This window comes from Allobosea sp. BK604 (genome assembly GCF_004341515.1).
Lineage (GTDB): Bacteria > Pseudomonadota > Alphaproteobacteria > Rhizobiales > Beijerinckiaceae > Allobosea.
On the sequence record NZ_SLZF01000008.1, the window covers coordinates 113167 to 169052 of the forward strand.

Sequence of the window (55886 nt, forward strand, 5' to 3'; positions counted from 1 at the left end):
AGGCAGCCTTATGGTAGGAGGGTTTGCACCTCTGCCCCGGCACACATTCCGAGTTGGCGAGTTACGTCATGACATATGCGCGTTGCCCAACAGTGAGTGGGAGAGTCGTATGGACCAGGGGGACATCGGGGTCGTCGACATCAGAGCCATGCGGATTGATCGTAATCCGGCCGAGTCCGCGTCCTTCCGCGTCGAGCTTACGAGCGGGCAGATCGTCAATTTGCACTGTTCGCCTCACGCGCTCTCGAAGTTGGAGGCCTTCGTTTCGCTGGCCGTTACAACCCACCTCAGAACGGCACAGCGCCATAAACCCGCCGCGCTCTAACCGCGTCTCATTGGATATGTTGTCGTTGGACGAACCATTTGACTTGCCGCATGTTGGGCTTCCATTAGGAGCCGCCATGAGAACACCGGTGCCAGTGGCAACCATCTATAACGACGACGAATGGCAGAGAGCTGCGAAGCGAATTGTTGAGCTAGGGCGTTGCAAGTTCGGATCGGTTGAGGAAGCAGAGAAACTCGCACTGACGAACGCGATTTCGGCCTGGTTGCTCCAAAAGCGCATTCGGCTGCGATAGCTCGGAGGCCCGGCCTGTTGGGGCTCGTAATCGTCGTCGCCAGTGCGAACGGTCGTTACGGATTCTGGCTTGCCATCACTTGCAATAGAACGGGCCCCTAGGTTCCGGCCTTCCAACTGGCCTCCCGCCCGGCATCTCCTTCGCAACCCCTCAAACCGCGCGAGTCGCACCGCAAGGGCGGGCAGCCGCCACGCCTAGTCACCCAGCTACTACCTCCTTGCCGGGAGTGGCTTCACGGGCGCTTAGGGGGGTTCTATCGATCGCTCGGCGTACGGTGGCACATCGACGAGCGTCCCGATCAGGCGAAGCAAGGCCTGCTGCTCGGGCCGGTCGCTCGGTCCCGAATTAAGAAACACTCCGAGCTCGATATGGGACAAACGGCCGCCAGACGGGCCGTTGGGCTGATGAATCACAAATGCCGCGCCGCTGGTCGGTTCTCGACCCAAATACCAGCCGTCACCGTTCGGACTACGGTAAAGTTCACGTCGCTCCGTCATGGGTACCGTACCTCACAGGCGTTAGACTCATCCTTTCTCTTCAAGGCGTAAACGATTGAATGTTTCAGTTATCGGATTGTGCAGGCTACCCTGGCGAGCAGGCTTAGTGGATGTGCGGTTTCCACCTGCCCGCTCGATCTGGGCTTCACCTATCACTCGCTCCCGGTCGTCGCTGCCTTTCACGCGGTATTGGGGCTCGCCATCGGTGCGGGAGGGCAACAGGCGCGTGACGGCATAGAGTCCGACGGCAGCCTGATCGTAAAAGCCAAAAGCTAGGCTGACCTGATCTCCGACCGCGAATTGATGGATCATTTCAATATCCTTCGTGCCAGCCTCAGGAGCTGAACCCAACTTTAGCACGTCACGACGCACTTCGGAGAAGAAAACGGCCCGCCCGCCGAAGCGAGACCGGGCCAAAATCTGAGGTCTCAAATCCAGGTGCGCCGCCAGGAGAGCGCGCGGTTTGAGCCGTTCGGAGATGGGGTGGGAACACCGAAGCAGTTCCCGACGCTCACCGGCGATGCTCTTGCAGCGTATCTGAGATCCGGGCGAAGCCAAAAGAAAAAGGCCAGCGTTACCCCCGAAGGGTGACGCCGGCCATGGATTCTGAAATGTCGGCCCGGAGTAATCCCAGCCCTCCGAACCGCTACCTTACCAGTGGGACCGCTCCTGGATACAGACCTAGGTCGGGCTATTGGGCCGCGGAGTTGGCCGTTGGAGACTGGGAAACCGTACTGTGGGTTCGATTCCGCCGCTCTCCTTCGAACCCATAATACGGTTTCCTGATGCTCGCGCCAAAACCCGCGGCAACGGTCTGAAAGCGTCACTCGGCAACTCGCGCCACGAAAGCGCGTTGATCTCCGGAACGGCGCCGCAGGGAGCACTCAAATGTCAGAGCGTGATGTGGCTTTCATACAGGGTGGATCGCGGAAAACATATCGACCGGGGAGTTTCTGGAGGGTGGTGTGGACGCCCGTTTTGATGTGCTTGCTCGAAATGCTCTGAATACCCGAGAGGGAGATTCTTGAGGAGTTTCCTACCCTTGCGTTAAGGAAGGCGGAAGCTATTCAAGGCGCGGCAGATTACGAGCTTCGCCGACAGATTGACGATGCGGAGTGAGCGCCGCGAGCGACGATTAGACCGGACTTGACGCAAGAGTTCTCGCCAAAAGGGCTGTTAGAGCCACCAGCCAATAGACGGCCAGCCAGAGCCAAGCATCGATATAGGTGCTTTGGAGCATGGATCGTGCCTCCGCTGATGAAGGCACAATCCCTGGATCTTTTGGGCGTTCCGCATTCAATAAAATGCCGCCTAATCGTGGTTAGCAAAGTGCAAACTAGGTTCGCGGGCGGAAGGCGTCTCGGGCTTAGGCGCAGCTTCGCATCGTGTAAGGGGAAGAGCATCGATGGCAGACACCCGCATTGACCTCGCAATCGAGGCGGGGTCGAAGGCACTACACGAGAATGCGCGCGAGAAGCGGCAATTCACTTGGGGGGAGTCGTCGGAGGAATGGCGCCTCGATCTGCGCGCCTTTGTTCGGCCGATCATCGAGGCCGCGGTTAGCGGGCATTGTCCGGCAGTTCGCCGTGGCGCGGCGCGACACCGCCGCTCACCACGACGATGATCACCAACGGCCAGCCCAGCCGCACGGCATGCGCCAGCTTGACGCCATTCATTGAGCCGGGCATCTCGATATCGGTGAACAGGATCGCGACGTCATCGCGGGTTTTCAGGATGGCGATTGCCTCGTCCGCATTATGGCCCGCCTCGATGGTATCAAATCCCGCATCCTCGATGAAGTCGACAGCGTCCATCCTGAGCAGGGGCTGATCTTCGACAACCAAAACGACCAGCTTCAGCATGATCTACTTTCAGCGGTGATCCTTAGCCAACTGCTGCCGGCGCTTGTTGTTGCCGAAAACAGTAAAGAATTACTCCTTGGCGATTTGTTTGGTGCTGGGCTCGCCACAAGGGATTTGCGAGGAAGGGTTTCCCGTCCCGGAAGCCACCCGCGTCCCGATGACGAGACCGTCCTATTCGTCCTCAAGGAAGAAGCGGATCATTTCGCGGGAAGCGTCCGGGCCGTCCGCATCGGCGAAACTGCCTGCGGGATTCCCGCCCGACCAGGCGTGGCCCCCGCCCTCGATCTGCCAAAGCTCCGCAACGGCGCGGCCGGAGGATGGAGCGATCACGGTGCGAACGACGCTTTTCCCACTGGTCCTGAGGTGAGATGTCAACTCTTGCAGACCGGTGTTTGAACCTCGGGCCGCATTGAATACGCGTTCGCCGTTGGACGGATGAACCGTCACGTCGGCTGAACCGTGGAACACGATCTTGCGGTTGCGGGTCGCAGAATGGGCGGTGGCCGCCTTTGCATTCCCCTTCATAGCAGCGAACGCTGTCATGACGTCGCTCGCCGCTCCGTATGGCAGGCCGGAATGCACGCCCACGGCAGCGAACACGTCCGGATAGGTAGCTGACAGAACCTCGGCCATCGCGCCTCCCGCGGAGAGGCCCGCGACATAGACCCTGTCACAGTCGATGGCGAACTCCTTCGCCAAGGCCTCCGCCATTCCGGCCAGGACCGCCGGCTCGCCGAAGCCCCGCTTCTGATGCCGTACATCGAACCAGTTCCAGCAACCCTGGGCATTAGCGCTTCTGGGCTGATGCGGATAAGCGACCACCAGTCCAAATTCGTCCGCCAACGCATTCATCCCCGTGCCACAGGCGAAGTCGTCAGGATCCTGCGTACAACCGTGCAGCATCAAGACGAGAGCCCGCTTCCGCCCCGTCGGAACGTTGGGAACGTGCAGTTTGTAGCCCAGCGAGCCCGCCGCATTGCGGAAAATGCGGGCGTTGGAATTCCGCCCACCCTCGAACGAGACGTGATCCTTGGAGGTGGTGGCACCTGGCGCGAACTGCGCGCGGTTGTCCTTAAGAGCCTTCAGAATCTCGCCCAACCGGCGAGGCCGATCGAAAGGTCCGCTCGCAATGTCGGACCGGGTAGGTGGTTGCGTCGACATGAGGGCTCTTCCGGCGAGCCCGCGCTGAATCGCGGCTGTCGCCCCGGCGACATCGGACGATTTGAGCCGGGACATCGCATCCCCCAGGGTATTTCGAATGAATGGGGTCATTGGAGTTCCTGAGCTATGCCAAACGATCGGCCAGGGCGGCTTTGATCTCGGGCGTTGCGTGAAGCGAGCCGAGAACCGTCAGGGACACGATCGTCTCCTTGGCCAATTCCGGCGTGACGTCGGGGTCTATGATCGCCAGCCCCAGGACGCGGATCTCCAAGCGCTCACCCGCGGCCTTGACCGCTTCGAGATCGCGCCGGGTAAACGTCCGAAGGCCGAGTTCGAGAGAGAGCCTCGTCGTGGCCTGCGCCGCGATATCCGCATGGGTGGCAAGCTGGTTTCGCACCGCGGTGCGAATGAAATCGGATCGGTTCGAGTAGAAGCCGTCCCTGACGAGCAGGTCGATGCGACCGAGATCGACGAAGCCGAGATTGATCGTGAGCTTCTCGCTGTCAGGAGTTTTCATTTTATCATCCATATACCATCCAATTGGATGGTATATGGATATCGACCGGCAGAAAACAAGGGGCAGCACAAGCTGAGCTCATCCCCCGGAGAGCAGCGAAGCGCCGACATTGATGCCGAAAGCCAAGATGCTGGTGTTGAAGAAGAACGAGAGGATGGAATGGGCCAGGACGACGATCCTGACCTGGCGCGTGATAACGCCGATGTCGGAGGTCTGCGAGGTGCAGCCTATCGTGTAGGAGAAATAGAGAAAATCGACGTAGGTAGGCTCCTCTTCGCCGGGAAAATCTAGGCCGCCCTTGCCGCCATCGCCGCCGTAGAAGTCGTATGCGTAGTGCAACGTGAAGCACGCGTGCACCAGCGTCCATGAGCAGAGGATCGTGACCGCGCCAAGGGCGAGGTGAAGCCCTTTTTCGTCAGGCGATAAGGCTTTCAGGCCGGCGAGCTGAATGCCGATGGCAACGACGCTCGCCGCCGCGGCCAGACAGGCGATCATGAGAATCGCGAGCGCGCCCTCATCCTGTTCGCCGGCTCGCGCCTTTATCTGCTCGACGTCCTCGCCGAAGATCATCGTGGCCAGCAATCCGAGATAGAGGATTGCGCCGGCATCCCACGCGACCAGCAGCCGTGTCGTCCAATGCCACCCGCTCGGCAGCAGGATCGCGAGGAACACAATCGCCCCGAGCGCTATCAAAAGGCGTGGTCGGACAAGGAGGGATCTCGGAAGCAGCTTCATCGGGTCTCACGCCGTCGGCGACGGCCGGTCGATGGCGAGATCGTCGTACCAATCCTCGCGATGACCGGCGATCATCTTGGCGATGACCCGCGACGCCAGGAAACTGAAGGTGATGCCGTTGCCGCCATAGCCATAGGCGGCGAACATCGCGGGGTATCGGGGTACCTGCCCGATCAGCGGCAATCCATCCTCGGTTTCGCCGAATGCTCCCGACCAGACGAACTCCGCTGTCGCGTTTGCCGCCGGTCGCAGCGCCCGCAACTTTCCCAGGATTGCCTCGGCCTTCGCCGGCATCAATGCATCCCGCGCCGATGGCTCGGTGATATCCTCATCATCTTCGCCGCCGACGATGATGCGATTGTCGCTCGTCGTGCGCGCATATAGATAATCGTTCGATGCCTCCCAGATCAGCACCCCGTCGCGCCATAGCGCATCAGGCGTCTGCGGCGGCGTGGCGATGGCCCAGCTCGAAGCCGTCCTGTGCAGTTCGGTCCGGACGAAATCGGGCATGACATAGCCCGTCGCGAGGATAACGCGGCTGGCCTGGATCTCGTGACCGCCATCGAGCGCGACGACGACGCCATGCCCGAAGTTATTGTAGCCGATGGCCTCGGCATCATACATCGACGCGCCGTGCCTAAGCGCGTCGGCAATCAGGGCGTGAGCCAGGAGCAAAGGATCGGCATCGGCCGAACCGGGTGAGATGATCGCGGCCTCGCGGTCGAAGTCGAACTCTCGCTTCAGCGTGAGATAGTCGAGATAGGTTCCAGGCAGGCCGGCGCGTTCACGCAGATGGTGCTCGGCCAGGAGTTGGCTCGCATTGGTTTCGCCACCAGCGAGATAGAGCGAGCTTCGGTGCCGAAAGGTGCAGCCAGGGTGAAGCTCGTCCACAAGCGTCTTGAGCCCCGCGACGGCCTGCAAGCTACGTCGGTAGATGTTGGCCGCCCGGTCGAAGCCGTACAAGCCCGTCAGCTCGCTGAGAGGACAATCGATCTCCCATTGCAGCATTGCGGTGCTGGCCGCAGTGCTGCCAAAGCCGGCGCGCTCCCGATCGATGATCGTGACCTTGTGCCCAAGCGTCGTCAGGTGTTGCGCCATCAAGGCTCCAGTGATGCCGGCGCCAACGACCAGGACGTCACATTGCAGGCTTCGATCGAGCTTCCTCCGAACCGGGCGCGTGAAGCCCGTGGCCCAGGGTGGGCACCCGCCGCGAAGATCGTTCTGGACCGTGGTGTCAGATTCGAACATGACCCTCGCCGATCGATGCGATCCACGCAAAAAGGGGCCCCGACAGCCTTGGCCGTCGGGGCCTGCTGAAAATCGCGATCATGCGGCTTTTGCGACCGCAACCGCTGCTGAGTTCGCCGGGCCGCCCAGCTGTGTCAGTGTCTTGTCGGTCTTGGTTTCCTCGGCGAGCGTGGCGTCGAGCAGTGCGACGGCGTCGTTATGGCCGAGCTGCTTGGCCCAGGCCTTCAAGGTACCGTAGCGGGCCATCTCGTAGTGCTCGACGGCCTGAGCGGAGGCGACGAGGCCGGCGTCGAGCGCCGGGCTGTCGGCATAATCCTCCATCACCGCTTTGCCTTCCTCGAGAATGCCGAGGATGGCGTCGCAGGTCTTGGCGCGCGGCGCCTTACCGACGACCTCGAAGACCTGGCCGAGGCGCTCGACATGCCCCTCGGTCTCATCGCGATGCGTTTCGAAGGCCTTCTTCAGCTCGGGCGATTTGGCCGCCTTCGCCATCTTCGGCAGGGCCTTCAGGATCTGCTTTTCGGCGTAGTAGACGTCCTTGAGCATGTCATGGAAGAGCTCGTCGAGCGGCTTCGGGGTCGTGGCCATGGGAATTCTCCTGGTTGCTGTCAGTGGGATTGCAGGCGTGGCGGTCAGGCTCGGCTCTCTCGTGAGTCCCCAGCCGAAGAAGGCGGCGGTCGGTGCGGCTCAGACGTCGAACTTGTCACGGGCACGGCCACCGATCGTTGCGCAATAGCTAGAAGCAAGGGCGCCCATCAGCATCGCGATGAACGTCGCCAGTGCGAGGGAAGCCGCGCCTTTGCGCGCCGTGTCAGCCGTCTCGCGAGCGGTCTGCTCGGCCTTGGCGGCAGTCTCCTTGGCCTTCGCTATGGCGTCGTTGATGCGCTTCTCGGCGTCCGGCTGGCTGATGCCGGTCTGGGCCGCGATCACATTGGCGACATAGGTCTTGTCGGCAGGCGCCATGTCGCCGTTGCGGATGCTCATGGCGACGATGCGGCCGACCTCGCCACGGCCGGGGGCCGCGTCGGTGGAAGACGGTACCGAGCGATCAGTTCGGAACAGAGTATCGGTCACGTAAGCGGAGGGATCGAGGTTCGACAAGTCGACGCGGCCCGCTACCTGGCTCGCTGCGCTGGATACGGCCGAACCGACGCCGGACGCTGCGCTGGCGCCAAGGCGAGCCGTGCCGCCGATGATCGCCGAGGCGGTCGAAGCCAACAGCACCGCTCCGACGATGGAGCCGACGGCCCATGCGAGGAAGCCGTGCGCGGTGTCCCGGAAGGCGATCTCGTCGGTGTGCACGCCCACGCGCTTGGTCCGAAGACGGCCGGCCAGGTAACCGCCGGCGCCAGATGCGGCAAGCTGGATGAATGCCAACCAGATCACGGCGGCGATGCCGAAGGTGGTCGCGGTGACGCCGGCGTTCGACCACGGCGAGATCGAGGTAAAGCCGAGGCCGGCGCCGGCGGCAAGGAGCATCAGGGAGATCGCGGCGCTCACGAGGGCTCCCCCGAGGACGGCGCCCCAGGAAACGGCGGAGAACGCGCGGGCGGTCGTGGCGTCAGCGACGCCGCGGGAGGTGTAGTCTGTCATGGTGGCTAAACTTTAATGGCGACGCCAGCGCGGCGGACGCATTGCAAACGGCCCGTTAGCCGCCCGATATCAACGCAACGGCCGAATACTCGATCGGTTCCACGGTTGGCCGGGACCGACACGGCAACACGAGCTCTTTGATCGCACGATCAAACAAGGCGAAAACCCAACTTTCGCCGCTGAACAAATTGAGAGGATAATCGAACACGAAAATAATACTGCGAATTGGGTGCAGTAATTTTACGAGATAAATCTGTAATTCCGAGTTGGAACTCTACATCGCTTCCATGGGTTGTGCCGGAACATGGCCAACTTGCAGGATGTTCCTGGCGGTCGGTTCACGCGAAGGACTTCTCGATGCTGAAGACATTTCTGATTATCGCTGGCCTCGCCATCGTTCCCTCGGCCACGTTCGCGCAAAATGCTCCCGCCGCTCAGGGAGGAGCCGTTGGTGGCGCCGCCACCGGCGCGGTTGGCGGCGCGATTGTCGGGGGCCCAATCGGCGCAGTCGTTGGCGGGGTTGGCGGCGCAGTCGTTGGTGCAATCATCGGCGACCAGACCCCACGATTCCAGACGTATGTCGTTGAGCAGCGCCGCCCATCCTACAATTATGCGGAGCCAGTCGTTGTTGGCGCTACGCTGCCGAATGAAGGTGTCGTGTATTACGATGTGCCGCGGGAATATGGTGAGACCAGCTACCGATACACGGTCGTGAACAACCGGACGGTGCTTGTCGACCCGAAGACCGGCAGGATCATGCAGATCATCGAGTAGTCTCCCGGCTTGGGCGTCCATCGAACCCACGGCCCCCTCCAGCACTTGGAGGGGCCGGGGGGCGCTTCAGGCGTGCGACTCCACGAGCGGCCTGGCCGCCGCCCCATCTTTCCGATGCGCCCTTTTTGGCCCGTCTGATCGGGAAACAGCAGCCACCGACTGCGCATAGACGCTCAGTCTATTCCGCGGTCGCAATCTTCGTTCGATCGGGTCGCTTTGCCATTCCCTGGTCTTTTTCCGACACCCTCTGGCAGGCGCTGCGCGTAAAGCGCTCAATCTCGGCAAGAGCGGTGCCGAGACTGAGGAATGGCCCATGTTTCATGACCTTCATCGTCTCCAGCGCATGTCCTACCGCAACGATCCGAAACGCACCGGGCGCCACCTCTGCGACTTCGCCCATAGGCCGTCCGAGCAGATCGGTCAGCTGCCAAGTGACCTCATCGGCTTTCTGCGTGACGGTGATGTCCATGTGGCACTCACTGCGTTCGAGATCAGGAACGGACACATCTCAAGAAGATGCGGGCTTGGGCCGCTTCGTCGTGTCCGCTGCAAGCGCTTCCCGGTCCAGCGCTTCCTTTTCTAGCCGCTGCGCTCTCAGCCTGGCGGTTTTCGCGTCGCGAGCTTGATTGGCGATCTCCGTTTCGGACATGAGCCTATCGCGCGCAGATGATTGCGTCTGAGTCTTGAGGAAGGCATTTTCGGCGTTGGTGCGCTGCTTCGAATGTTCAGCCATCGATTGACCCTACATCTTCGCGCTGGTGGGCGCCGTCTTCGACGATCTCATGGTGTCCGATCGCGCGCTCAAGCCCGTCCGGACCACGCACGCGGTACTGCTCTTCTGCGTTGTCACGCGATGGCATGACGCGCAGGATTTCGAATGGGCCAAGCCGAGGCTGGTTGGCCATATTGTGCGTCAGGTGGACGAGATCTCCGGCCTTGTACGCGATGACGCTCATGGACTCTTTTTCCTGGTAGGTGCGGGGTCAAATGCTGGCTCCGAAGCCTGTGATAGCTTGTGCCGTGCCGTGAATAAGCGATGTGGGCAGTCTTCTGAATCTGTCCGCGCCACGCACGACATACGGGCCCCTGTTCCCGGAGAACGACTATCTCAAAGAAGCTGGCTGTTTTCTCAAAGGCGCCCACGCCAGAACACATCAACCGCAGAGGGCTTTATTACCGGAGACCATCTGTCCGACATGGGGAACGATCCCCTCTATTGTAAGGCTGCTTCAATAATAAAGGCGAAACCGCGGTAGTGCTGCCAAGGAAGGGCGTGGCATGTTTGGCATGTCAGTACCAGTCATACCGGTCATGCGGCTGAACGGGGCGCTCGTGGCCGGGATGCGCCAGAAGCGGGCGCGCGGATGCAACCGAGGAGCAGACCTTACCCGCCTCGAATTGAGCGCGGCGCCGTGGGCGATCCGGTCAGGCTCGTTCGGCGATTGCAACGCCTTCATCTTCCCGGCCGTTTGGAAACTGAACACTTGAATAGCCGACAGGCATCTGATGATGCACGGGCAACGACATTGAGATGACACAGGCTCCCGGTACGTGCCAAGCCGGTTCAAGCGCTAGCGGGTTAGGAATTGCTGTGAACGTTCCCGCCGTAGGACGCTTCGTCTTCAGGCGCGCCGAGCTCTGGGCTGACGGCGTGATCCACGTTCTGGGCGTTATCTTGGGGCTGGGAGCGGTCGCAGCATTGATCGTTCAGGTCGCGGACACCGCTCCGCTTTTCGACCTGATCCCAGTTTCGATCTACGGCGCGGCCCTCCTGGCAGTTCTCATCGTCTCGGCCATGTACAACATGTGGCCGATCTCGCCCCGCAAGTGGTTCATGAGGCGCTTCGACCATTCGGCGATCTACGTACTCATCGCCGGCACCTACACTCCGTTCTTGATGAAGCTGAGCGGAAGCATTTTCGCCCAGGCCTTGCTCGTCGTCGTGTGGCTCAGTGCCTCTGTGGGTGTCGTGATCAAGGTGGCTTTGCCCAATCGGTTCGACCGCCTGTCGATTGCGCTCTATCTCCTGATCGGGTGGAGCGGTCTCCTGATTTGGGAGAGCGTCAGCCTCCTGCCCGCGACCAGTTTATGGTTGGTCGTCGCAGGCGGCCTGCTTTACTCGGTCGGTGTCATTTTCCACGTCTGGGAAAGCCTGCCGTTCCAGAATGCGATCTGGCATAGCTTCGTTCTTGTGGCTTCCGGCTGCTTCTATGGGGCCGTGTTCCGGGCGTATGTGATGACGCCGACAGCGTGAACTCTGGCCGCCGAGGGCAACCAAGCGGTCTATAAAATTAAATTATCAGTTGATGGCTCGGCTACATGACCGGGTCCAACAGTTCCTGCAGCTCGGTCCTGCGAGGCAATCTTCTCGATGGCGCTCTGATCTGCAAGTTGGTCAATGTCACCGACAAAAGTCAGGTCAACGTCGCTATGCGTCGTTACTCTCAGCATAAGCTCGCCGCCGTCCTCCAGGATATATCTGAATTTGTCCGCAAATTCCTGGGGATCGATCCGGCTGAGATCACCGAATAAAGTCCCATGACAACGCGATCGATCTTTCAGGATCGCGAGGCAATACGCCAAAGGCACCGCGGTTCCATCGCGCAGGATCATCCTGCCCTGCCCAGATCGCATCATGATTCCCGTTTGGGCTACACCAGAGCGTCGCTCCGAGACAACGCGCACAAACTCAGCGCTGACCCACTCAGCGCTTTTCCGGGTGGATACGCAACAAATCATTGCCCGTGGCCGCGGCTGCTCTTCAGAGGAATCCAAATAATTCCGCGTTAGATAAAAAGTGAACGCCCAGATCCAAAAAGTGTTATTGTCATCTACGGGAGTTTTTTCTTCCGGTTGTGAAAGACAAATCCCATGAAAATCCCAGCAGAACTGAAGCCGGCCGCCTGGGGCGCCGTCGGCGGAGCTGTCGCGCTTGCAATCATCGGCTTCAGCTGGGGCGGCTGGGTAACCCAGAGCACGGCGGAACGCGACGCCAAGACGCGCGCGGACGCCGCCATCGTCGCAGCTCTTTCGCCGATCTGTGTGGTCAAGTTCCAGCAGCAGGCCAACGCGACCGAACAACTCGCCGAGCTCAAGAAGATCGGCTCCTGGCAACAGGGCGATTTCATTGCGAAGGGCGGATGGGCGACAATGCCCGGCAGTTCCTCGCCCGCTGCAGATGTAGCCAAGGCTTGTGCCGTCGCCCTCGGTCTCAACAAGACCTAGGACGCTTCAACTTTATGCGGTTCGCGCGGTGGCAGCCCGGGCGAACCGTCGGGCTGAACTCTGGGCCTTAAGCAGGCGCGGCCAGATTGTTGGCTTTTGACGGACATCCTGCCCAGATCCAGAGGGCAGCTGGCCCGGCCCATTCCCGCACGCGCCAGCGATATTGTCGGCTGCTCACATGGGGGCAGAGCATTTTCGAGCGAAGTGGACACCGGTTCGCGTGAAGACAATGCGTCAAAACAAATAGATCGAGAATTTTCGCGATTCGGAGAAACGCGGACATGCTCGAGCTGCGTTCGGTCCATCCGGGCCGGGCGACTTCGCGCGGACGGCAGGCACCGGTCGAGCGCCCGATCACGAAGGTCGCGAGGCCGCAGCTATCTCACCCGTCCAAGGCCTTAAGCAGCGCAGCGATCTTGATCGTCGCAAAATTGCAGAAAGTGTCGGAGACCGCGTAGGGCAGGACGATCTGGTCGTTATACCGGATGGCCCCGCAGGTATAGACGACGTTTGGAACATAGCCCTCCCGCTCGGACGGGTCCGGTCGGACCAGAGGCTCGCGTGAGCGCGCCAGCACCTTGGACGGATCGGCCTTGTCGAGCAGAACCGCCCCGATCGCGTATTTGCGGACGGGACCCACGCCATGAGTCAGCAGTAGCCAGCCTTCGTCGAGCTCGATCGGGGAGCCGCAATTGCCAATCTGCACGAACTCCCATGGAAATTTCGGCTTCAGGATCGCAACGCCACCATCCCATGAGTAGAGGTCGTCCGAATAGATCAGGTAGAGGTTCTCGTTGTCCTGCCGGCCGATCATCGCATATCTGCCGTCGAGCCTGCGGGGAAACAGCGCCATGCCCTTGTTCTGGGCGGCGGTTCCGTTGAGAGGCGACATCCGGAAGGACAAGAAGTCGCGGGTCTCGATCAGCTCGGACCTGATCGCCTTTCCGCTATAGGCCGTAAAGGTCGCGTAGAAGAGCTTTTGCCCGCCATCGTCGAATTCGACGAAACGGGCGTCCTCGATGCCGTTCGACTGCGAGAGCGTGACAGGAAAGATCACCCGCTCGCTGATATCCTCGTCAGGATTGAAGGCGACATCGACTGTCTCGCCGTTCGGGCCGGGTACGCGATCCAGCACCTTCGGAACCGAGGCGAGGCGAGCCGTGGGATCGATGTTCACGCTGCCATCGGCTGCGACGAAGCCCGAGCGAAACGTCAGGGACGACACATGTCCCTCGCCCACGCCGCGAAGGCTGAGGATGAAGCAATGCCCACCTTCGGGGGCGCCCGACTGGTCGGGATGCGACACGATGCTGGGATTGAAGAGGGCGGCCGCTTCGAAGGAATATTCGTGCAGGAAGTAGGCGCCGATCAACTGCCTTTGCGTCGTGGTGAAATCGACATGCGACGCAAAGGCGTCTTCCATTTCACCGGCACGAGCCTCGAATGTCGCGAGCAGGTTGCGGTGGCGTCCTTGGAAATTCTCGAGGACGTCACGCAATTGTGTTGCCGCCGTCTCGGGATTGAGCGCCAGGACCCGGTCGACGATATGGTTCGCCCGCGACTTGTCGGTCGCGTTGAGGTCGCGGGGTTCGACTGCCGGCTTGAACGGGCGCACGACGACCCTTGCCGGATCGGGCCGCAGAAAAAGCGCCTGCCGGTTCAGGAACGTAGCTTGTGACAAGGCGCCCTCAGGTGGTTCGAGCAGGATCGCGGGCATCGACAAGGCCGTATCCGGCCCTCATTGGAGCATGCCCGGGACATATGAATTAAAGGGCGCTTAGAACGCGAAGCGGCGCCGGCTTGGCGCGATCCGCGCTGACGCGGGCAAGCTGACGAATCTCGGCGAGACTAAGAAGGTAGGACACGACGGACTCGCCGCCCCTGTTCTCGTTGGCGCGGTCCGGGTGGAGCCCATCGCGGCAGCTGCCGGTTTCCAGGTCGACCAGCGGCACCGAAAGGTCGTTCTCGCCCAGGAACCAACCGAAAGCGCGCGACGCTTCGGTCTTCCATGCGCCGATGCCATCCGCACGCCAGGCAGCAAGGCAGGCCGAGATTGTCGCCGTAGCTTCCAGGGCTTGCTGGTCGAAGGGCAGCGGCGGGCGCCGTTGGTCGCCAAAGCTCTCGGTGCCGACTGGCCTGAAGAAGCCGGCGGGGGTCGTCTGCAGCGTCATCAACCAGCGCAACGATCTCAGACCAGCGTCGATATAGCCCGAGGTTTCGGTCGAGAGCCCAGTCAGGAGCAGCGCCTGGGGTAAGCGCGCATTGTCATAAGCCAACCCATCCTCGAACCAGACCCAGTCCTTCGTCTCGACTGTCGCCAGCATGGCCGTCAATCTGTCGGCCAGGAGGCGTCGGAGACGCAAGGTCAAGCAATCCGCCTCGGTGACGGCGCAGTAGGCATCCAGGCCCAGCAGGGCAAAGGCCCAGGCGCGGGGCGAGTGGAAGCCTTCGACGGCGGGCAGCGCCAGCTCGAACAGGGCGGCAGCCCAGCGTCGCCGCGATGGGCTGACATCGCTGCGAGCGCACTCGCCCAGAGCCCAGAGCGTCCGCCCATGGCTGTCCTCCGAGCCTTTGTCCTCGAGCCAACGCCGATCGAAACTCATGAAGTTCCGGAACTGCCGCAGATCGGGATTCCACGCATGCTGGACGAAGGCGGCGAAGCGGGATGTCAGGGCTTCGGACAGGCGCTGTTCGCCGGGATTGTTGAGCGCGCAGGCGAGCAGCAGCGCGCGGGCATTGTCGTCGACACAATAGCCGTGGGACCGGTCCGGCACCGAATGGACCGCATGCTGAAAAAGCCCGGTATCGTCGCACATGGAGAGAAGATGCGAGATCTGCATCTCGGGCGGCTTGCGGATGTCGCGTGAGAATTCACCCTTGTCGACCCTCGGGATGACCTTCAGCCGATAGGCGCGCGTGGTCGCCTCGAAGACGGCGAGGTAACGCTCGGCGATACGTTCCCACGTCATTGACCGGCTATCCGCGTAGGCCCGCTCGCGCATGGCCTGCCGGCGGACATCGTCGGTCAGCAATCCCGCGATCGCGCCGCCAATGGCGGGAGAATCTCCGAAGGGCACGAGGATGCCGCGGCCACCGGCCAGCAGTTCCTGCGCGTGCCAGTAAGGCGTCGAGACCACCGCCTTCCCGAGCCCGAAGCTATAGGCCAAGGTGCCCGAGGTCATCTGCGCCTCGTTGAGATAGGGCGTGACGTAGACATCGCACATCGAGATGAAGTCGAGCAGCGTCGACTGGTCGACGAAGTGATCTAGAAACACGACGTTGCTCTCGACGCCGAGATTTCGCACGCGCGCCAAAAGGCTCTCGCGATAGGCCTCGCCTTGTTCCCGGACGAGGTTGGGATGCGTCGCGCCGAGCACGACATAGACGGCATCGGGCCGGCTCTTCAGGATCGACGGCATGGCGTCGATCATCACCTCGATGCCCTTGTTCGGAGAGAGAAGCCCGAATGTCAGGATGACCGACTTGCCGCTGAAGCCGAGCTCGGCCTTCGCGTCGTCGGGCGCGGCGAAGGCGAAGTCCGGAATGCCATGCGGGATGACCTCGATCTTATCGGCTGGAACCCGATAGACGGTGCGCAGCAGCACCTTGCCCTTCTCGGTCATGACGACGACCCGCGAGGACGCATCGACGATCGCGTCCATGACGCGGCGCTGCACCGGCGTCGGTTCGGCAAGCACGGTGTGCAAGGTGGTGATGACGGGAATGGTCAGGCGCGACAGCAGCACCAAGAGGTGACTGCCTGCCTCCCCGCCGAAGATCCCGAACTCGTGCTGGAGGGAGACGGCGTCGAACCGGCCGGCATTCAGAAACTCCGCGGCCTCGACATAGTCGCCGATCCGGTCGTCGCTGATCTGGTAGTTGACTGCGGCCGGATAGTCATAGGCGTCACCGTGATCGTTCATCGCCACGATCGAAGTCTCGACGCTCAGGCTCGTGGCCGAGATTGCCTGCTGCAAATCCGTCGTGAAGGTCGCGATACCGCAGCGGCGTGGCAGCGAGTTTCCGATGAAGGCTATCCGGTTAGGGCGGGTCATGGTCGCGCCTCCGTTGAGCGAGATCGCGAACCCGCCATTGCTGTTTGGGGATCAGGCTGCCGCACGGTGTGCGGGAGCGAAGCGGGCAGGTCCTGTCCATCGCGCTGATGCAGGAGGTTGTGGCTGGGCTCGGTGGCGAGATAGGCAACGAGTGCCTTGAGTCCCTGCCGTCCGGCCCTGATCCGGGCATGTTCGTCGTCAAGGAAGATCGCCTCGCCGACGAAGGCGTTCATGAGCCCGATCCGCGCGTCGCCCTCGATGACGAGCAGCCAGGTCTCATGCTCGGCTCGGAGGTCCCAGTTCGATTGAGGCGGCAACTCGAACCGTTCGAGGACAAAATATGGGCTGACGGCGAGCAGGGCCCTGGCATTCGTCAGGCGCTTCGCTGCCTCCTGTCGCCGGGCCGATCGCGCATCGGCGACTGCCACCGCATTATCGATATGGAGCTCGCGCTGCCGGCCGTAGTCGAAGAGGCGGAAGGTCGCGTCGCTGCTCTGCTGGATCTCGGCGATCACGAGTCCCGGGCCAATGGCGTGGATCGTGCCGGCGGGCACGAAGACGACGTCGTCCTTCTGCACGCGGTGCCATTGGACCAGCTCAGAGATCGAGCCGTCCGCGATTGCGCCACGCAGCTCGGGCGCGGTGAGCTGCCGCTTCAGCCCGATGGCGACTTCGGCGCCGGGGTCTGCGGACAGGATGTACCAGGCCTCGGTCTTGCCATTCGGCAGTCCGATGGAGCGCGCGAAGGCGTCGTCCGGGTGGACCTGGATCGACAGGGTTTCCGTCGTGAACAGCAGTTTTAGGAGGAGGGCCGTCTCGGGCGCCCTCGCGCCACTGCGCTGGAACCAGAGTTCGCCGATTGCAGCCCCGCTGGCGGCTATCTCGCTCCAGGGCGCCAGATCGGTGCTTCCCCAGGGCTTCCGAACGGCCAGCGTCGAGGCATGTTCGAGCGTCATCAGAACCTCCTGGTTCACGCCGCTCGGATCGGGTCGACCGGAGGCGGACGATGGTCTCGTCGCTTGGTATCCGCCGCCCGGGGCGGTCAATGACGCCAACTTCGTAGCGCGCTCGGCAGTTCGCCGGTCACGTCCACATGGGCGACGTCGCTCGCCCGGGGCAGCTTCCTTTCCGAGAATGTGAGATCGAGGCGGCGACCGTCATCGGTCAGGAGCTGAAGGTCCTTGCGGCCGAAGACCTCCTTGAGGATGGGGGCAGCGAGTTGGATCTCTCCGCAGCTTGTGACGCCGACGGGCTGGCTGAAAAAGCCGTCGAAGTCATAGAAGGTGCGTCCGATCTCCTTGCCCCTGGAGGTCAGCGTGCCATTTCCTGAAATTCCGCCGAGATAGTGCAATTGCTCGATCCTTTGCCTGTGAAAAACGCGAGCTAGGCCCGCTCATCCGTCTTAAGCGCGGCCGCCAGCTCGTCGCGATCGACGAGGCGACAATGCATGACGGCACAGCCGACAAAGCCGGTGCCATGCAAAATTCGTCGGAAGCATAGGTCTTCTGCCCATCGAGTGATGGGATGCCGATATCGCATTTTCAGACGAGGAAATTGATCGCATTCATGCGCAGGAATTGCGCCATTATGGATCGAAAAACGATTTATCGACTGCCCCAACATGAGGTCTGGAAAGGTACAATACAAGAATGAGTTGGCGTTTTATTTTTGGAAACACCTACCGATATCACGAACAACATCAGCCGATGATCGAGTGATACAGCTGCAAGTACTGATCGGCCATGTGCTCCACCGTGAATCGCGCGGTGATCGCCGCCCGGCAGGCGGCGCGATCGATCTCGCCGATCCGACCGATCGCCGCGACGGCTTCGTCAAGGCTGTCGACCAGGAAGCCGGTCACGCCATGCTCGATCAGCTCGGGCATCGAGCCGCGCCGAGAGGCGATGACCGGCGTGCCGCACGCGAGCGCCTCGACGACCGACAGCCCGAACGGCTCCTCGAAATTGACGAGGTGGAGTAGCGCGCGCGCCGAGCCCAAGGCCCGCGTGCGGGCCTCGCCCCCGACCGGCCCCCGATAGATCACGGAGTGGCCATCGAGCGCCGGCGCGACCTGCGCGTCGTAATAGTCCTGGTCCTGGACGATGCCGGCCATGACCAGCCGCCGCCCGGCGCGCCCGGCCGCCGCGATCGCCTCGGCCGCCCCCTTGTCGGGATGGATGCGACCGAAGAAGAGCAGATCTTCGCTGCCCTCGGGGTCGAAGGGGAAATCCTCCAGCCGTAGGCCGTGATGGATCGTCGCCGCATAGCGCAGGTCCGGGTGCCGGTCTGCAGCGCTGATCGCGACATAGTGGACGCGATCTTCATAGGCCTTGAAGGCGGGCAGGATGCGATCCGATGAGAAGCCGTGAATCGTCGTCACCATCGGCGTCGCTACCAGCCGCGAGAAGGTGAGAGGCACGAAATCGGCTTGGTTGTGGATGAGGTCGAACTCGCCCGCGCGCTCGAAGACATGGGCGACATGGAGCATCTCCCAGACCTTGGCGTCGATCGTGGGATCCTCGGAATAGGCGGCCGGGCAAACCCCGGCCAGCGTGCCCGCAGTCAGGCTGTCCTTGGTCGCGAACAGGGTGACGTCGACGCCGCGCGTGACGAGCGCCTCGGTCAGCAGGCTCGTCACCAGCTCCCAAGGACCGTAATGGCGCGGCGGCGTCCGCCACGAGATCGGCGCCAGCATGGCGATGCGCAAGCGATCATCCTTTTTGTGTTTTGCTCATGCGGGCGCGAGGATCACGCCCTCATTCGGTCGCAACCGCAGGGCGCGGCCTTCGATCTGCGCAGGGCCGGGAATGGTGGAGAGAAGCGGCGGACAACCACCGGCCCAATCCGGCAGATCGAGATGTTGCACCTGCGCGCCGAGATTGAGCGCCACGACCAGCCGCTGCGCCCCCTGCCGGCGCTCATAAGCAAGCACATCGCCCGCGGAGTCCAGCAAGGCGAAATCGCCGATCGCCAGCGCCGGATGCGCGCGCCTGGCGGTCAGCAATTGGCGATAGAGCGCCAGAATTGAAGCGGGATCCTCCGCCATCACAGCGACATTGCGTGTCGGCCAGTCCTCATGAAGCGGCAACCAGGGACGAGCCGTGCTGAAGCCGGCATTCTCGCTCGCATCCCATGCCATCGGCGTGCGGACCGGGTCGCGACCCAGGCCGAGTCCGGGCTCGCGCAACTCGCGAGGATCCCGAACTCGTTCATATGGAATCGCGACGTCGCTCAGACCAAGCTCGTCGCCATAGTAGAGGGTGGGCGTGCCCCGCAGCGTCAGCAACAGCATCGCTGCGACGCGCGCCTGCGCTTGCCCACGCTTGGCTGCGACACGCGGCCGGTCATGATTGCCGAGCACCCAGTTCGGCCAGCCGCCGGGCGGCAGCGCCGCCTCGTAATCGGCGATGAGTCTTGCCAGCGCGCGCGCCTCCCACGGGGCATCGATCAACTGGAAATTGAACGGAAGGTGGACCTCGGCGCGCTCCCCGCCGTAGTACGGCATCAGCCGCTCGACCGGCAGATAGATCTCGCCGATCAGCACGCGCTCGTCGCCTGTGGCGCTGTAGCCGCCTGCGATGTCGCGCATCGCGGCGGCGATCGCATGCACTTCGGGCTGGTCGGCTGAATGGAACTGGAGCACGCGGTGCATCTCGCCCATTCCGGGCTGCCAGGCAGGGTTCGGTGGATTGTCCGGAAAGTCCGCCGCCTTGATCATGTGCCAGAGCACGTCGATGCGGAAGCCATCCACGCCACGGTCGAACCAGAAGCGCAGGACGTCGTGCATCGCCACTTGTACGGCCGGATTGCGCCAGTTGAGGTCCGGCTGCTCCCTCAAGAAGGCGTGATAGTAGTATTGGCCGGTAGCTCCATCCCATTCCCAGGCCGAGCCGCCGAAATCGCTGATCCAGTTATTGGGCGGCCCGCCATCAGGAGCGGCATCGCGCCAGAGATACCAATCCCGCCGCGAATTGGTGCGTGAGGCTTGGCTTTCGACAAACCAGGCGTGCCGGTCGGAGGTATGGTTGGGCACGAAATCGAGCAGGAGCTTGAGCCCGCGAGCATGAGCCTGAGCCAGCAGTTCGTCGAAATCGGCAAGCGTGCCGAAGCGCGGATCGACATCGCAGTAATCGGCGACGTCATACCCGAAATCGGCCATGGGCGAGGAATAGATCGGCGAAATCCAGATCGCGTCGATGCCCAGGGCGGCCAGCGAGTCGAGCCGCTGCACAATGCCATTAAGGTCGCCGATGCCGTCTCCGTCCGAATCCTGGAAGGAGCGCGGATAGATTTGGTAGATTACGCCCGCCTGCCACCAGGGCGCGATCATATGTACGGAGCCATGACGATACTGGAAGTTATGGTCGGCGCCTTTGAAAAGAGAGATTGGGACCCGAAAGCCGCGCTCAAGATACCAGAGCGGTGCAATCGACCGGGTCTGGCGTCTCAAAGGCAATCCTCATCTTAGCGGTTCTGACGTCTGACCTCGCATCAATTCGACGCAGCAGAGGTGGTGCGCCCCGTCAGGAACAAAGTCACAGGGACATCGTTGGGTGTCCATGACCAATTCTCTCGGCTCCAGGCAGCCTCGCCTCACCGGCAATATCGATCATGCCGCGGAGCGGGACCACTTGCCCAGCCATCACGACATGGACCCGTCGCATCCGGCAGACTCGCCCGGCAACATCGTGCGCAAATCTCAGCAGCTGAAGGCGCGCGCCGCCGCAGGCCGGCATATCGACAAGACGCTCGCCAAAGTGCCGGTTTCCGACGAGGCAAAAGCCTCGCGAAAGGCCAAGCTCATCGACCTACCTGATGGCACGCCGCCCAAGCCACACGGCAAGAGAGCGGGATAGGTGGTCACCGATCACGGCACACCTCAGCCTATTCCATGCTCGCGATCTTCGTTCTATTGCCCGTGTTTTCTCCGAAACCCGGCGGCAGGCGCTGCGCATAAAGCGCCCGATCTCGGCAAGAGCGGTGTGGAGGTTGAGGAATGGTGCGTGCTTCATGCCCTTCATCGGCTCCAGCGCCTGACCCACTATGGATTTCTGCGTAACAGTGATGCCCATGCGGCTCTAGTTGCTTCGGAATAGCTCGGCGAGCGTCGTCTTAAGGTGTGGGCTTCCATGGCGTCAGCTCCTCCGCTGCGAGTCTTTCCGGTCTGCCGCTTCCTTTTCTAGCCGCTGCGCCTTTAGCCCAGCGGTCTTCGCGTCTAGGGCCTGGTTGGTGATCTCCGTTTCGGAGATAACACCATTGCGCGCCGACGATTGCGTCTGCGTCCTAGGAACGCATTTTCGACATTGGTGCGCAGCTTCGTAACGCGATGGCGTTATCCGAAACGGGTTAGCTCCCGTCTCGCCGCCAGTCGTTGAACTGGACTGCTGGTGAGTTGACTTAGCGGACGTCCGAAAAGGGCCATTGTCGCCCGTTGGCCAGTTTGCGAACTGGTCAGCCCGAAAGCCCGCTTCCAGGGTGTCGGCAAAGGGCTCTCCTGCAATGCAAAAGTTTCCAGAGACAGCGGCAGCCGGCCCATTACGCTTTGGCTATGGGATGCAACGCGGGGACTTCAACCGGTTGGTGGCCCGAGGCCAAGGCTGCTTTGGCAAATGGGTGGCCTTGGACCCCAAATCGATTGAGGTGCACGCCTGCCTGTTGCACAGCCATCCTCGCGCAGCGTCGAACGCATCACGACTCTGACCAGATTGCTGATTCTCTCGGTGAGTCCTCCGAAGATGCATAACGAGCGAAAAACGGAGGGCTTAGTTACGCCAAGCCTCCCCTTCTAGCTATGTATTCCGATGTATGTTCGCATCGTAGGGCGAGAGCGCCCAAGCCTCTGGTCAAATTGACCTATCACCCAAGAACACGAGATGTATGTACGTTCAGGGTATAAGTCCATCAGGGCCCGCTTTGCTTTCTGCGGGAGCCTTGGCAGGCTTCACTGGGGCTTTCGCAACAGGTCGAGGTCCAGCCGTTCGCGGGCGCGGGCGACGTGGCGGCGCATCAGGCTTTCGGCGAGGTCGGCATCGCGCTGTTGCAGGGCGCGGACGATCTGGCGGTGCTCTTCGATGGCGCCCTCGTAGTGATCAGGGATCTGCCCGGTCCGGGCGCGGTAGAGCCTCAGGCGGTAATAGAGATCGAGGCAGAGCAGATCGCGCAGGTACTCGTTCCCGCAATTCTCGGCGATACGATAGTGCAGGTCGGAGCGTGCCGGCGTGTTCGCATGCGCGAGGATGCGGGTCTCGATGCAATCGTCCAGATCCTTGAGCTGTGCATCCGTCATGTTCTGCGCCGCCAGGCGGCAGGCGAAGCCCTCCATGACCTCGCGCATCTGCAGGATGTCGTGGATCTCGCGATCGGTGAGATCGATGATCACGACGCCCTGCTGGCGGATGCGTTTGACGAGCTTGCGCCCTTCGAGGCGGCTCAGGGCCTCGCGTAACGGGCCTCTGCTGATGCCCAGCCGGATCGCGAGCTCGGCCTCGCTGACCTGCGCGCCCGGCGCGAGCTCCCCACTGAGGATCGCTCCGTCGAGCCGGTCATAGGCAAGATCGGCCAGACTCTTGAGGGTCAGCTTCTGCATCGTCGTCATGCGGCGCCTTTCTGCATGCTGTTGACAGTCGACTTACAACACACCTAGGGTCAAGAAAAATATCTGGAGGAAACAGTGCTGGTTACAGATTGCGCTGGGCAACGGTTCGTTGCGCCTGCTGCGCTGGCTCCGTGCATTCGGACGAGGCCGGCTTCCGCTCATGGCCATGCAGCACTCACGGAATCTCCGTGATGAGGCCTGATCTGATCGTCGGCGCCGTCACCTTCCTGCTCGGCGCGGTCGTGGCGGTCGAGGCGCATCGCATTCCCGACAGCGGTACCGATGCAATCGGGCCGGGCACCTTCCCCTTCTTCCTCGGAATCATCATCGCGCTTTGCGGAGCGGCGACCGTCTTCAGCGCGCTGAAGTCGGCGCCGGAGGCCGAAGACCATGAACCTGTCCGCTGGGGCGTGGTATGGACGGCCTTCGTGCTGCTGGTCGCCTATACATTCGCGCTCGCCTATCTCGGCTTCCCGCTGGCGACCGTGATCCTCGTCCCGGCCATGCTGCTGCTGCTCGGCACCCGCGACGTGAAGGGGATTTCAGTATCCGCGGTCGCCGTCTCGGGCGCGGTCTTCCTGATCTTCGGCAAGGTGCTGGGCGTCGACTTGCCGCTCGGCCTCGTCTTCGGGGGCTGAGCATGGAATTCTCGGACGCACTCTTCCACGGCCTCGGCCGCGCGCTCTCGATCGAGGCCCTGCTGGCCGTTTCGATCGGCGTCACCTGGGGCATCATCGCCGGCGCGCTGCCGGGCATCACCGCATCGATCGGCATGGCGCTGATCCTGCCCTTCACCTGGGGCTATGGCGCCGATATTGCGCTCATGCTTCTCGCCGGCGTCTATGTCGGTGCCGAATATGGCGGCTCGATCCCAGCCATCCTGATCCGCTCGCCGGGCGAACCCTCGAATGCACCGGCGGCGCTGGACGGCTATGCCATGCATGCGCGCGGCGAGACCGGCAAGGCGCTCGGCTATTCGCTGGTGCCGGGCACGATCGCGAGCCTGATCGGCGCCGTCGCGATGATCGCGCTGCTGGCGCCGCTCGCCCGGCTCGCGCTCTCCTTCGGCCCGCCGGAATATTTCGCGCTGGCGATCTTCGGCATTTCGGCCGTCGTCGGACTGGCGAGGAAGAGCCTGGTCAAGGGCATCGCCTCGGCCGCGTTCGGCCTCGTCCTGGCGACGGTCGGGCCGGACAATCTCTCGGGCGAGGACCGCTTCACCTATGGCATTCCGGGACTGCTCGACGGCATCTCGACGGTCACCGGCGTGATCGGGCTTCTGGCCGTCTCCGAGATGTTCGCCGAGATCAATCAGTCGAACGAAAAGCAGGAAAAGATCAGCACGAAGGTGCGCACGACCCTGCCGAGCGTGATCGAGTACATGCGCACCTTGCCGGCGACACTGATCGGCACCGTCATCGGTATCATCGTCGGGGTGATGCCGGGCGCGGGCGCCACAGTCGCGTCCTTCCTCGCCTATACCGAGTCGCGGCGCTTCTCGAAGGATGGCGACCGCTATGGCCAAGGCGTGCCGGATGCGATCGCGGCCCCGGAAGCGGCGAATAACTCGGCGGTGCCGACCTCGCTGGTGCCGCTGCTCGCCTTCGGCATCCCCGGTTCGAGTTCGGCCGCAATCATGCTGGGCGCGCTGGTCATGCACGGGCTGCGGCCGGGCCCGCAACTCCTGACCGGCAAGCCCGAATTCGTCTATGCGCTGTTCGGCGGCCTGATCACCGCGACCATCGCCATGTACGTGCTCGGCCGGATGTTCATCAAGCCGTGGATCTACATCCTGAACGTGCCGAAGCATTACCTGATCACGATCATCCTCGTCGTCGTGGTCGTCGGGATGCTCGGCCTGAACCTCGGGGTGTTCCAGGTCTATGTCGTGCTGATCGCCGGCATGGTCGGGTTCCTGATGCAGCGCTACGGCTTCAACCCGGTCGCGGCCGTGCTCGGCCTCGTGCTGGGTGCGCTGATCGAGGAAAATTTCCGCCGTGCGCTGGTGATGTCGCGCGGCAGCCTGGAGATCTTTCTGACACGGCCGGTCTCGGCGGCGCTGCTCCTGCTCGCGCTCGCCTCGATCGCGTTTCCGCTCGTGTCCGAATGGCGAAAGAATTCGGCCCGGGAGGCACGCTCCAAGGCGTGAGAGGCCGATGCAGCGAAGAAAAGAAGGATTGCGACAGTGCTAGGGAAGAGATTGCAAGCTGCGGCTCTCGCCGCTCTCACCGCGATGGCAATGCCAGCCTTCGCCGAGACCTTTCCGTCGAAGCCGATTGAATTCGTCACCCAATCCTCGGTCGGCGGCGGCGGCGACGTGCTCGCCCGGCAACTGGGCGAGGCGGCGCGGGAATATATCGGCCAGCCGATGGTGGTGACCAACAAGCCGGGCGCGGGCGGGCGCAACCTCGAGAACCACCTCAAGACCGCCAAGCCCGACGGCTACACGCTGGTCGTCACCACCGCGACGAGCGTGCTCTGGTACTACACCGGCTCGCTGACGATGAACGTCAATAGCGAGCTCAAGCCGGTGATCCGGCTCCAGGTCGAGCCCAACCTCGTCGTGGTCAAGGCCGACGCGCCCTGGAAGGACATGAAGGACCTGATCGCGGCTGCCAAGGCCGACAAGGTCACCTTCGGCGGGCTCCCGATCGGCAGCCCGGAGCATATGTTCTTCACCAAGCTCGCCAAGGAGAACGGCTTCAAGCTGAGTTTCATCGCCTATGGCGGCGGCGGCGAGGCCTCGACCTCGCTGCTCGGCAACAACATCCAGGCCACCATCCTGCAGAATTCCGAAGCGACCGACCTCGTCCGCGCCGGCGCGATCCGGGTGCTCGGCGTGACCTCGCCGGAGCGCCTCACGCAGGTCGAGGAGCTGAAGGACGTGCCGACGCTGCGCGAGCAGGGCATCGACTTCGTCTTCGAGCATTGGCGCGGCATCCACACGCTCGCGGGTGTGCCCGACGAGACCGTCCAGTTCCTCAATAACGCCTTCCAGAAGGCGAGCGAAAAGGACTCCTGGCGCAAGTGGCTGAAGGATACCGGCCAGATTCAGGGCAATCTCAATCCGGCGGCGTTCAAGGCCTATACCGAGGCGCAGGACCAGCTCGTCAAGCAGCTTTCCACCGAAGTCGGTGTCAACAAAAGGAAATGACGTGAGACATCGCTTCGACAGCGCGCTGCTGCGGACCTTGCTCGAGAGCGGCAAGGTCACCCGGGTACCCTGTGCCTATGACGGTTTTTCCGCGCGGATCGCGCAGCAGGTCGGCTTTCCGGTCGTCGGCTTCACCGGCAATGCCGTCTCCGGCAGCCTCCTCGGCATGCCCGATATCGGGGCGCTCGGGATGTGGGAGAATGTCGAGCATGCCGGGCGCATCGCCCGCAGCCTCGACATTCCCCTGATCTGCGACGCCGATACCGGCTATGGCGGCGTCATGAACGTCGTGCGGACCGTCAGGGAATTCGAGGCGGCAGGCATAGCGGCGATCCACCTGGAGGACCAGGTCACGCCGAAGCGCTGCGGGCTGCTGCCGCAGGGCATTCCGGTGATCTCCAAGGAGGAGAACCTCGCCAAGATCCGGGCCGCCGTCGATGCGCGTTCCAGCCGTGACTTCCTGATCATCGCCCGGACCGACGCCATGTCCCAGCATGGCCTGGAGGAGGCGGCCTCCCGCGCCCGCGCCTATGTCGAGGCCGGGGCGGACGCGGCGCTGATCGTCGGCGCCAACAAGCCCGAGGAGCTGCGCTATGTCGCGAGCGTGGTGCGGGCGCCGCTGGTCTGCGTCATCCATGAGACGCCGCCGACCACCGAGCTGACCAACGAGATCCTCGAGGAGGTCGGCTGCGCCTTCGCGCTGCACGCGTCGATCGCGCGCTATGCTGCGGTCAGGGCGCTGCAGACCGCGCTCGGGGCGCTGCATCGCGACGGCGGAACGCACGAGGTGCGGGGGATGATGGCGAGCTTCGATGAATACAACGCCTCGCTCGGCCTCGATCAGTGGCTCGCCCTCGAAAACAAATATCTCGGCTGACGCGGCCGCAAGAGCCGCGCGCCTGCAAGGGAGGACCAAATGGCCAGCACATTGCTCGACAAGATCTGGGACGCCCATGTCGTCGCCAGGCGCGCGGATGGTCGTGACCTGATCTATATCGACCGGCATGTCGTGCACGAACTGCACGGCCCGCATGCCCTGAAGCATATCGAGGAGAAGGGCCGCAATGTGCGCCGGCCCGATCTCACGGTCGCGGTGCAGGATCATACGGTCTCGACCCTGCCTGGCCGGAAGACCTCCGACCATATCGAGGCGATGCGGCGTGGTGCGCGGGAGCATGGCTTCCGGCTGTTCGATGTCGGTGATCCCGAGCAGGGCATCGTCCATGTCGTGTCGCCGGAGATGGGCATCGCCTTGCCGGGTCTGACACTGGCCTGCCCGGACAGCCACGCCTCCACGGTCGGCGCGCTCGGAACGCTCGCCTTCGGCTGCGGCACGACCGAGCTCGAGCACATCTTCGCGACGCAGGTCATGGCGATGAGCAAGCCGCGGCAGATGCGCATCATCTTCGACGGCAGGTTGGGGCCCGGCGTCAGCGCCAAGGATGTCGCGCTCTACCTGATCCGCACCGTCGGGGTCGATGCCGGCCGCGGCTATGCCGTCGAATATGCCGGTTCCGCGATCAAGGAGATGGAGATCGAGGGACGGCTGACCCTGTGCAACCTGACGATCGAATGGGGAGCCCGCACCTGCCTGATCGCGCCGGACGAAAAGACGATCGCCTGGTGTGCCGGGCGCCCGGCGGCACCGACCGGCGAGCTCTGGGATGCGGCGGTGGCCTGGTGGCGAACGCTCGCCACCGATCCCGCTGCCACGTTCGACCGGGAAGTCCGGATCGATTGTGACGCCATTGAGCCGCAGATCACCTGGGGCACCGATCCGGCCCAGGTCGTCGGCATCTCCGAACGAATTCCCGGTCCAGATGACGGCGACCAGGCGCAGCGAGACAAGACCCAGCGCGCGCTCGCCTATATGGACCTGCCCGCCGGCGAACCGCTGATCGGCGTGCCGGTGCAGCGCGTCTTCATCGGTTCCTGCGCGAACAGCCGCATGTCGGACCTGCGCCTTGCCGCCGAGCTGGCGCAGGGCCGCAAGGTCGCGCCCGGCGTGACCGCGATCGTTGTGCCCGGATCATCGACCGTGAAGCGCCTCGCCGAGCAGGAGGGGCTCGACCGCATCTTCACCCAGGCCGGCTTCGAATGGCGCGGCTCCGGCTGCTCGATGTGCGCCGGCGCCAATGGCGATGTCGGCATCGAGGGCGAGCGCTGCGTCTCGACGACCAACCGCAATTTCGAGAACCGGCAGGGGCGGGGCGTGCGCACCCATCTCGTCAGCCCGGCCATGGCGGTCGCAGCGGCGGTCACCGGCAAGATCACCGACGTGCGCGAACTGGACAAGCTGGGCTGAGACGATGGAACCGTTCAAGACCGTCACCGGTATCGCCGCGCCCCTGCTGCAGGACGACATCAACACCGACCAGATCATCCCGTCGCTCTATCTGCGCCAGCTCAACGGCAATCTTGCCGACGGCCTGTTCGCCTATATGCGCCGCAAGCCGGACGGCACGTCGAATCCGGATTTCGTGCTGGAGAAGCCGCAATTCCGTTCCTCGGCGATCCTCGTCACCGGCGAGAACTTTGGCTGCGGCAGCTCGCGTGAGCATGCGGCCTGGGCGATGGCGGCCTTTGGCATACGCTGCATCATCGGCCGCAGCCATGCCGAGTATTTTCGCGAGAACTGCCTGAAGAACGGTGTCCTCGCGATCTCGCTGGAAGGCGAGGCGATGGATTCCTTCATCGCGGCGGTGAACGCGGTCGATGGCTCAGCCGCCTTCACTGTCGATCTCGAAGCGCAGCATATCCTCGGCCCGCAGCCGGAGCAGAGATGGCGCTTCGCGATCGCGCCGTTCGAGCGGGTGGCGCTGCTGGAAGGGCTGGACGAGATCGGCCTGACGATGAAGCACGCCAGCGCGATCGACGAATGGGAAGCGCGCGCTGCCGGCGCCAGGCCCTATCTGCAGAATTTCAGGCTGCCCTGACGAGACGCGCCGGCACGGCCAGTGTGTCTCATTGTGTCGGGCCGGCCGGGCCGTACAATGGCTTTCAATTCCAGTCGGAGCCAACATAGTCGGGATACAATTGGATCGTCTTCTCCACCTGCAATCAACGTGGTCAGGACGAGATCGATGTCAGAGCAAATCAACCAGTCGCGGCGGATGCTGCTGGGCGCTTCGGCGCTGGGTTTTGTTGCGGCCCAGTTGGGCGCCACTCCCGCCAAGGCCCAGACGGGCGGTCGCGCTCCCGGCATACCCAAAGGCTCCTTCGGCCCCCTGAAGCAGATCGATGCGGGCCCGCTCCGCATCTCCTACGCGGAGGTCGGCCCGGCAGACGGTCCGCCGGTGCTGCTCCTTCACGGCTGGCCCTATGACATCCACACCTATGTCGATGTCGCTCCCATCCTCGCCGCGGCCGGCTATCGCGTGCTCGTTCCCTCCCTGCGCGGTTATGGCGAGACACGCTTCCTCTCCGCAGAGACGCCGCGAAACGCCCAGCCGGCCGCGCTGGCCGTCGACGCGATCAACTTCCTCGATGCGCTCAAGATCGAGAAGGTGGTTGTAGGCGGCTGCGACTGGGGCGGCCGGACCGCGAACCTGATGGCCTTCCTCTGGCCCGAGCGCTGCAAGGCACTGGTCTCGGTGAGCGGCTATCTGGTCACCAGCCAGGAAGCGTCCAAGGCCCCGCTGCCGCCGAGCGCGGAGCTGCAATGGTGGTACCAGTTCTATTTCGCCACCGATCGCGGGCAGGCGGGCTATGCCAAGTACACCAGGGATTTCAACAGGCTGATCTGGCAGCTCGCCTCGCCGAAATGGGCCTTCGACGATGCGACCTTCGAACGCTCGGCAAAGGCTTTCGACAATCCCGACTTCGTCCGCATCTCGCTGCACAACTATCGCTGGCGGCTGGGGCTCGAGTCCGGCGAGCCGAAATATGACGAGCTGGAAAGGAAGATCGCAAGCTTCCCGGCCATTGCGGTGCCGACGATCACCCTGGAAGGCGACGCGAACGGCGCGCCGCATGCCGATCCCGGCGCCTATGCCAAGAAGTATACCGGCAAGTATGAGCACCGTGAGGTGACCGGCGGCATCGGCCACAATCTGCCTCAGGAAGCGCCGGAAGCCTTCGCGAAGGCGATCATCGACGTCGGCAAGGCCTGATCGCCTGGCTCTCACAATGCGCCACGCCAGCGGCGTGGCGCAGTCTCAGTGATGCAGGATCTTCGACAGGAAGCGCACGGCCCGCTCACTCTTGGGCTTCTCGAAGAAGGCGGCGGTCTTGGCGTCCTCGACGATGGCGCCGGCATCCATGAAGAGCACCCGGTCGGCGACGCGGCGGGCGAAGCCCATCTCATGCGTGACCACGACCATGGTCATGCCTTCCTTGGCAAGCTCGGTCATGACGTCGAGCACCTCGTTGATCATCTCCGGGTCGAGCGCCGAGGTCGGCTCGTCGAAGAGCATCGCGATCGGATCGAGGGCGAGGGCGCGGGCGATGGCGACGCGCTGTTGCTGGCCGCCCGAGAGCGTGGCGGGGAAGCGGTCGGCATGGCTCTTGAGGCCGACGCGCTCGAGCAGCTCGAGCGCACGGGCGCGGGCGGCGTCCTCGCTGCGCTTCAGGACATGGCGCTGGGCGAGGCAGATATTCTCCGTCACATTCATATGCGGGTAGAGCTCGAAGGACTGGAAGACCATGCCGATGCGCGAGCGCAGCTTCGGCAGGTTGGTCTTGGGATCGCCGACCGAGGTGCCGTCGACGGTGATGACGCCCTTCTGGAAGGGCTCAAGCCCGTTGACGCATTTGATCAGCGTGCTCTTGCCCGAGCCCGACGGACCGCAGACGACGACGACCTCGCCCTTCTCGATCCGAGTGCTGCAGTCATCGAGAACCTGGGTCGCCCCGTACCACTTGCTGACATGTTCCAGGGTGATCACGCGGAGATCCTTCGTTCCAGTCGGCCGACCGCATGCGAAGCGGTCCAGCAAATCACGAAAAAGACGACGGCGACGAGGATGTACATCTCCGTCAGCCGGTTATCGCGGCCGCCGATCAGGTCGGCCGCGGTGAGGAAGTCGCGCAGGCCGATGACATAGACCAGCGAGGTGCTCTTGAAGACGTTGATCGACTGCATCAGCAGCACCGGCAGCATGGCGCGGAAGGCCTGGGGCAGCACGACGAGGCGCATGCATTGCGCCTGCGTCAGGCCGCTGGCGAGGCCTGCCATGACCTGGCCGCGGCGCACGCCCTCGATGCCGGAGCGGATGATCTCGCAGAAATAGGCGGCCTCGAACAGGATGAAGCCGATCACCGCCGAGTAGAAGCCGCCGACCGGGTGGCCGACCGCGATCGGCACCAGGAAGTAGAACCAGAAGATCAGCAGCACGAGCGGTAGCGAGCGCAGCAGGTCGACATAGGCGCCGGCGATGAAGCCGAGCAGGCGCGAGCGCGACAGGCGCATCACCGCGAGCACGATGCCGAGGGCGAGGCCGCCGAGAATGCCGAACGCGGTCAGGAGCAGCGTGATCTGCATGCCCTCCCAGAGCAGGGGCAGGGCATTGACGATGACGTTGAAGTCGAAGGAGCTCATCAGCGCGCTCCCGTCCCGAGCGTGCCAGGCAGGCGGGCCCGCTCCTCGACGCGTCGCATGATGAAGGCGATGAGGAAGCTGATCGAGGCGTAGATCACGCTGGCGACAACGAAGGCTTCGATCGACTGGTAAGTATAATCAGCCACGGCACGCGTCCGCGCGGTGAGCTCGAGCACGCCGATGGTGAGCGCCAGCGAGGAGTTCTTGAAGACGTTGAGGAACTCGTTGGTGAGCGCGGGAATGGTCAGCCGGAAGGCGAGCGGCAGCAGGATCAGGCGGTAGACCTGGGTCAGGGTGAGGCCGGTGGCGAGGCCGGCGCTGGCCTGGCCGCGGCCCGCGGTCGCGATTCCGGCGCGGACCTGCTCGGCGACGCGGCAGGCGGTGTAGAGGCCGAGGCTGACAACCGCCACGGTGAATTCGGGATGAGGCAGGTCGCGCTTCAACCAACGGCCCCATTCGCGCGGCAGCAATTCCGGCAGCACGAAATAGAACAGGAAGATCTGCACCAGCAGCGGGATGTTGCGGAAAACCTCGACATAGGCGCTGCCGATGGCGCGGGCGACCGGCGAGGGCAAGGTGCGCATCGTGCCGATGACCGAGCCGAGCGCGAGCCCGATGATCCAGGCGCAGAGCGAGACCAGGACGGTCCAGCCCAACCCGGTCAGGATCCAGCCGAGATAGGGATCGGCGAAGAGCACCGACCAGTTCCAGTTATAGCGCATGCGCGTCGTTTCGATGCGTTAGAGCGTTGTGCGACCCGACGGGATTGAAACGGCGTCATCCCGGCCGGAGCGAAGCGGAGAGCCGGAATCCATCGTCGGGCACTGAGGCTCACGATGGATCCCCGGACGGCTTGCAGCCGCCCGGGATGACGGCGTCGCGTAGATCAATCCGGATAGTTCTGCATCGACATCAGCAGCTTCAGGTCGGGGCTGAGCGGCTGGCCGATGGTCGACATCCACTTGGTGTAGATCTTCTCCCAGTCGCCGTTGCGATAGAGATTGGCGAGCACCTTGTTGCCGAGCGAGCGGAAGGCGGAATCGTCGCGGCGGATGACGATCGCATAGGGATCGAAGGAAAGCAGGCGGCCGACGACGGCGTACTGGTCCGGGTTCTTAGATTTGGCGATCAGACCGTATTCGACGACCTCATCAGTCATATGCGCGTCGGTGCGGTCGGTCTCGAGCGCGATCCAGCCCTGCGGCTGATCCTTGGTCGAGAGCACCTTGATGCCGAGATTGAGGCGCTGGTTGAGCTCGTTCAGCACCTTCTCGTTGGTGGTGCCCTGGTTGGCCGAGACGACCTTGCCCTTGAGGTCCTCGATCTCCTTGATGCCGCTGCTCTTCTTCACCAGCAGGCGGTTGCCGGTGACGAACATGGTGTTGAGGAAGTCGACCTGCTGCTGGCGCGAGAAGGTGTTGGTCGTGGTGGCGCAGACGAGATCGACCGTGCCGTTGACGAGAAGCGGCGTGCGGGTCTGGCCGTTCACCGCCTGGTACTTGACGGTGAGGTTGTCCATCTTCAGCTCTGCCTTCACCGCCTCGGCGATCTTGTTGCAGATGTCGATGGAATAGCCCTGCGGCTTGCCATCGGCGCCGAAGGAGGCGAAGGGCGGCGAATCCTCGTTGTGGCCAATGATGATCGTGCCGCTGTCCTTGATCTTCTTCAGCGTGCCGTAGAGCGCCTGCGCCGAAGCGCTCCCGGCGGTAACGGCGAAAACGGCGCCAATGATGGCGCTGCCGATGGCAGTCTTCCTGTTGAACATAGCTGTTCCCCCTTGTTGGTTCGGATGGTCTTGTTGGTTCAAATGGTCTTGGCGAGCTTGCGGCAGATCTCGGCGAGCTGCTCGTAGTCGCCGATCTCGTTGTAGGCATGGGCGGAGACGCGCAGCCAGATGCCGTTCGGATGGGCGTGGAGCGGCGCGTCGGTGCCGAATTCATCGAGGAGGCGGCCGCGCAAGGCGGTGGCACGGTCCTTGGTGAAGGGACCGCTCTCGATCGGCATCCTGACCATGGCCATGGCCGTTTCGTGCCCGGCATTGCCATAGATGCTGCCGAGACGCTCGGCGAGGAGCTCGCCGGCCTGGCGGGCGAGGTCGATATTGCGCTGGCGCAACGCCTTGCCGCCGAGACGCTCATGGAAGGCGAGCGCCGCCTCGATCGCGAGCTGGGGCGTGGCGTCACGCGTGCCGGTCCAGTCGAACTCGGTGAGGTAGCCGCCCTGGAAGCCGTGCGAGATCGTGGTCGGGTGCAGGCCGTCCTGGCGGTCGCGCCGGGCCCAGAGGAAGGCGCAGCCTTTCGGGGCCGCGAGCCACTTATGGCAGTTGCCGACATAGTAGTCGGCATCGATGGCCTTGAGATCGATCTCGACCTGTCCGGGGCCATGGGCTCCGTCGACCAACAGCGGAACGCCGGCACCGCGGCAGGCGCGGGCGATCTCGGCGACGGGCAGGACGAGCGCGCTCGGCGAGGTGACGTGATCGATGATGGCGATGCGGGTCCGCGCCGTCAGCCCGGCGACGAAGCGGCCGGCGAAGCCCATGAGGTTGGCCTCGGGGAAGGGCAGCTCGGCGATGACGACCCGGGCGCCGCTGCGCTCGGCGACATAGCGGGCGGTGTTGGCGACGGCTCCATAGGCCTGGCCGTGCAGCAGGATCTCGTCACCGGGCTTCAGGTCGAGCGAGCGCAGCACGGCGTTGCAGCCGGTCGTGGCGTTGTCGACGAAGCTGACATCCTCGCCATCGGCGTTGAGGAAGGCGGCAAGCGCTGTCGCGCTCGCCCGCAGCGCCTTGGGCAGGATGCCGCGCATGAAGAAGCTCGGTTGCTCCTCCATCTTGTCGCGCCAGGCGGTCTGAGCCGCGAGCACGACCTTCGGCGTCGCGCCGAAGGCGCCGTGGTTGACGGTGAGCTTGGACCAGTCGAGCCCCCATTCGTGACGAATGGCCTGGCCGAGGGCGATAGGAGCGGTGCCGTGCATCAGGCGGTTCTCACGAGGGTGGCAGCCGGGTAGCCGGCGAGCGAGCGCTCGACGGCGGCCTCGGCATGGAGGGCGGTGGTATCGAAGACCGGCAGGTCGCTATTGGCATGGGAAAGCAGGAGGTCGAGCTCGGTGCAGCCGAGAATGACGCCGTCGGCGCCGCGCTTGCGGGCGGCCTCGATGATCGTCAAGCAGCGTTCCTTCGAGGCGGGCTCGACGATTCCCTGGCAGAGCTCGCGATAGATGATGTCGTGGACGTCGCGTTCTTCGGCCGGCTCGGGCCGGATCAGATCGAGCCCGTGCTTCTCGAGCATGCGGCCGCGATAGAACGGCTCCTCCATGGTGAAGCGGGTCGCGAGCAGCAGCGGTCGGCGGCTGAGCGTGCGCTTGATCGCGGCGGCGGCGATGTCGGCGATATGGATGATCGGGATCGAGATCGCAGCGGCGACCTCGTCGGCGAGCTTGTGCATGGTGTTGGTGCAGATCACCAGCATATCGGCGCCGGCGCGCTCCAGGGCGCTCGCGCCTTCGATCATGATCCGGAGCAGGGCCTGCCAGTCGCCGGCCGCCTGCTTGGTTGCGACATCCTGGAACTCGGCCGACCAGAGCACGATCTTGGCCGAATGCAGCCCGCCGAGACGCGCGCGCACACCCTCGTTGATGAGCTTGTAATATACGGCCGAGCTTTCCCAGCTCATGCCGCCAAGCAGTCCGATCGTCTGCATAGCCCTGCCTTTTCGTCAGGTGACGATGCAATGACGCTGGCTGGCCCGGCAAGTTGATTGTATGGCAGACAATCACGCTTGTAACGAATTGGCCCGCATTATGTGGATCCCCCAGCTCGAGGCCGGCAGGCCGGTCTATCGCGCCATCGCGGAAGCCATCGCGCAGGATGTCGCGCGCGGGCGTCTCGCCGCCGGCGACAAGCTGCCGCCGCAGCGCGATCTGGCGCGGGCGCTCGCGCTCAACCTGTCGAGCGTGACCAAGGCCTACAAGCTCGCCTTCGAGCTCGGCCTGGTGAATGGCGAGACCGGACGCGGCACCTTCATCCGGGTCGGCGATCCCGCGCGCATTCCCTGGCCCTCGGGCGAGAACCGGGTCAGCATCGACTTCGCCTCCAATTTTCCGATGCCGCTCGACCCGTCGGAGGATGTCGTCCAGCTCTGCCAGGACATGGCGCGCTACGATGTCGGCCAGCGGCTCTATGAATATGTCGCGCGCGGCGCCGTGAACGACGACATCTCGCCGGCAGCGCTCTGGCTGGAGCAGCTCGGCGTGCCCAGCCGCGCCTGCGGCATCCTGCTGACCTCAGGTGCGATCAACGGTGTCTTCGCCTGCCTGCTCGGACTCGCCAAGGCGGGCGAGACGGTGCTTTGCGAGGAGCTGACCTCGCCGGGTCTCATCAGCTGCGCACGGATGATGGGCCTGAAGCTCGTCGGCGTGCCGGTGGATCGTGACGGCATGAAGATCGACGCGTTCGAGCGGATCGCGACCGAGACCGGCGCGCGCGTCGCTGTGCTGAACCCGACCCTGCACAACCCGACGCTGACGGATCTTTCGCCCGAGCGGCGCGAGCGGCTCGCTGCCTTCGCGATGCGCTCGGGGATCATGATCGTCGAGGACGAGGTCTATGCGCCGCTGCTGGGCACGCCGCCGAAACCCCTGGCGGCGCTGGCGCCCGATGCCGTCTGCTATGTCACGAGCTTCTCCAAGGCGGTGCTGCCCGGCCTGCGCATCGGCTATATCTCGGCGCCTCCCTTGATCGCGGAGCGGCTGCGCAACGCCATCCGGGTCAGCACCTGGATGCCCTCGCCGATGCTGGCGAGCCTGGCCTCGCGCTGGGTCAAGGACGGCACCGCGCTGCGGCTGATCGCCAAGCGGCGCTTGGCGGGACGGGAGCGGATCGATCTCGCCCGCCAGGCGCTGCGACGGCATGCGCTGGTGGCGCGCGACGATGGCCTGCATGTCTGGCTCGGCCTGCCGCAGCCCTGGCGCGGCGACGAGTTCGCCACCTATGCGAAGGAGCGGGGCCTCACCGTGATGCCGTCGCAGGACCTCGCCACGACGACCTCCGGCGGCATCCAGGCGCTGCGGCTGAGCCTCGGTGCCGAACCGAGCCTGGAGCGACTGAAGCAGGGGCTGAGCCGGATCGACCGCATCCTGCTCGGACGCGACTAGAGCATTTCCGCGTTTCTCCGAATCGCGAAAATTCTCTAACCTTTTGTTTTAACGCATTTTCTTCACGCGAACCGGTATCCACTTCGCTCGAAAATGCTCTAGAGAATTTCCGCGCTTCCTCGAATCGCGAAAATTCTCGCTCGAAAATGCTCCAGGCGCGCCTCAGCCCATCGCCGCCTTCACCGTCTCGACGAGCTGCTTCATCGTGAACGGCTTGGGCAGGAAATGGAATTCCTCGCCTTCCGGCAGGTTCTTGCGGAAGGCCTCCTCGGCATAGCCGGAGACGAAGACGACGCGCGTCGCCGGATTGCGCTGGCGCAACTCGCCCAGCAGCGTCGGGCCGTCCATCTCCGGCATGACCACGTCGGAGACGACGAGATCGATCTTGCCGTCATGCTTCAGGAAGGTGTCGAGCGCCTCGACGCCGGAGGAGGCCTCGTGGACGGTGTAGCCGCGCGAGACCAGCATGCGGGCGTTCAGCGCCCGCACCGCGTCCTCGTCCTCGACCAGGAGAATGACGCCTGCGCCGGTATGGTCGGCGGCCACCTTCTTCGGCGCTTCCTTGGCGGCGATATCGGCGGCGATCTCCTCCTCGCTCGGCACATGGCGCGGCAGGAAGATGCGGAAGGTCGTGCCCTGGCCGACGGTCGAATCGACGAAGACGAAACCGCCGGTCTGCTTGACGATGCCATAGACCATGGAGAGACCGAGGCCGGTGCCCTTGCCGACCTCCTTGGTGGTGAAGAAGGGCTCGAAAATCTTGTCGAGATGCTCGGCCGGGATGCCGGTGCCGCCATCCTCGACCTCGAGCAGCACGTAATCGGCCGGCGGCAGCGCCTGCAGGCCGAAGCCGACGCATTCCCCCGCTTCGACATTGCGGGTCCTCACCGCGAGCTTGCCGCCATTTGGCATGGCATCGCGGGCGTTGACCGCGAGGTTGACGATGACCTGTTCAAGCTGGCCGAGATCGGCCTTGACCGGCCAGAGGTCGCGGCCCTGGCGGACATCGAGCGTGACCTTGTCCGCGACCACGCGCTTCAGCATCAGCGAGAGGTCGGAGAGCACGTCGCCGAGCTCCAGCACCTGCGGGCGCAGGGTCTGACGGCGCGAGAAGGCGAGGAGCTGCCGGACCAGCGAGGCCGCCCGGTAGGCGTTCTGCTTGATCTGCATGATGTCCGGGAAGGACGGGTCGGTCGGCCGGTGGCTGGCGAGCAGGAATTCCGAAGCGTTGATGATGACTTGCAGCACGTTATTGAAATCGTGCGCGATGCCGCCGGCGAGCTGGCCGACCGCCTGCATCTTCTGGGCCTGGTCGATATTGTCCTTGAGCTTGCGCTCGGCGGTCGTCTCCAGCGCGTAGACGATGGCGCGCTCGCCATCGGCATCCTCGCTGGCGGCGACGGGCGTGAGGTAGAGCCTGGCCGAGCGGCCATCCTCGCCGGCGAGCGAGGCGTCGAGCGGGGCGACATCGCCGCTGCCGGCCATGGTCGCGGCAAGGGCATCGCCGAGGGTGCTGCCCGGCGCGACCAGGGCCTGGATCGTCGCGGGCTGGGCGCCAGCCGGCGTCAGGCGGGCGAAGGCGGCGTTCGAGCGCAGCACCGCGCCGTTGCGGTCGACGGTTGCAATCGCCATCGGCGTCGAATGGAAGAAGCGGGCGAAGCGGATCTCGGCCTCGCTGCTGCCGTCCGAGCCGGCCTCGCCGGCGGCGCGGTTGAGCACGAGCGTGCGCGAGGGACCAGCGCGGCCATCATTGCCGAAGGCGACCTGATGGTGCAGCCGGACCGGCAGGGGCTGGCCGTTGCGGCGCTTCAGATCGACATCGAGCACCTCGATGCGGACATCTCCGGCCTGGCCGCGGATGGCCTGGATCAGGGCGGCGGCATTGGCGGTGGCGATATCGTCGAGATGCAACCCGCCCGAGCCGAAGCGGGCGAGGTCGTAGTCGAGCCAGCCCGAGAGCGTGGCGTTGAGATAGGAGACCTCGCCATCCGCGTCGATCGAGAGGAAGCCGGCCGGCGCATGGTCGAGATAGTCGATCGCATGCTGCAGCTCCTGGAAGGCATTCTCCTGACGCTCACGCTCCGGCGTGACGTCCGAGACGGTCCAGAGCACGGCCGGGCGACCCTCGCGGCGAACCGGGGCGACGCGAATGCGATACCAGCCGACGGCGCCGGCCTCGTTCAGCGCCGGCTCGAGCCGGATCTCCTCGACCAGCCTGCGGCCCTCGCGGGCGGCGGTCGCGAGACGGTAGATCGCCTCGGAGACTTCGGCGCGGCCGGTGAAGAGACGCTCGACCGGGCGGATATCGCTGGCGCCGCGGGCGCCGGCGAGGGCGAGATAGGTCTCGTTCGCATAGACGATGCGGTTCTCGCCCTCGGTGACGACGACGCCGTCCTCGGCGCTGTCGACGAGGGTCTTGGTCAGGTCGTTGCGGGCGGCGCGGCCGGAGAACTGCACAAGGCCGATCGCGAAGGCGAAGAGGCCGAAGACGCCGATGACGGAGAGCAGGGCGAGCAGGCCGAGGATGAGCGGCTGCGCCCATTCATTGGCGATGAAGCCGAGTGCGATCGCCGCGCCGACGAGGAGGCCGGCGACGAGCAGGATGACGCCGATATGCCCGGGCTTGTCGGAGCGATCGATCGCTGTGGTCGCCGTGGTTCCGCTCATTGCGGTCTGATCCGTTCCTTGACGTCGCGCGTCCCGCGCGAGCGGCATGTCCCCAAAATCGCTGCGGGATGCAGTGAAAATCGAGACAAGCGAGTTAGGCGCGGCGGCGCTTCAGGCGCAAGACGTATCCGATGACTTCGGCCACCGCCTGATAGTGTTCGACAGGAATTTCTTCGTCGATCTGGACAGTGGCATAGAGCGCGCGGGCGAGGGGCGGGTTTTCCACGATCGGCACGCGGTGTTCGCCGGCGACCTCGCGGATCTTCAGGGCCAGCGCATCGACGCCCTTGGCGAGGCAGAGCGGAGCCGCCATGCCCTGCTCATATTGCAGCGCCACCGCGAAGTGGGTCGGGTTGGTGATGATCACGGTCGCCTTGGGCACCGCCGCCATCATGCGCTTCCTCACGCGCTGGGCGCGGATCTGCCGCAGCTTCGCCTTGACCTCGGGATTGCCTTCCGAGTTCTTGTACTCGTCCTTCAATTCCTGCTTGGTCATGCGCTGGCGCTGGTACCAGGTGAAGCGCTGATAGGCGAAATCGCCGATCGCGATCACCGCGAAGAGGGCGAGCGCGCTCGCCATCAGCTTGATCGTCAGGGCCAGCGTCGCCGGCAACAGCGCCGCGACGCTCATCTGCGCCAGGCTCTCGAGCCGGTCATGCTCGCTCCAGAGCGTGATCGAGACGACGACACCGACCAGCAGGATCTTGGCGAGCCCCTTGGCGAAGTTGAACCAGGCTTCCTTGCCGAAGAGCCGCTTTGCGCCGGCGAGCGGCGAGATGCGGTCGAATTTCGGCATCATCGGCTCGGTGGTCCAGAGCGGCTTGTGCTGGATCAGCGCACCGGCGAGCGCGGCGCAGAGGATGAAGGCGAAGGGCAGGCCGAGCGCGGCGAAGCCGGTCATCACGCCCTGCTTGGTGACGTTGAAGAAGGCATCGCCGCCGGAGGGCACCTGATGCGCGTTCATCAGGAAGGAGCGCAGTGAGAGCGCGACTCCCTGCGCCGACCAGCCGGCCGCGACGAGCAGCGAGAGCGTGAAGCCACAGAGCACGAAGAAGGTGCCGATCTCGGTCGAGCGGGCGACGTCGCCCTTCTCGATCGCCTGGTCCAGCTTTCGCTGGGTCGGTTCTTCTGTCCTGTCCTCGTTGTCGGCTTCGTCGGACATCCTGGCCCCCTAATTTCCGGTGAGCTGCTGCAGGAAGCCGCCGAGATCGTCGAGAAAAACGCCCATCATCACGCCGACGACCGCGAGGAAGACGAGCATGCCGCCAAGGATCGAGGCCGGCACGGCGAGGAAGAAGACCTGGAGCTGCGGCATCAGGCGCGCCAGCACGCCGAGCCCGAGATTGAAGAGCAGGCCGAAGACGATGAAGGGGGCGGAGATCTGCACGGCGAGCGAGAAGCCCTGCGTCGTCGCCTTGATCGCCAGCGCCAGGATGTCGGCGACCTCGGGGAATCCGCCGGGCGGCAGCAGCTCGTAGCTCCGGTAGATCGCGGCGATGGCGATATGGTGGAGATCGGTGACCAGGATCAGCGTCGTGCCGAGCATGGTCAGAAGGTTGCCGATCGAAGGGTTCTGCAGGCCGCCGGTCGGATCGACCGTCATGGCGAAGCCGAGGCCCATGGTCTGGGCGACGATGGTGCCGGCCGTCTGCAGGCAGGCCATGACGAGGCGCACGCAGAAGCCGATCGACAGACCGATCAGGATTTCGCTGAGGAGCAGGCCGATGAGACCCGGCACGTCGGTCGGTGTGGTGATGACCGTGCGCACCATCGGCGCCAGCATCAGGGCCAGGAAGAAGGCGAGCGAGAGGCGCGCCCGCGAGAAGATGAAGCGCTCGCCGATGCCGGGCATCAGCATGACCAGCGTGCCGACGCGCGCGAAGACGAGCACGAAGAGCGAGCCGATCTCGGGCAGGAGCGCGATCTGCATCGTGCCGTTCAGGGCCTGATGCCGAAATGTGCGACGCGGTGTTCGGGCGACATCATGCTCCGACCTGAACCCTCTGCGCCGATCGGGATGCCGCGCCGACAGGCCGCGGAATGCGGCCGGGCAGGTCAGCGGCAGGGTCATTCGCCCGTGGCGATTCGGACGGCGACTCGTCCCATATAACCCGCCAGGGCGTCACCCATGAACGGAAGAAACAGCAGCATGGCGGCGAAGACGGCGACGATCTTCGGCACGTAGATCAGCGTCTGCTCCTGGATCTGGGTCAGCGCCTGCACCAGCGAGACGGCGAGGCCGACGATGAGCGCGACCATCATCAGCGGACCGCCTGCCTTGAGGAAGACGACGATGCCGTCGCGCGCGACGTCGAGAATGGCTCCGGAAGTCATGGTATCGATCCTAGATGAGCGCCGTCACACCGGCATCCGCATGATTTCTTCGTAGGCCGCGATGACGCGGTCGCGCACTGCGACCAGCGTTTCGATCGCGGCCTCGCTTTCGGCCACGGCGGTCACGACATCGACGATGTCGGAGCGGCCGGAGACGACATTGGCCGTCTGGCTGTCGGATTTGCGGCCGACATCGGCGGTCGCTTCCAGGGCCTTGCCGACGAGCGAGGAAAAATCCGGACCGGCATCGCTCGCCGTCGTCAGCGTCGACGGCTTGCGCATCAGGCCGCCCGCGCCCATCCCCTGGATGGACGCATAGGCGCCGGCGGCGAAGCTTGGCGTGGCCATGGCTCTTCAGGCTCCGTGAGAATTCAGGTGCGCAGGATGTCGATGGTGCGCTGGATCATCCGGCGCGTGGACGAGATCAGGTTGAGATTGGCCTCGTAGCTGCGCTGGGCCTCGCGCATGTCCATGGTCTCGACCAGCGAATTGACGTTCGGCATCTGGACTTGGCCGGCGGCGTTCGCAGCCGGGTGGCCGGGGTCGAATTTCGTGCGGAACGGAGTCTGGTCGCGCTGGACGCGGCCGAGATCGACGACCTGGGCGTCGAGCTCGCGGTCCATATGCCGTTGGAAGGTCGGGATCTTTCGGCGGTAGGGCTCCGCGCCGGCGCGGTCAGGCCCCGAATCGGCGTTGGCGAGGTTCTCCGCGATGACCCGCATGCGGCCGGACTGGCTGCGCAGGCCGGATGCCGCCACCGCGATGCTCTTGAACAGATCCATGGCGCCTCAATCCTCTTGCCGACCTTGCCCTTAGCGGCCCTTGCCGATGGCGATCTTCATCAGCCCGAGCCCCTTGGTGTAGAGCGAGGCGGCGAGCTGGTAGTCGGCCTGGTTCTGCGCGACCTTCATCATCTCGTCCTCGAGATTGACGCCGTTGCCGTTGGGCGTGACCTCGAAACGCTGCGCCTTGGCGCTGTCGAAACCGCCGCGCTGGCCGGACGACCCCATATGGCCCGGGCTGGTCTGGGCAAGGGCCACGCCGGAGACGCTGCCATTGCCGCCGCGGCTGAACTCGGGCGCCTTCAGATCGAGCGGGCGAAAGCCGGGCGAGTCGGCGTTGGCGACGTTTTCGGCGAGAAGCTTTTGCCGGGTCTGGTGCCAGTGCATGCGCGTCTTGAGCGCCTGCATCAGATTACCGCCGGTGCCCAAGGCATTGCCAGACATGGCTTTTATCCCACTCGGCCCCGGGTTCTCGGCGCGGTTCGCGCCGGGCTTATCCAGGGGCCCACTGGGAAAATATTGCCGGGTGCATGGTTAACGCTGCGTTAAGAACGCGAGATGTCGACGATCGAATTAACCAACCATTCACCCTGTTTCCCGAAAATGCGAGCGCTGTGCTATAGCCAACGTGTTGAACCTTGGACGGAAACATCGACCGCCCAAGGCTGTCGCCGTCGCTCATGAGGCAAACCTTGCAGACGTTGTTTGGCTACGAACTCTCGATGGGCCAAAGGTGGATCATCGCCTTTGTCGCAATTATGGTGCTGCTCGCTTTGCTAGGCCTGTTCGCACGCCGGATCGCCGGCGGGCGTCTTAGGGCCAGGGGGCAGGGCGGCGGGCGCGCCCGCCAGCCGCGCCTCGGCGTCGTCGACATCCATGATCTCGATCGGCAGCGACAGCTTGTCCTGATCCGCCGCGACAATGTCGAGCACCTGGTGATGATCGGCGGCGCGTCGGACGTGGTCGTCGAGACGAATATCGTGCGTGGCGGCGGCCGCCTGCCGGTGCCGCCCCAGAGCGACTTTGCCGCGACGGAGCGTCCGCTGGCGTTCGACACGACGATTCCCCCCGAATCATTGCGGATCGACGCCGCCGAGGAGCCGCGCCGCGCGCCGCCGCCGCTTCCCGTCGCCCCGGTTCCGACCCCGCCTCCGGTCGCGTCCGCGCCCACGCCCGAGCAATTGCCGCCGCTGCCGACCCGGCCCGCGCCGGCCCCTCGCTCCGAGCCCCCGGCCGCGCCGCCGGCGCCGCCAGTTCCGAGCGCTCCCGCTGCGACCCCGATATCGCCGACCCAGGCCCCCAGCTTCAGCCGCAGCCCGGCTCCGGCCCCGAGCGCCAGTGCGGGCGAACTGGACGATATGGCGCGCCAGCTCGAGGAGGCGCTGAAACGGCCCTTCTCGGCCGTGCGCCCGGCCAACCAGCCCGTGGCCGAGCCGCCTCCGCCTCCGCCTCCTGCTCCTGCTCCTGCTCCTGCTCCTGCTCCGGTTCAGGTTGCTCCGCCTCCGCGCGAGGCGCCCAAGCCGCCGCCGGCTCCTCCGGCCACGCCTGTTCCCCCGCCCAGTCCCGCGCCTGCGGCCAGGCCGCCGGAGCCGAAGCCTGCTGCGGCGACGCCCGCGCTTGCTCCGGTGCCGACCGCGCCCCCGCCGGTTTTCGGCCGACCGGTCGGCGTCCCGGCCGATGTCGCGGCGGAGCTCGAGATCGCGCTCGGCCTGAAGCCGGAGCCGGCCCAGGCCAAGGCGCCGCCGCCCGTCGCTCCGCCCGCTCCCCCGCCACCACCGGCCGCTGCGCCCAGGTCCGTGCCCGAGCCGCGTCCGGTTTCAGCCCCGGCCAGGCCTGCGGAAGCTGCGCCGGCCGAGCGCCGCGAGGAGCAGCCCGAGCAGAAGCGCAGGGCGGAGGACCGGGCCGAGCCTGTCGAAAGGAAGCCGGAGTCGCAGCCCGCCGCCGCAAAGCCTGCGAGCCCGCCCGAGACTGTGCAGAAGGCCGAGAAGGCGGACGAGCCGAAGCCTGCCGAGGCCAAGCCCGCCGAGCCGAAGCCCGAGCCAAAGCCGGCCGAGGCCGAGGCGGCCAAGCCTGCCCAGATCGACCCGTTCTCGGTCGATGCGATCGAGGCCGAATTCGCCCGTCTGCTCGGACGCGACCCCAAGTCGAAATCCTGAGGCGACACCAGATTCGCCAGCCTTCGTCGTCGAGACGAGGGCTGGCGTTTTTGCGCGAGGCGACGTCGCGTCGCACCGGCGATCAACAGGATTGTCCGTTTCGGCAAAGCCCGCGCCGCGTCTTCCGGTTGCCGGCCGCTCAAAGCCTGCCTTAGCGTCGGCAGGCTCGATCGGCTGAGTCGGGCGGCAATGGCGGCTCTGCGTGACCTTGATCCTGACGGCTGCGAGATGGCGGCGCCCGGTCTGCCGCGCGCTCTGTATCGGCGCGCTGTTCGCCATCGCGCTCGCCGCGCCAGCGCGGGCGCAGACGCTTTCGCTCGATCTCGGCCAGGGCGGCGGCGTCGCCGAGCGGGCGCTGCAGCTCATCGCCGTCATCACGGTGCTCTCGCTGGCGCCGTCGATCCTGATCATGGTGACGTCGTTCACGCGCATTGCGGTCGTACTGTCGCTGCTGCGCTCGGCGATCGGCACGCAGACGGCGCCGCCCAACGCCGTGATCATCGGGCTCGCGCTCTTCCTCACCGGCTTCGTGATGGCGCCGACCCTGAAGGAGGCCTATCGCGTCGCGGTCGAGCCGCTGATCGCTGGCCAGATCCAGCCGCAGGAGGCCTATAACCGCGGCATCGTGCCGTTCAGGACCTTCATGCTGCAGCATGTGCGCGAGAAGGACCTGCAGCTCTTCATCGAGATGTCGCGCGAGCCGCCGCCGGCGACGCCGCAGGATGTCCAGATCCAGGTCCTGATACCGGCCTTCATGATCTCGGAGCTGCGTCGCGCCTTCGAGATAGGTTTCCTGCTCTTCGTGCCCTTCCTGATCATCGACCTCGTCGTCGCCTCGATCCTGATGTCCGTGGGCATGATGATGCTGCCACCGGTGACGGTGGCGCTGCCGTTCAAGCTGATCTTCTTCGTCCTGGTCGATGGCTGGGGGCTGGTCGCGGGCTCGCTAGTGAAGAGTTACGGCAGTTGAGCCGTTCGGCGCGAGGACCATGCTGCGCTATCCTGACCGCGCTCGCGGAACCCGCGAGCCCGTCGGTTCGAGGCCAGGAGGCTCATGCTCCCGCGACTCACGCGCGTTCTGCCGGGAATAGGGCTCGCGCTGCTGGCCGCTGCGCCGGCCTGGGCCGATCCCGGCCAGGATGCCTATGACAGGGGCGATTATGCCGCGGCGCTGAGCGCCTGGCAGACGCTGGCGGAGCAGGGGGACCCGGCGGCGCAAGCTGGCCTGGCCGGCTTGTACGCTGCCGGTCGGGGCGTCGCGCCCGACGCCGTTCTGGCGACCCACTGGTTTCGCAAGGCGGCCGAGCGAGGGCTGGCGCGGGCGCAGTACAATCTCGCGATCGCCTATCGAACCGGCTACGGCGTCGCAAGGGACGATGAGATTGCGTTGTCCTGGTATCGTAGGGCAGCGGAGCAGGGCCTGGCCGAGGCGCAGAACGATCTCGGGCGGATCCATGCAACAGGTCGTGGCGGCCCGCGCGACGATGCCGAGGCCGTTGCCTGGTATCGCAAGGCGGCCGCTCAGGGCCTGGCCGAAGGCCAGTACAATCTCGGCCAATGTTACGTCGAGGGCTTCGGTATCGGCCGCGACGAGGCCGAGGCCGCGATCTGGCTGCGCCGGGCCGCGGAGCAGGATCACGCGCTGGCGCAGCACGCTCTCGCGCAGATGTACGAGACAGGCCGTGGCGTCGGCCGGGACGAAGCTCAGGCGGCGTTCTGGCAGCGCAAAGCCGAGGCGCAAGGCTATGCGGCCGAGCGGGAGCGACTAAAGCGGCTGGAGGAGAGGGGCGGACGCAAGTGATGGCTGAGCCCTGCTCAGCCGCGACCCTGCGCCCCTGTCGGGCCGGCTTCCGCTCCGGTCGAGCCGGCCGGTGGCGGCGGCGGCGCCGGGTCGGCCTGCGGCTTGCCGCGCATGGCCGAGGCATAGGCTGGATAGCGCTCGCGATAGGCCTTCATGAAATCCGAGATCGTGTCGCCGCTGGCGGCTGCACGTGCCATCTCGCGAATATCGGCGGGGTTGTTGCGGTTCGCGCCGGTGACGAAGGCGAAGGTGCGGGCATCCGAGCTCTCGGCCATCTTGGCCGCGAATTTGGCGCGCAGCCGGTCGAGCTGCAGCGCCTCTTCCGCCATCACATAGGAGATGGCGGAGCGCATCGCGTCGGCGCGCTCACTGTCCTTGAGCGGAGCGTTGCCCCGCCAGCTCTCGCCGAGCATTCGCTCATGCGCCTCGCCCGCCTCGCGCCAGCGCCGGCCGTTCCAGAAGATGTCGGCGCGCAGGCGATCGACCTCGGGGCCGCGCTCGGCCTCCAGCATCTCCAGTGCCTGGTCTGTGCGGGAGAGGTCGGAGAGCGCCTTGGCTTCGAGGAGGAGGCGGGCGCGCTTGACATCGCCGGGCAGCTCGATCAGCCGTGTCGCGTTGAGTGCCTGCAAGGCCTCGGCCGGCTTACGGTTCATCAGGTTGACCATGGCGAGTCGCGCCGCGACGATCGAGCGAGCCGCGCCGGTGAGGCGGGTCTCCATCTGATAGCGCAGGATGTCGCTGGCCTGATCGAGCAGGTCGACCTCGACCAGCCGGTCGGCGAGGAGCCGCGTGATCTCGTCGCCGCGCCGGCCGATCGGCAGGAATTCCTTGAAATCGTAGAACAGCGCCAGGGCCTCGATGCGCGGCAACTGCTCACGGTCGCGGCCGCTGAACATCTCGGCGAAGCGTTGCGCGGTCTCGTCGTGCAGCCGGCGGGTCAGCGGATTGTCCGGGTAGCTGTCATTGGCACGGCGGGCGATCTGGAAGGCGTCGCGCCAGCGCTTCTCTGCGAGATAGAGCCGGCCGAGCTCGGCAAGCGCCTCGATCTCGATCTCGCCGCCGCGCCAGGTGACCGAGACGGTCTCGAGCCGCGCGGCCGCCTCGTCCGGCGACATGGCGGGCGGCGTCTGCGCCAGGGCGAGCCTGACGCCGCGCAGCTGGGCCTCGGCCGCGACCGGGCGGCTCTTCGCGTCGTACAGCGCCTTGTAGGCCTCGACTGCATTTTCCGGGCGGCCGCTTACATCGTCGAGCATGGCGCGCAGCAAGGCGAGCTTCTCCTGATCGACACTGTCCTGCGGCAACTCTGCCAGCTGATCGAGCTCGCGCTCGGCGACGGCCATGTCCTGCATCGCCATCGCCGCGCGGGCCATGGCGGGGCGGAACTCGGTCTGCAGATCCTCGGGATAGGTGTCGAGGATTGTCTGGCCGCGGCGGAAACCGGCCAGCGCCTGGCCGTTGCGTCCAAGCCGCTGCTCGGCAAGCGCACGCCAGAGGCCGGTCTCGGCATCCTCCTTGATCGGCCCGGCGGCGAAGGCTGCGATCGCGTCCTGGTCGCGATGCATCTGCACGGCGAGCACGCCCTTGAGGAACAGGGCCTCGCGGTTGGCGCGCATGCCGGGGTCGTCTTTCAGCAGAGCCTGGAGCGGCCCGGCCGCCTCCGAGACCAGCCCGTTGGCGGCATAGAAGCGCGCCAGCGCCAGCCGAGCCTCCGATTTGCGGCCGCGTGCGGCGCCGGCGACATCGTTGAGCAATTCGCGTGAGCGCTCGCGGATATTGGCGACGCGCTGCTTGCTCCAATCGGCCGGATCGAGCAGCAGCTTGACCGCTCCCGGCGCCGTCTCGGTCTCGACCCGGCTTTGTTCCGGCAGATCGAGCGACACGGTCAATCCGCCATTGCGGCCGATCTGCACCTGCTCGGTATTGGCGCGCACGACGACGTCGTCGGCGCGCGGGCTGACGGCCACGCCATGGGCGGTCTGGAGCAGGCCGAATTCGACGAAGCGATAGGGCTTGGCGACAGCGCGCGTCGGCCCGAGCACGGTTGCGACGGCGAGCGGCAGGCCGGCCGGCCCGGATTCGAGCCAATGCACGCCGGTCATGCCCGGCAGCGGCAGGGCGAGCACGGTCTGGCCGCGGTCGTCGATGGTCCGGCGCGGCGCCAGCGGCTCGGCCGGCTTGCCGGCCTGCTCGCCGAGGCTGAGCGACCAGGTCGCGCCATCGTCAATGAGGCGAGCGACCTGCTGGCTCTTGAGGCGCATCCGCACCAGCGTGACCTTGCCCTCGCGGGTCACGGTCGTGTCCTCGATCAGCTGCGGCAGCACTTGCCTGAAGCTGGCCGGGTCGATCGTGTCGCGCGTGTCGAAGACCAGCGTGACCGTGCCGGCATCGCTGAAGGCGGCGGCGCCGGTCAGGCGGGGAAAGCGGAAATCGATCTTGCTGCCCTGGGGGCCCGACGAGGCTTCGATCTTGACGAGCTGCGGCGTTGGATCGGGTACAGTCACTGCCACGGCGGGCTTGGCCGGGGGCGGGGCCTGCTCGGCCGGCTGGGCGCGGGCAGGCTCGGGTGCAGGGGCGGGTTTGGCCGTCTCGGTAGCGGCCGAGGCAGGCGGCTTCGGCCCGGCATCGTTCGCCGTGTTCTGGAGGCTGGCCATGGCGACCGTGCCGGGCTTCACAGGCCGCACCAGATCGACGATCAGGCCGTCATCGTCGCGGAAGCTGCGCGCCTGCCAATCCTTCGGCAGCGTGAGGTCGAGCTTCGTCGCGTCGGCATCGCTCTCCTGCGCCTTCAGCGTCACGCCCTCGGGCAGCATCGACCTGATCGCGGAGGGCTCGACCGCGAGCTGCTGATCGAAGGTCAGCCGCAAGGTGCCGTCGTTGAGCTCGTGCGAGAGCTTCGTCTCGGGCGGAGCCTGGAAGATCAGCCGCTCCAGCGTCGGCAACCGGGCGCTGCGCAATATCAGCGGCTTCGGCGGGGGCACCGGCTTGCGGGCGGCCTCGCGCGCCTGCGCCTCGGCGACGCGCAGGCGCTCGGTCATCTCGGCAATGACCTCGGGCGGCGGGCCAGGCAGGAGGCCGGTCCAGTTGTCGGGCAGAAGATCGATGAAGGCCTTGTCGCCGGCCTCGATCAGATTGGCCTTGAAGGGGCGGGTGAGCGCGAAGCGCAGGCCGCGCCCGTCCGGGTCGTTGCGCACCAGCGCGAGATAGTCCGGCAGCTCCTTGATGATCTTGGCCGTGTCGACCTTCACGGCCGAATCGAAGGCGACCACGAGCACGCCGTTGCCGACCCGGATCCGCGTCGTCGTGGGCTCGTCGAATGTCAGTGCGAGGCGCCCGAAGCCGGCCGGCATGGCGGAGCCACGCAGCACGCCGTTCGCGGCCAATGCCGGAGCGGACAGCCCGGCAGCGAGGCTGAGCGCAGTCAACCCGATACCGAAGGCAAGGGAACGCGGGGAACGCAACCGGCCAAACTCACGCAACGCCACACGAGCGACAGGCGTGATCGCAACAGGAGCAGCCTGACCGCAAGGGGAGGCTAGCGCGTCAAGGATAATAGCGAGTTAAGCGTGGCCGCCGTCAGCGGCGTGGCGGAAGGGCGATCGCCGGCAATTCGTTCTGTGGCAATTGGCCCGGATCGGCGGCGGCGCGCTCGATGGCAGGGTTGCGGGCTTGTGTCGCTAGCGCCACCGTCAGCTTCTCGGCGCGGTCAGGCGCCATTGCCGCCAGCACCTCGGACATCTTGCGCGGGTTCATCTGCTGCACGACCGGCACGAGCACATCGAGGCTGAGCCGGTCGAAGACACGCGCGGCGTCCTTGGGCTTCATCGCCTCGTACATGATGACGAGGTTCTTGATCGCCTTGGCCTCGTCCTCGGCCGGCTTGGCCTTGGTCCCGTCGACCTTGCCCTCGAGCTGCTTCAGGTCGTCGACGCGGCCGTCGAGCTTCTTGGTCGCGGTGTCGAGCAGACGCTCGCGCATCTCGAGCTCGCGCATGCGGGCGTCGATCTCCTCGCGCCGTTCGCCGAGGCGCTCCAGGATGGCGCGCTCGGCGGGGGAGACCTGGCTAGCCGTGCCGTTCATGACGGCGGCCTTGTTGTTGGGATTGGCGGCGCGCGCAGCTTCGAGCTTGGCGTCGGCCTCGGCCTTGTCCTGCTCTTTCTTCGGGGCGGGCTTGTCGACCGAGCCGGTGGTCTCCGGGTCGAGGAAACGGTCGGGCGCATGGGCCTGGGCGATGATCTTGGCGGGGCCCCCGACCTGTGGATCGGGTTTCGCGGGTGCAGAGAAGAAGGCGAGCGGCGAGGCCGGCACCGTGCCGGGATAAGGGGCCGAGCTCCAGTCGAGCAGCTTCAGCGCCAGGAGACCCATGGCGCCGAGAATCACTGCCGGAATGAGGCGGGGCCTCTCGATCACGCGGCCTGGCCTTCCAGTCTCTTGGCTGCGCGAGCGCGGATCGCCGCGGCCGAGCGGGCGGCGTCAGCCATACGCGAGACGATCGCGGGCTCCTCGGGGGCGGCTTCGGCCTGCTTCGGCGCAACCAGCGTCGCGGCGCTGACGATCTGGGCGATGCGCTCCATCACCGCCTGGCCGGCCTCGACCTGTGAGGCGAGGTCGGCGGCGTAGCGCTCGGCGGTGCGCAGGCGCTCGGCGAGTGTGCGGTCGCAATCGCCCAACGTGAGCTTCAGGCCGGCAATGGCGCGCTCGGCCGTGTCGGTGGCGGAGATCAGCGCGCCGATGGTCTGGCGCATCGCGGATTCGTCGGCTTTCAGGCGCTCGATGCGCTTGGCCAGAATGTAGCAGGTGATGATGGTGGCGACGAGAAGGCTGGCAACCAGCGCATCGGCGATGAGAGTGATCGTCATGATGGTTCCCAGATCAGGAGGCTGCACCGAGATGAGAGGTGATGCTGTCGAAGGCGGCCATCGTCGTCTTGGAGCGATGCAGCGGCCTGACCACCTGGACGGCGATCTTGTCGTCGACCCGGCCGATGCGGCCCTCGGTGACTCCGAAATCGCCGCAGCGCAGCGAGACGACCGAATCCGGCCTAGCGTCGAACATCAGCGTATCGCCGATCTCGAGCTTCATGACGCGCTTCAGCGGCATCCTGGTCTCATGCAGCACGCAGGTGACGTCTACATCGGTCTGCCAGACCTCGGTCGCGAGATGGTTTTCCCAGATCGGATCGCGCCCGAGCTTCTCACCCATGAAGCTTTCGAGGAGCAGCTCACGGATGGGCTCAATCGTCGCATAGGGCAGAAGGACGTGGAGCGAGCCGCCGCGGCCTTCCATGTCGAAGCGCAGCTCCACGCGGATCGCCGCATTGGCCGGGCGCGAGATCGAGACGAAGCGCGGGTTCGACTCGATGCGGTCGACATTGAAGGTCACCGGCGAGAGCGGCGCGAAGGCCGCCTGGGCATCGCCGAGCACGAGGCCGACGACCCGGTGCAGCAGGTTGATCTCGATCGAGGTGAAGGGGCGCCCGTCGATGCGCGGAGCCGGCTGGCCGCGCTTGCCGCCGAGCATCGAGTCGAGGACGGTGTAGGTCAGGGCGGATTCGATGGTGACGAGGCCGAAATTGTCCCATTCCTCGGCCTTGAACACGGCGAGCATGGCCGGCAGCGAGACCGAGTTGATGTAGTCGCCGAAGCGCACCGAGCGGATGCTCTCGAGCGAGACCTCGACATTGTCGGTGAAGAAATTGCGCAGGCTGGTCGAGAGTAGCCTGACCATGCGCTCGAAGATGATTTCGAGCATGGGCAGGCGTTCATAGGAAACCGAGCCCGACTCGACGATCGCCTGGATGCCGGTGCGCGCGCCCTTTTCGTCGCCGCCGGAGAAGCCGAGGAGGGTGTCGATCTCCTCCTGGTTCATCAGGCGGTCTATGCCGCCTTCCGGTTCGCCGTCCTCGTCCACCATGTCGGGCATGGCGGCCCATTCCGCGGCCATGCCCTCCGGCGAGAGCGGTTCGTCCTTGGGGGGGGTGTTGGTCAGGTCGAGTTCGTTCTCGCTCATCTCACTGGACCAGCAGTTCCTTGAACAGGATGGCGTCGATCTTGGCCGGGTAGACCGTGACGTTGACGCGGCGCAGCAACTCTTCCTTCAGCCGGTACATGCCGGCCGAGCCCTCGAGGTCGGCGGGCCGAAGCTCACGCATGAAGACCTGGAACGCATCCTCGACGCGCGGCAGTAAGGGCTTGATCTCCTCGGAGACCTTGGGGTCGGCGATTTCGAGCACGACCTTGACCTTGATGATCGGCTGGCGGTCCTGCTGGCCGCCGGGCGAGATGCCGATCATCATGTCCCGCATCTCGACGAAGCTGATCGCCTTCTTCGCGGCCGCCGCCTTTTTCTCGGCTTCGGCAGCAACAAGCTCGGCCGACGGCTTCTTGAGAAAGAAGAACCAGCCACCTCCGCCAAGCGCGAGCAGCGCGACGGCGCCCCCGATGATCATGATGAGCTTTTTCTTGCCGCCCGATTTCGGCCCCTCGGCGCCTTCGGGCGCCTCGGCGTCGGTCTTCTTCGGTTTCTTCGCCATGCGTATCGGGTCCGGCTCCGGAGCAGCACAGCCGTTCTGGCCGGGCTGTGACCCAAGGTGAGGAAACAGGGTTAACGCGGCGTTAAGGGCGGCAGTTTTTGCCGGGTCATTTCTGCATTGAAGCAGGGTGTTGCCGAGCTGCATCAATACCGCTGTTAGGCGGGAAGCCGTTGTATTTCAGCGCGTTGCCCGGGTTAACCACGTTGGCACGCCGATTGCGGGCATCCCGATGCGGAGGCTGCGCTGGGGAGCGTCGAGGCCTTCGCGGGACAGTATCGGGAGATCGACCGTGGAGAACGCGCTTCTCGTCGGTTTGTCGCGTCAGGTCGCCCTGGCGCGTGAGCTGGATGTCATCGCCAACAACATGGCGAATGTCGGAACGAACGGCTTCAAGGCACGCTCGGCGAACTTCAACGAGTTCATCATGCCGAGGGCGAGCTTCGACGCGTTCCAGCCGCGCGACCGCAACCTCTCCTATGTCATCGACAAGGGCACGCCGATCGACCTGACCCAGGGCACGATCGAGCGTACCGGCAACCCGCTCGACATCGCCCTGCGCGGCGATGCCTTCCTGGTGGTGCAGACGCCGCAGGGCGACCGCTATACGCGGGCCGGCTCGCTCGCCGTCAATGGCCAGGGCCAGCTCGTGACGCAAGGCGGCCAGCCGGTGCTCGGCGATGGCGGCCCGATCAATTTCGGCCCCAACGAGACCGATGCCCGCATCGCCCCGGACGGCACGGTCACCACCGACCAGGGTCAGCGCGGCAAGCTGCGCCTCGTCCGCTTCGACAATCCGCGCGCGCTGACGAGCGAGGGCAACAACCTCTTCGCCTCGGCCGCGCCGGCGATTGCGATGGGGCCGCAGGGTCGCGTCGAGCCGGGCGCGACGGAGTCCTCCAACGTCAAGGCCGTGATCGAGATGACCCGGCTGATGGAAGTCCAGCGCTCCTACCAGAGCATGGCCAACCTCATGACCAAATCCGACGAGCTGCGCAGCCGGGCGATCACGCGCCTCGCCGACCAGCAGGCCTAATAACCTTTTGTTTTTGCGCATTTTCTTCACGCGGGCCGGCTTTCACCTCGCTTGAAAATGCTTTTGGAAAGGAGCCAGCGCGATGCGCGCCCTTCAGACCGCCGCGACCGGCATGATGGCCCAGGAATTCAACGTCCAGGTCATCTCCAACAATATCGCGAACGTCCGCACCACCGGCTACAAGCGCCAGACGGCGCATTTCCAGGATCTTCTCTACGAGAACTTCCGGCGCGCCGGCTCGGCGACCTCGGACCAGAACACGCAGGTGCCCGCCGGCACCTTCGTCGGCTCGGGCGTCAAGACGGTGTCGACCGGCCGTGTCATGACGCAGGGCAATGTGAGCTCGACGGAGAAGCCCTATGACCTCGCCATTCGCGGTGAGGGCTTCTTCCGCATCCGCATGCCGGATGGGCGCACGACCTATTCGCGCGACGGCTCGTTCGATCTCGACTCGCAGGGCCAGCTCGTCACCCGCGACGGCTATATCGTCGAGCCCGGCATCACCGTGCCGAACAACGCGACCAGCGTCTCGATCAATGCGCAGGGCACGGTCGAGGTGCAGCTGCCGGGCCAGACCGCGCCGCAGCAGCTCGGCCAGATCCAGCTCGTGCGCTTCGTCAACAAGGTCGGCCTCGAGTCGATCGGCGACAACCTCTACATCGAGACGGCCGCCTCGGGGCAGCCGATCGAGGGGTTCGGCGGCGGGGAAGGCTTCGGCAACCTGCAGCAGAACTATCTCGAAGAGGGCAACGTCCAGGCCGTGACCGAGCTCTCCTCGCTGATCGCCGCGCAGCGCGCCTACGAGATGAACTCCAAGGTCATGACCGCCGCCGACCAGATGATGTCGGCGACGAGCCAGATGTTCCGCGGCTAGCGAGGTTGAGATCGATGCTCCGTTCCCTCACCATCCTCGCCACTCTCGCTCTGGCAAGCACCGCCGTGGCGGCCCCGCAGCATGGCGAAAGCGCTGTCGTCACGGCGGCGCTGCCGCGCGCCCAGGCGAAGGCCCAACCGGCGCCCGCGCCCGTCATCCACAGGCTGCGGCTCAAGCCGGAGCTGACCCTGTCGCGCGATCTCGTCACCTTCGGCGATCTGATCGACGGTCTCTCGGTCCAGGATGCGGCCGTGCCGGCCTTCCGGGCGCCGGCGCTCGGCGAGACCGGGACGATCCAGGTCAGCCGCATCCTCGAAGGCGCCCGGGCAGGCGGGTTGATCCGCGAGACGGGCGAGATCGAGAATCCGGGCCTGGCGCAGGTCGTGGTCACGCGCGCAGCGCGGCGCCTCACCGCCTCCGATATCGAGGCGGCAGTCAAGACCGGCCTCAGCGAACGCTACGGCATCGACAGCCGCGCCTTCGCGCTCGCGGTCGATGGCGGGGCGCCCTCGGTCGCGGTCGAGCCGGAACTCACCGGTGAGATGAGCGTGGTCGAGCTCAGCTATGACGATCGCTCGCGCCGCCTTCAGGCCAAGCTGAGCGTACCCGGCAGCGCCGCCACGCGGCTGAAGCCGGTGCGGATCTCCGGCCAGCTCGTCGAGACGGTCGAGGTCGTGGTGCCGCGCCGCGCCATCACCCGCGGCGAGACGCTGAACGCCGCCGATGTCGCGATCGAGCGCCGCCCGCGCGACGCCCAGACCGGCGACCTGCTCAGCGATGCCAAGGCCGCCATCGACAAGGTGGCGAAGCGGGCACTGATCGCCGGCATGCCGCTGCGCGGCGGCGACGTCCAGCGCGAGGAGATCGTCGGGCGCGGCGACCTCGTCACCATCGTCTACGAGGCGCCGGGCCTGCTCATCACCATGCGCGGCAAGTCTAGCGAGGCCGGTGCGATGGGCGACGTCATCTCTGTCACCAACCCCCAATCCAAGCGCATGCTGCAGGGCACGGTCAGCGGCCCAG

56 protein-coding genes (1 of these 56 running past the window's edge) are annotated in these 55886 nt (G+C 65.0%); 19 read left to right on the forward strand and 37 right to left on the reverse strand.

Annotation, left to right across the window (positions count from 1 at the left end):
- Window positions 1–109: 109 nt before the first annotated feature.
- Complete coding sequence (locus tag EV560_RS23735; protein ID WP_131858305.1) at window positions 110–325, forward strand: hypothetical protein; 216 nt, start codon at window positions 110–112, stop codon at window positions 323–325.
- A gap of 777 nt (window positions 326–1102) precedes the next feature.
- Here EV560_RS23735 and EV560_RS23745 read toward each other — a convergent pair.
- From EV560_RS23745 to EV560_RS23780, 8 genes are all read right to left on the reverse strand, one after another.
- Complete coding sequence (locus tag EV560_RS23745; protein WP_131858307.1) at window positions 1103–1387, reverse strand: hypothetical protein; 285 nt, start codon at window positions 1385–1387, stop codon at window positions 1103–1105.
- A gap of 1247 nt (window positions 1388–2634) precedes the next feature.
- On the reverse strand, window positions 2635–2937 hold the full coding sequence (locus tag EV560_RS23750) for a response regulator (RefSeq protein WP_207908101.1): 303 nt from the start codon (window positions 2935–2937) through the stop codon (window positions 2635–2637).
- A gap of 171 nt (window positions 2938–3108) precedes the next feature.
- Window positions 3109–4209, reverse strand: a complete 1101-nt coding sequence (locus EV560_RS23755) for an extracellular catalytic domain type 1 short-chain-length polyhydroxyalkanoate depolymerase (RefSeq protein WP_131858309.1) — start codon at window positions 4207–4209, stop codon at window positions 3109–3111.
- A gap of 13 nt (window positions 4210–4222) precedes the next feature.
- Entirely contained in the window at window positions 4223–4627 is a 405-nt protein-coding gene (locus EV560_RS23760) for a CopG family transcriptional regulator (RefSeq protein ID WP_131858577.1), read from the reverse strand.
- A 66-nt stretch (window positions 4628–4693) separates the two neighbouring features.
- A complete protein-coding gene (locus EV560_RS23765; protein ID WP_131858310.1) occupies window positions 4694–5350 on the reverse strand; it encodes a DUF1345 domain-containing protein in 657 nt (218 codons plus the stop codon).
- A gap of 6 nt (window positions 5351–5356) precedes the next feature.
- Entirely contained in the window at window positions 5357–6598 is a 1242-nt protein-coding gene (locus tag EV560_RS23770; RefSeq protein WP_131858311.1) for an NAD(P)/FAD-dependent oxidoreductase, read from the reverse strand.
- Between the two features lie 78 nt (window positions 6599–6676).
- On the reverse strand, window positions 6677–7186 hold the full coding sequence (locus tag EV560_RS23775) for a YciE/YciF ferroxidase family protein (protein WP_131858312.1): 510 nt from the start codon (window positions 7184–7186) through the stop codon (window positions 6677–6679).
- 99 nt (window positions 7187–7285) lie between these two features.
- Window positions 7286–8191, reverse strand: coding sequence for a hypothetical protein (locus tag EV560_RS23780; protein ID WP_131858313.1), 906 nt, complete (start codon window positions 8189–8191; stop codon window positions 7286–7288).
- 357 nt (window positions 8192–8548) lie between these two features.
- On the opposite strand from EV560_RS23780, the gene EV560_RS23785 reads away from it, so the two are divergent.
- On the forward strand, window positions 8549–8965 hold the full coding sequence (locus EV560_RS23785; RefSeq protein WP_131858314.1) for a DUF1236 domain-containing protein: 417 nt from the start codon (window positions 8549–8551) through the stop codon (window positions 8963–8965).
- Window positions 8966–9143: 178 nt separating this feature from the next.
- On the opposite strand, the gene EV560_RS23790 is transcribed toward EV560_RS23785, so the two are convergent.
- Genes EV560_RS23790 through EV560_RS23800 form a run of 3 tightly spaced genes read right to left on the reverse strand, consistent with a single transcriptional unit; the run spans window position 9144 to window position 9921 of the window.
- Window positions 9144–9434 carry a hypothetical protein gene (locus EV560_RS23790; protein WP_131858315.1) on the reverse strand — a complete coding sequence of 97 codons (291 nt, stop codon included), beginning with the start codon at window positions 9432–9434 and terminating at the stop codon, window positions 9144–9146.
- A gap of 39 nt (window positions 9435–9473) precedes the next feature.
- Window positions 9474–9698, reverse strand: coding sequence for a hypothetical protein (locus EV560_RS23795; protein WP_131858316.1), 225 nt, complete (start codon window positions 9696–9698; stop codon window positions 9474–9476).
- Window positions 9691–9921, reverse strand: coding sequence for a hypothetical protein (locus EV560_RS23800; protein ID WP_131858317.1), 231 nt, complete (start codon window positions 9919–9921; stop codon window positions 9691–9693). The genes EV560_RS23795 and EV560_RS23800 overlap by 8 nt, the downstream gene beginning before the upstream one ends.
- Window positions 9922–10550: 629 nt before the next feature.
- Here EV560_RS23800 and trhA point away from each other — a divergent pair.
- Window positions 10551–11219: a PAQR family membrane homeostasis protein TrhA gene (gene trhA / locus EV560_RS23805; RefSeq protein WP_465247037.1), complete on the forward strand. Its 669-nt coding sequence runs from the start codon at window positions 10551–10553 to the stop codon at window positions 11217–11219.
- 29 nt (window positions 11220–11248) lie between these two features.
- Here the strand turns inward: trhA and EV560_RS23810 are convergent, their stop codons facing one another.
- Window positions 11249–11578, reverse strand: a complete 330-nt coding sequence (locus tag EV560_RS23810; protein ID WP_131858319.1) for a hypothetical protein — start codon at window positions 11576–11578, stop codon at window positions 11249–11251.
- A gap of 258 nt (window positions 11579–11836) precedes the next feature.
- Between EV560_RS23810 and EV560_RS23815 the strand changes: the two genes are divergently transcribed.
- Window positions 11837–12190, forward strand: coding sequence for a hypothetical protein (locus tag EV560_RS23815; protein WP_131858320.1), 354 nt, complete (start codon window positions 11837–11839; stop codon window positions 12188–12190).
- Window positions 12191–12572: 382 nt separating this feature from the next.
- On the opposite strand, the gene EV560_RS23820 is transcribed toward EV560_RS23815, so the two are convergent.
- The 6 genes from EV560_RS23820 to EV560_RS23845 all read right to left on the reverse strand — a co-directional run bounded on the left by EV560_RS23820 (window position 12573) and on the right by EV560_RS23845 (window position 20575).
- Window positions 12573–13907, reverse strand: a complete 1335-nt coding sequence (locus tag EV560_RS23820) for a glycoside hydrolase family 130 protein (RefSeq protein ID WP_207908108.1) — start codon at window positions 13905–13907, stop codon at window positions 12573–12575.
- A gap of 49 nt (window positions 13908–13956) precedes the next feature.
- Window positions 13957–16245, reverse strand: a complete 2289-nt coding sequence (locus EV560_RS23825) for a glycosyltransferase family 4 protein (protein WP_131858321.1) — start codon at window positions 16243–16245, stop codon at window positions 13957–13959.
- Window positions 16242–17291 (reverse strand): class I mannose-6-phosphate isomerase, encoded by a 1050-nt coding sequence (locus EV560_RS23830; protein ID WP_348982260.1) that lies wholly within the window; start codon window positions 17289–17291, stop codon window positions 16242–16244. Before EV560_RS23830 ends, EV560_RS23825 begins: the two co-directional genes overlap by 4 nt.
- Entirely contained in the window at window positions 17288–17596 is a 309-nt protein-coding gene (locus EV560_RS23835) for a hypothetical protein (RefSeq protein ID WP_131858322.1), read from the reverse strand. The genes EV560_RS23830 and EV560_RS23835 overlap by 4 nt, the downstream gene beginning before the upstream one ends.
- Before the next feature lie 348 nt (window positions 17597–17944).
- The gene (locus EV560_RS23840; RefSeq protein WP_131858323.1) at window positions 17945–18952 is read right to left on the reverse strand and encodes a glycosyltransferase family 4 protein; all 1008 of its coding nucleotides are present in this window, start codon (window positions 18950–18952) and stop codon (window positions 17945–17947) included.
- A gap of 24 nt (window positions 18953–18976) precedes the next feature.
- Entirely contained in the window at window positions 18977–20575 is a 1599-nt protein-coding gene (locus tag EV560_RS23845; RefSeq protein ID WP_131858324.1) for an alpha-amylase family glycosyl hydrolase, read from the reverse strand.
- A 229-nt stretch (window positions 20576–20804) separates the two neighbouring features.
- Here EV560_RS23845 and EV560_RS23850 point away from each other — a divergent pair, with 229 nt between their 5' ends.
- On the forward strand, window positions 20805–21101 hold the full coding sequence (locus EV560_RS23850; protein ID WP_131858325.1) for a hypothetical protein: 297 nt from the start codon (window positions 20805–20807) through the stop codon (window positions 21099–21101).
- A gap of 1085 nt (window positions 21102–22186) precedes the next feature.
- On the opposite strand, the gene EV560_RS23855 is transcribed toward EV560_RS23850, so the two are convergent.
- Window positions 22187–22840, reverse strand: coding sequence for a GntR family transcriptional regulator (locus tag EV560_RS23855; RefSeq protein ID WP_131858326.1), 654 nt, complete (start codon window positions 22838–22840; stop codon window positions 22187–22189).
- A gap of 191 nt (window positions 22841–23031) precedes the next feature.
- On the opposite strand from EV560_RS23855, the gene EV560_RS23860 reads away from it, so the two are divergent.
- The 7 genes from EV560_RS23860 (at window position 23032) to EV560_RS23890 (ending at window position 30106) form a co-directional block, all read left to right on the forward strand.
- The gene (locus EV560_RS23860) at window positions 23032–23478 is read left to right on the forward strand and encodes a tripartite tricarboxylate transporter TctB family protein (protein ID WP_131858327.1); all 447 of its coding nucleotides are present in this window, start codon (window positions 23032–23034) and stop codon (window positions 23476–23478) included.
- A gap of 2 nt (window positions 23479–23480) precedes the next feature.
- Window positions 23481–24989, forward strand: a complete 1509-nt coding sequence (locus tag EV560_RS23865) for a tripartite tricarboxylate transporter permease (RefSeq protein ID WP_131858328.1) — start codon at window positions 23481–23483, stop codon at window positions 24987–24989.
- A gap of 90 nt (window positions 24990–25079) precedes the next feature.
- Complete coding sequence (locus tag EV560_RS23870) at window positions 25080–25994, forward strand: Bug family tripartite tricarboxylate transporter substrate binding protein (RefSeq protein WP_165923594.1); 915 nt, start codon at window positions 25080–25082, stop codon at window positions 25992–25994.
- A 1-nt stretch (window position 25995) separates the two neighbouring features.
- Window positions 25996–26871, forward strand: coding sequence for an isocitrate lyase/PEP mutase family protein (locus tag EV560_RS23875; RefSeq protein ID WP_165923595.1), 876 nt, complete (start codon window positions 25996–25998; stop codon window positions 26869–26871).
- 39 nt (window positions 26872–26910) lie between these two features.
- Complete coding sequence (gene leuC, locus EV560_RS23880) at window positions 26911–28299, forward strand: 3-isopropylmalate dehydratase large subunit (protein ID WP_131858331.1); 1389 nt, start codon at window positions 26911–26913, stop codon at window positions 28297–28299.
- A gap of 4 nt (window positions 28300–28303) precedes the next feature.
- On the forward strand, window positions 28304–28930 hold the full coding sequence (gene leuD / locus EV560_RS23885; protein WP_131858332.1) for a 3-isopropylmalate dehydratase small subunit: 627 nt from the start codon (window positions 28304–28306) through the stop codon (window positions 28928–28930).
- A 147-nt stretch (window positions 28931–29077) separates the two neighbouring features.
- On the forward strand, window positions 29078–30106 hold the full coding sequence (locus EV560_RS23890) for an alpha/beta fold hydrolase (protein WP_131858333.1): 1029 nt from the start codon (window positions 29078–29080) through the stop codon (window positions 30104–30106).
- Window positions 30107–30151: 45 nt separating this feature from the next.
- Here EV560_RS23890 and EV560_RS23895 read toward each other — a convergent pair whose 3' ends face one another.
- The 6 genes from EV560_RS23895 to EV560_RS23920 all read right to left on the reverse strand — a co-directional run bounded on the left by EV560_RS23895 (window position 30152) and on the right by EV560_RS23920 (window position 35234).
- Window positions 30152–30880: an amino acid ABC transporter ATP-binding protein gene (locus tag EV560_RS23895; protein WP_131858334.1), complete on the reverse strand. Its 729-nt coding sequence runs from the start codon at window positions 30878–30880 to the stop codon at window positions 30152–30154.
- Complete coding sequence (locus tag EV560_RS23900; protein ID WP_207908109.1) at window positions 30877–31536, reverse strand: amino acid ABC transporter permease; 660 nt, start codon at window positions 31534–31536, stop codon at window positions 30877–30879. The genes EV560_RS23895 and EV560_RS23900 overlap by 4 nt, the downstream gene beginning before the upstream one ends.
- Window positions 31533–32255, reverse strand: a complete 723-nt coding sequence (locus EV560_RS23905; protein WP_131858336.1) for an amino acid ABC transporter permease — start codon at window positions 32253–32255, stop codon at window positions 31533–31535. The genes EV560_RS23900 and EV560_RS23905 overlap by 4 nt, the downstream gene beginning before the upstream one ends.
- Before the next feature lie 164 nt (window positions 32256–32419).
- A complete protein-coding gene (locus EV560_RS23910; protein ID WP_131858337.1) occupies window positions 32420–33298 on the reverse strand; it encodes an amino acid ABC transporter substrate-binding protein in 879 nt (292 codons plus the stop codon).
- Between the two features lie 38 nt (window positions 33299–33336).
- Window positions 33337–34509 (reverse strand): aminotransferase class V-fold PLP-dependent enzyme, encoded by a 1173-nt coding sequence (locus EV560_RS23915; RefSeq protein ID WP_131858338.1) that lies wholly within the window; start codon window positions 34507–34509, stop codon window positions 33337–33339.
- Window positions 34509–35234 carry an aspartate/glutamate racemase family protein gene (locus EV560_RS23920; protein WP_131858339.1) on the reverse strand — a complete coding sequence of 242 codons (726 nt, stop codon included), beginning with the start codon at window positions 35232–35234 and terminating at the stop codon, window positions 34509–34511. The genes EV560_RS23915 and EV560_RS23920 overlap by 1 nt, the downstream gene beginning before the upstream one ends.
- Window positions 35235–35334: 100 nt before the next feature.
- Between EV560_RS23920 and EV560_RS23925 the strand changes: the two genes are divergently transcribed.
- Window positions 35335–36687, forward strand: coding sequence for an aminotransferase-like domain-containing protein (locus EV560_RS23925; protein ID WP_165923596.1), 1353 nt, complete (start codon window positions 35335–35337; stop codon window positions 36685–36687).
- Window positions 36688–36849: 162 nt separating this feature from the next.
- Here EV560_RS23925 and cckA read toward each other — a convergent pair whose 3' ends face one another.
- The 7 genes from cckA to flgB all read right to left on the reverse strand — a co-directional run bounded on the left by cckA (window position 36850) and on the right by flgB (window position 42914).
- Window positions 36850–39354 (reverse strand): cell cycle histidine kinase CckA, encoded by a 2505-nt coding sequence (gene cckA, locus EV560_RS23930; RefSeq protein ID WP_131858341.1) that lies wholly within the window; start codon window positions 39352–39354, stop codon window positions 36850–36852.
- Between the two features lie 94 nt (window positions 39355–39448).
- Window positions 39449–40516: a flagellar biosynthesis protein FlhB gene (flhB, locus tag EV560_RS23935; RefSeq protein ID WP_131858342.1), complete on the reverse strand. Its 1068-nt coding sequence runs from the start codon at window positions 40514–40516 to the stop codon at window positions 39449–39451.
- A gap of 9 nt (window positions 40517–40525) precedes the next feature.
- Entirely contained in the window at window positions 40526–41284 is a 759-nt protein-coding gene (gene fliR / locus EV560_RS23940; protein ID WP_131858343.1) for a flagellar biosynthetic protein FliR, read from the reverse strand.
- Between the two features lie 137 nt (window positions 41285–41421).
- A complete protein-coding gene (gene fliQ, locus EV560_RS23945) occupies window positions 41422–41688 on the reverse strand; it encodes a flagellar biosynthesis protein FliQ (protein WP_131858344.1) in 267 nt (88 codons plus the stop codon).
- 24 nt (window positions 41689–41712) lie between these two features.
- A complete protein-coding gene (fliE, locus tag EV560_RS23950) occupies window positions 41713–42036 on the reverse strand; it encodes a flagellar hook-basal body complex protein FliE (RefSeq protein WP_131858345.1) in 324 nt (107 codons plus the stop codon).
- A gap of 23 nt (window positions 42037–42059) precedes the next feature.
- The gene (gene flgC / locus EV560_RS23955) at window positions 42060–42470 is read right to left on the reverse strand and encodes a flagellar basal body rod protein FlgC (protein WP_131858346.1); all 411 of its coding nucleotides are present in this window, start codon (window positions 42468–42470) and stop codon (window positions 42060–42062) included.
- A gap of 30 nt (window positions 42471–42500) precedes the next feature.
- A complete protein-coding gene (gene flgB / locus EV560_RS23960) occupies window positions 42501–42914 on the reverse strand; it encodes a flagellar basal body rod protein FlgB (protein WP_131858347.1) in 414 nt (137 codons plus the stop codon).
- Between the two features lie 248 nt (window positions 42915–43162).
- Between flgB and EV560_RS23965 the strand changes: the two genes are divergently transcribed.
- From EV560_RS23965 to EV560_RS23975, 3 genes are all read left to right on the forward strand, one after another.
- Window positions 43163–44626 carry a hypothetical protein gene (locus EV560_RS23965; RefSeq protein WP_248312195.1) on the forward strand — a complete coding sequence of 488 codons (1464 nt, stop codon included), beginning with the start codon at window positions 43163–43165 and terminating at the stop codon, window positions 44624–44626.
- A gap of 202 nt (window positions 44627–44828) precedes the next feature.
- Window positions 44829–45596: a flagellar type III secretion system pore protein FliP gene (gene fliP, locus EV560_RS23970; protein WP_465247032.1), complete on the forward strand. Its 768-nt coding sequence runs from the start codon at window positions 44829–44831 to the stop codon at window positions 45594–45596.
- 84 nt (window positions 45597–45680) lie between these two features.
- On the forward strand, window positions 45681–46427 hold the full coding sequence (locus EV560_RS23975; protein WP_131858348.1) for a tetratricopeptide repeat protein: 747 nt from the start codon (window positions 45681–45683) through the stop codon (window positions 46425–46427).
- A 14-nt stretch (window positions 46428–46441) separates the two neighbouring features.
- On the opposite strand, the gene EV560_RS23980 is transcribed toward EV560_RS23975, so the two are convergent.
- The 5 genes from EV560_RS23980 to fliL form a co-directional block, all read right to left on the reverse strand.
- The gene (locus tag EV560_RS23980) at window positions 46442–49849 is read right to left on the reverse strand and encodes a hypothetical protein (RefSeq protein WP_131858349.1); all 3408 of its coding nucleotides are present in this window, start codon (window positions 49847–49849) and stop codon (window positions 46442–46444) included.
- A 151-nt stretch (window positions 49850–50000) separates the two neighbouring features.
- Window positions 50001–50834, reverse strand: coding sequence for a MotE family protein (locus EV560_RS23985; protein WP_248312173.1), 834 nt, complete (start codon window positions 50832–50834; stop codon window positions 50001–50003).
- A complete protein-coding gene (locus tag EV560_RS23990) occupies window positions 50831–51283 on the reverse strand; it encodes a DUF6468 domain-containing protein (protein WP_207908102.1) in 453 nt (150 codons plus the stop codon). Before EV560_RS23990 ends, EV560_RS23985 begins: the two co-directional genes overlap by 4 nt.
- A 13-nt stretch (window positions 51284–51296) precedes the next feature.
- The gene (gene fliM, locus EV560_RS23995) at window positions 51297–52433 is read right to left on the reverse strand and encodes a flagellar motor switch protein FliM (protein ID WP_131858350.1); all 1137 of its coding nucleotides are present in this window, start codon (window positions 52431–52433) and stop codon (window positions 51297–51299) included.
- 1 nt (window position 52434) lies between these two features.
- Window positions 52435–52956 (reverse strand): flagellar basal body-associated protein FliL, encoded by a 522-nt coding sequence (gene fliL / locus EV560_RS24000; RefSeq protein ID WP_131858584.1) that lies wholly within the window; start codon window positions 52954–52956, stop codon window positions 52435–52437.
- Between the two features lie 289 nt (window positions 52957–53245).
- Here fliL and flgF point away from each other — a divergent pair, with 289 nt between their 5' ends.
- From flgF to flgA, 3 genes are all read left to right on the forward strand, one after another.
- The gene (gene flgF / locus EV560_RS24005; protein WP_131858351.1) at window positions 53246–53989 is read left to right on the forward strand and encodes a flagellar basal-body rod protein FlgF; all 744 of its coding nucleotides are present in this window, start codon (window positions 53246–53248) and stop codon (window positions 53987–53989) included.
- Between the two features lie 82 nt (window positions 53990–54071).
- Window positions 54072–54863 (forward strand): flagellar basal-body rod protein FlgG, encoded by a 792-nt coding sequence (gene flgG / locus EV560_RS24010; protein ID WP_131858352.1) that lies wholly within the window; start codon window positions 54072–54074, stop codon window positions 54861–54863.
- 14 nt (window positions 54864–54877) lie between these two features.
- Window positions 54878–55886, forward strand: partial view of a flagellar basal body P-ring formation chaperone FlgA gene (flgA, locus tag EV560_RS24015; protein ID WP_131858353.1) — the 5' portion only. 53 nt of this gene lie beyond the right edge of the window; 1009 of the gene's 1062 nt are visible here — the first part of the coding sequence; the start codon lies at window positions 54878–54880; the stop codon falls past the right edge of the window.

Coding starts and splice junctions, on each gene's coding strand:
- EV560_RS23735 (WP_131858305.1), top strand. CDS start 110: ATGGACCAGGGGGACATCGGGGTCGTCGACATCAGAGCCATGCGGATT.
- EV560_RS23745 (WP_131858307.1), bottom strand. CDS start 1,387: ATGATCCATCAATTCGCGGTCGGAGATCAGGTCAGCCTAGCTTTTGGC.
- EV560_RS23750 (WP_207908101.1), bottom strand. CDS start 2,937: ATGCTGAAGCTGGTCGTTTTGGTTGTCGAAGATCAGCCCCTGCTCAGG.
- EV560_RS23755 (WP_131858309.1), bottom strand. CDS start 4,209: ATGACCCCATTCATTCGAAATACCCTGGGGGATGCGATGTCCCGGCTC.
- EV560_RS23760 (WP_131858577.1), bottom strand. CDS start 4,627: ATGGATGATAAAATGAAAACTCCTGACAGCGAGAAGCTCACGATCAAT.
- EV560_RS23765 (WP_131858310.1), bottom strand. CDS start 5,350: ATGAAGCTGCTTCCGAGATCCCTCCTTGTCCGACCACGCCTTTTGATA.
- EV560_RS23770 (WP_131858311.1), bottom strand. CDS start 6,598: ATGTTCGAATCTGACACCACGGTCCAGAACGATCTTCGCGGCGGGTGC.
- EV560_RS23775 (WP_131858312.1), bottom strand. CDS start 7,186: ATGGCCACGACCCCGAAGCCGCTCGACGAGCTCTTCCATGACATGCTC.
- EV560_RS23780 (WP_131858313.1), bottom strand. CDS start 8,191: ATGACAGACTACACCTCCCGCGGCGTCGCTGACGCCACGACCGCCCGC.
- EV560_RS23785 (WP_131858314.1), top strand. CDS start 8,549: ATGCTGAAGACATTTCTGATTATCGCTGGCCTCGCCATCGTTCCCTCG.
- EV560_RS23790 (WP_131858315.1), bottom strand. CDS start 9,434: ATGGACATCACCGTCACGCAGAAAGCCGATGAGGTCACTTGGCAGCTG.
- EV560_RS23795 (WP_131858316.1), bottom strand. CDS start 9,698: ATGGCTGAACATTCGAAGCAGCGCACCAACGCCGAAAATGCCTTCCTC.
- EV560_RS23800 (WP_131858317.1), bottom strand. CDS start 9,921: ATGAGCGTCATCGCGTACAAGGCCGGAGATCTCGTCCACCTGACGCAC.
- EV560_RS23810 (WP_131858319.1), bottom strand. CDS start 11,578: ATGATCCTGCGCGATGGAACCGCGGTGCCTTTGGCGTATTGCCTCGCG.
- EV560_RS23815 (WP_131858320.1), top strand. CDS start 11,837: ATGAAAATCCCAGCAGAACTGAAGCCGGCCGCCTGGGGCGCCGTCGGC.
- EV560_RS23820 (WP_207908108.1), bottom strand. CDS start 13,907: ATGCCCGCGATCCTGCTCGAACCACCTGAGGGCGCCTTGTCACAAGCT.
- EV560_RS23825 (WP_131858321.1), bottom strand. CDS start 16,245: ATGACCCGCCCTAACCGGATAGCCTTCATCGGAAACTCGCTGCCACGC.
- EV560_RS23845 (WP_131858324.1), bottom strand. CDS start 20,575: ATGATCGCGCCCTGGTGGCAGGCGGGCGTAATCTACCAAATCTATCCG.
- EV560_RS23850 (WP_131858325.1), top strand. CDS start 20,805: ATGACCAATTCTCTCGGCTCCAGGCAGCCTCGCCTCACCGGCAATATC.
- EV560_RS23855 (WP_131858326.1), bottom strand. CDS start 22,840: ATGACGACGATGCAGAAGCTGACCCTCAAGAGTCTGGCCGATCTTGCC.
- EV560_RS23860 (WP_131858327.1), top strand. CDS start 23,032: ATGAGGCCTGATCTGATCGTCGGCGCCGTCACCTTCCTGCTCGGCGCG.
- EV560_RS23865 (WP_131858328.1), top strand. CDS start 23,481: ATGGAATTCTCGGACGCACTCTTCCACGGCCTCGGCCGCGCGCTCTCG.
- EV560_RS23870 (WP_165923594.1), top strand. CDS start 25,080: ATGCCAGCCTTCGCCGAGACCTTTCCGTCGAAGCCGATTGAATTCGTC.
- leuC (WP_131858331.1), top strand. CDS start 26,911: ATGGCCAGCACATTGCTCGACAAGATCTGGGACGCCCATGTCGTCGCC.
- leuD (WP_131858332.1), top strand. CDS start 28,304: ATGGAACCGTTCAAGACCGTCACCGGTATCGCCGCGCCCCTGCTGCAG.
- EV560_RS23890 (WP_131858333.1), top strand. CDS start 29,078: ATGTCAGAGCAAATCAACCAGTCGCGGCGGATGCTGCTGGGCGCTTCG.
- EV560_RS23905 (WP_131858336.1), bottom strand. CDS start 32,255: ATGCGCTATAACTGGAACTGGTCGGTGCTCTTCGCCGATCCCTATCTC.
- EV560_RS23910 (WP_131858337.1), bottom strand. CDS start 33,298: ATGTTCAACAGGAAGACTGCCATCGGCAGCGCCATCATTGGCGCCGTT.
- EV560_RS23915 (WP_131858338.1), bottom strand. CDS start 34,509: ATGCACGGCACCGCTCCTATCGCCCTCGGCCAGGCCATTCGTCACGAA.
- EV560_RS23920 (WP_131858339.1), bottom strand. CDS start 35,234: ATGCAGACGATCGGACTGCTTGGCGGCATGAGCTGGGAAAGCTCGGCC.
- EV560_RS23925 (WP_165923596.1), top strand. CDS start 35,335: ATGTGGATCCCCCAGCTCGAGGCCGGCAGGCCGGTCTATCGCGCCATC.
- cckA (WP_131858341.1), bottom strand. CDS start 39,354: ATGAGCGGAACCACGGCGACCACAGCGATCGATCGCTCCGACAAGCCC.
- flhB (WP_131858342.1), bottom strand. CDS start 40,516: ATGTCCGACGAAGCCGACAACGAGGACAGGACAGAAGAACCGACCCAG.
- fliR (WP_131858343.1), bottom strand. CDS start 41,284: ATGCAGATCGCGCTCCTGCCCGAGATCGGCTCGCTCTTCGTGCTCGTC.
- fliQ (WP_131858344.1), bottom strand. CDS start 41,688: ATGACTTCCGGAGCCATTCTCGACGTCGCGCGCGACGGCATCGTCGTC.
- fliE (WP_131858345.1), bottom strand. CDS start 42,036: ATGGCCACGCCAAGCTTCGCCGCCGGCGCCTATGCGTCCATCCAGGGG.
- flgC (WP_131858346.1), bottom strand. CDS start 42,470: ATGGATCTGTTCAAGAGCATCGCGGTGGCGGCATCCGGCCTGCGCAGC.
- flgB (WP_131858347.1), bottom strand. CDS start 42,914: ATGTCTGGCAATGCCTTGGGCACCGGCGGTAATCTGATGCAGGCGCTC.
- EV560_RS23975 (WP_131858348.1), top strand. CDS start 45,681: ATGCTCCCGCGACTCACGCGCGTTCTGCCGGGAATAGGGCTCGCGCTG.
- EV560_RS23990 (WP_207908102.1), bottom strand. CDS start 51,283: ATGACGATCACTCTCATCGCCGATGCGCTGGTTGCCAGCCTTCTCGTC.
- fliM (WP_131858350.1), bottom strand. CDS start 52,433: ATGAGCGAGAACGAACTCGACCTGACCAACACCCCCCCCAAGGACGAA.
- fliL (WP_131858584.1), bottom strand. CDS start 52,956: ATGGCGAAGAAACCGAAGAAGACCGACGCCGAGGCGCCCGAAGGCGCC.
- flgG (WP_131858352.1), top strand. CDS start 54,072: ATGCGCGCCCTTCAGACCGCCGCGACCGGCATGATGGCCCAGGAATTC.